Here is a 56456-nt window from a genome sequence, read left to right on the forward strand (position 1 = left end):
ACTGGGTGTCCGATGAACGCTGAAGGCCTGACCAAGAGCGCGCTGCTGCTGATGTCGATCGGCGAGGAAGAGGCCGCTGAAGTATTCAAGTTCCTCGCGCCGCGCGAGGTGCAGAAGATCGGCGCCGCGATGGCCGCGCTGAAGAACGTCACGCGCGAGCAGGTCGAGGGCGTGCTGCAGGAATTCGCGAAGGAAGCCGAGCAGCACACCGCGCTGTCGCTCGATTCCAGCGAGTACATCCGCTCGGTGCTGACCAAGGCGCTCGGCGAGGACAAGGCCGGCGTGCTGATCGACCGGATCCTGCAGGGCAGCGACACGAGCGGCATCGAGGGCCTGAAGTGGATGGACTCGGGCGCGGTGGCCGAACTGATCAAGAACGAGCATCCGCAGATCATCGCGACGATCCTCGTGCATCTTGACCGCGACCAGGCGTCCGAGATCGCGTCGTGCTTCACCGAACGGCTGCGCAACGACGTGCTGCTGCGGATCGCGACGCTCGACGGCATCCAGCCGGCCGCGCTGCGCGAGCTCGACGACGTGCTCACCGGCCTGCTGTCCGGCAGCGACAACCTGAAGCGCAGCCCGATGGGCGGCATCCGCACCGCGGCCGAGATCCTCAACTTCATGACGAGCAATCATGAAGAAGGCGTGCTCGAAAGCGTGCGCCAGTACGACGCCGACCTCGCGCAGAAGATCGTCGACCAGATGTTCGTGTTCGAGAACCTGCTCGACCTCGAGGATCGCGCGATCCAGATGGTGCTCAAGGAAGTCGAGTCGGAAACGCTGATCATCGCGCTGAAGGGCGCGCCGCCCGCGCTGCGCCAGAAGTTCCTCGCGAACATGTCGCAACGCGCGGCCGAACTGCTCGCGGAGGATCTCGACGCACGCGGCCCGGTGCGCGTGTCCGAGGTCGAGACGCAGCAGCGCCGCATCCTGCAGATCGTGCGCAACCTCGCCGAGAGCGGCCAGATCGTGATCGGCGGCAAGGCGGAAGACGCATATGTCTGATCCCGTGCGCGAGCGCGCCGCCACCCTCACCGCGTACCAGCGGTGGGAGATGGCGTCGTTCGATCCGCCGCCGCCCCCGCCGCCGCCCGACGACGCGGCCGCGGCCGCCGCCGCGCTCGCCGAGGAACTGCAGCGCGTGCGCGACGCCGCGCATGCCGAAGGCCATGCAGCCGGTCACGTCGAAGGCCAGGCGCTGGGTTACCAGGCCGGTTTCGACCAGGGCCGCGAGCAGGGTTTCGAGGCCGGCCAGGCCGAAGCCCGCGAACAGGCCGCACAGCTCGCGGCGCTCGCCGCCTCGTTCCGCGAAGCCGTGTCGAGCGTCGAGCACGATCTCGCGTCCGATCTCGCGCAGCTCGCGCTCGACATCGCGCAGCAGGTCGTGCGCCAGCACGTGAAGCACGATCCCGCGGCGCTCGTCGCGGCCGTGCGCGACGTGCTCGCCGCCGAACCGGCGTTGTCCGGCGCGCCGCATCTCGCGGTGAATCCGGCCGACCTGCCCGTCGTCGAAGCCTATCTGCAGGACGATCTCGATACGCTCGGCTGGACCGTGCGCACCGACACGTCGATCGAGCGCGGCGGCTGCCGCGCGCACGCCGCGACGGGCGAGGTCGACGCGACGCTGCCCACCCGCTGGCAGCGCGTCGCCGCCGCGATCGGCAAGGTGAGCGCATGGTGACGCCCACGCCCGAATCGATCCTGTACGACGGGATGACGCCGCTCGAGCGCGAACTCGCGCTCGCGTCGTTCGGCCCCGACGGCGTACACGACACCGCACACGGCGCCGATCCGCACGCGGCACCCGCTGCGGACGATGCGCCGCGCGCACCGCACAATCCGCATCTCGCGCACTGGCGCACGCATCTGAACGGGCTCGCGACGCGCAGCCACCGCGCGCTGCCGCTGCGGCCGTGCGGGCGCCTCACGCGCGCCGCGGGCCTCGTACTCGAGGCGATCGGGCTGCGCCTGTCGGTCGGCGCCGAATGCACGATCGAACTGCCGCCCGGCAGCACGCTGCCGCACGCGGAAGCGGAAGTCGTCGGGTTCTCCGGCGATCGCCTGTTCCTGATGCCGACCACCGACGTCGCAGGCGTGCTGCCCGGCGCGCGCGTGTGGCCGCGCGAAAGCGCGCCCGTCGCCGATCCGCTCGCGGGCGCCAAACGGCTGCCGGTCGGCTGGGAAATGCTCGGGCGTGTGGTCGACGCGTCGGGCCGCCCGCTCGACGGCCTCGGCCCGCTCGCATCGAAGGTGGACGCCGCGCTGTCGGCGCCGTCGATCAACCCGCTCGATCGCGAGCCGATCCACAGCGTGCTCGACGTCGGCGTGCGCGCAATCAACGCGCTGCTCACCGTCGGCCGCGGGCAGCGGATGGGCCTGTTCGCGGGGTCCGGCGTCGGCAAGTCGGTGCTGCTCGGTACGATGGCGCGCTACACCAGCGCGGAAGTGATCGTGATCGGGCTGATCGGCGAACGCGGCCGCGAAGTGAAGGAATTCATCGAACAGATCCTCGGCGAGGACGGGCTCGCGCGCTCGGTCGTCGTCGCGGCGCCGGCCGACGTGTCGCCGCTGCTGCGCATGCAGGGCGCCGCCTACGCGACGTCCCTCGCCGAGTATTTCCGCGACCAGGGCAAGCACGTGCTGCTGCTGATGGATTCGCTGACGCGCTACGCGATGGCGCAGCGCGAGATCGCGCTCGCGATCGGCGAGCCGCCCGCGACCAAGGGTTATCCGCCGTCGGTGTTCGCAAAGCTGCCCGCGCTCGTCGAGCGCACCGGCAACGGGCCCGAAGGCGGCGGCTCGATCACCGCGTTCTACACGGTACTGACCGAAGGCGACGACCAGCAGGACCCGATCGCCGACTCGGCGCGCGCGATCCTCGACGGCCACATCGTGCTGTCGCGCGCGCTCGCCGAGGCCGGCCACTATCCGGCGATCGACATCGAGGCGTCGATCAGCCGCGCGATGACCGCGCTGATCGACGAAACGCATCTCGACCGCGTGCGGCAGTTCAAGCAGATGCTGTCGCGCTACCAGCGCAATCGCGACCTGATCGCGGTCGGCGCGTATGCACCGGGCCGCGACGCGCAGCTCGACCGCGCGATCGCGCTCTATCCGCGCATCGAATCGTTCCTGCAGCAGGGCTTTCGCGAATGCGCGCCATTCGCGTCGAGCCTCGCCGGGCTCGATGCGCTGTTCGACGTACACGGAGGCTGATCCCGATGGCACACGGCTTTCCCCTTCAACTGCTGCTCGACCGCGCGCAGGAAGATCTCGACACGGCCACGAAGCAGCTCGGCACCGCGCAGCGCGACCGCACCGCGGCCGCCGAACAGCTCGATGCGCTGCTGCGCTATCGCGACGAATACCACGCGCGCTTTTCGCAGTCCGCGCAGCACGGGATGCCGGCCGGCAACTGGCGCAATTTCCAGGCGTTCATCGATACGCTCGACGCGGCGATCGCGCAGCAGCGCAACGTGCTGGCCGCGGCCGAGCTCCGCATCGACGAGGCGCGCCCGAACTGGCAACAGAAGAAACGCACCGTCGGTTCATACGAAACCCTGCAGGCGCGCGGCGTCGCGCAGGAAACGCAGCGTGCCGCGAAGCGCGAACAGCGCGACGCCGACGAACACGCCGCGAAGATTCTGCGCATGCGGGCCGATGCGGCCCGCTCGGCGTAACCGCTCAACGCTTTCGAACGAGAGAATCGCCATGCCTCCCCTGCCCCTGCTCGGCGCGCTGCTCGACACCGCCGGCACCGCCATCAAGGCCGTCCGCGGCGCGGGTTCGTCCGCCTCCGCGACGTCCGCCGGCAACGATGCCGCAACCAGCCAGGCCGCCGTGCCGTTCGCGCAGACGCTGAAGCGAAGCGTCGTCACACGGCACGACACGGCGAACGCCGGCAAGCCGGATGCCGCGACGCAACAGGCATCGTCGACGCCAGCCGCCGGCGCGAAGCCCGCCGACCGCGTCGACGACAAGTCGACCGACGACGCGAATGCGACGCCCAACGCCGACGCCGCCGCGCTCGCCGCGGCCGCCGCCGTTCAGGCGCAACTGCAGGCGCGCGTGAACGACGCGGCGCCGGCCGGTGCCAATGCCGATACCGCCGCCACGGCCGCGCAAACGACGGCCGTGTCCGGGCAGCCCGACGCCACGGCCGCGCTGACGAATCATGCCGGCAAGGATGCGGCCGCCGAGCCGGCGTTGCCGGCGTCGGGTCGCGACGCGCTGCAGGCCGCGCTGGCGAAGCTGACCGGCGGCGCGGGTGCGATCGCGATGCCCGCGACGGGCACGGCCGCGGCAACGACAGCGCCGGCATCGACGACGTCCGCATCGGCCGCCGCCGCACCGCTGACGCCGAAAGTCCCGACCTTCGACCGCACGCTCGCCGACGCGAAAGGCGCGCTCGCGACGCAGCCGACGCCCACGCAAGCCACCGCCCAGGCGCTGCAGGCCGGCGCCACCGGCCAGCCGGCCGCGCATGCGCTCGCAGCCACCGAGGAAGCCGCCAGCCCGGCCGCCGACGCATCGGTCGCTGCCGCCGCAACGGCTGCGGCAGCCGCCCAGGCGAACCTCCAGGCATCGCCCGCCGCCAGCTCGGTCGCCGCGGCCAATGCCCATGTGCTGGCCCCGCATGTCGGCACCGCCGACTGGACCGACGCGCTGAGCCAGAAGGTCGTGTTCCTGTCGAATGCGCACCAGCAGAGCGCCGAGCTGACGCTGAACCCGCCGGACCTCGGCCCGCTGCAGGTCGTGCTGCGTGTCGCGGACAATCACGCGCATGCGCTGTTCGTCTCGCAGCACGCGCAGGTGCGCGACGCGGTGGAAGCCGCGCTGCCGAAGCTGCGCGAAGCGATGGAAGCGGGCGGCCTCGGCCTGGGCAGCGCGACCGTCAGCGACGGCGGCTTCGCGTCGCAGCAGCAGAACCTGCAACAGAGCTTCGCCGGCGGCCGGCCGTCGCTGCGCGCACGCGCCGGATCGTCAGCCGGCGACGCACCGGTCGACGCTGCGCAATCCGCAGCGGCCGGCGCGACCGTGAGCCGCGCGGGCCTCGTCGATACGTTCGCCTGAGCATCGCGCCGCTCGCGTGACGGTGCATGGCCGCTCAGCGGCCGTGCACCGCCGCGGTCGCCTCGCCGCGCGGCACCCCGCCCTTGCGCGTCGCGACGATGAAGTCCGCCGCGCGTTCGCCGATCATCACCGACGGCGCATTCGTGTTCCCGCCGATCAGCGTCGGCATCACCGACGCGTCCACCACCCGCAGCCCGTCGACACCGCGCACGCGCAGTTGCGGATCCACGACCGCGCGCGCATCCGAACCCATCCGGCAGGTGCCGACCGGGTGATAGATCGTGTCGGCGTGCGCGACGATCGTCGCGCGCAGCTCGGCTTCGCTCTGGTCCGCCCGCGTGTACAGCTCGCGCCCGCCCTGCGACGCGAGCGGCGTTTGCGACAGGATCCGGCGCATCGCCTGCGCACCGCGCACGAGCAGGTCGAGATCGCGCGTATCGCTGAAGAAGCGCGGATCGATCAGCGGCGCGTCGCGCGCATCGCCGCTCGCGAGAGCGACCGTGCCACGGCTGAACGGGCGCAGCGCGCATACGTGCAGCGAATAGCCGAAACCCCAGTGCATCTTGCGGTTGTGGTCGTCGACCAGCGCCGTGCAGAAATGCAGCTGCAGGTCCGGTCGGTCGAGCGACGGATCGCTCTTGATGAAGCCGCCGGCCTCCGCGACGTTGCTCGTCATCATCCCCGTGCGGCTCGAGAAATAGCGCGCGAGCGCCGGCGTCATCTTCGCGATGCCGCGCAGGCAGATGCCGACCAGCTCCGACGAATTCACGCGCGTGTTGATGATGAAGTCGATATGGTCGATCAGGTTGGCGCCGACGTCCGGCGCGTCCTGCACGATCGCGATCCCGTGCCGACGGAGCTGCTCCGCCGGACCGATTCCCGAGCACATCAGCAGCTGCGGCGAATTGAACGCGCCGGCCGACAGAATTACCTCCGCCCGCGCGCCAAGCGTCTCGACGCGTCCGTCGCGCGACACCACGACGCCGACCGCACGCTTGCCGTCGAAGCCCACGCGCAGCACCGTCGCATCGGTGATCACATGCAGGTTCGGCCGGTTGCGGCCATAGATATACGCACGCGCGACGCTGCAGCGCGAGCCGTCGCGATGCGTGACCTGATAGAAGCCGACGCCTTCCTGCGTCGCGCCGTTGAAATCGTTGTTCAGCGGATAGCCGGCCGCGTGCGCGGCCTGGATGAATCGTTCGGAGAACGGATTGCGAAAGCGCAGATCTGAAACCGTCAACGGGCCGTCCGCGCCGTGCCACGCATCGGCGCCGCGCTCGTTGCCTTCCGCGCGGCGGAAATACGGCAGCACGTCCTGCCAGCCCCAGCCCGTTGCGCCGAGCTGGGCCCACTCGTCGTAGTCGCCCGGGTGGCCGCGCGTGTAGATCATCGCGTTGATCGCGCTCGAGCCGCCCATCCCGCGCCCGCGCGGCTGATAGCCGCGACGGCCGCCGAGGCCCGGCTGTGGCACCGTCTCGTAACCGTAGTTCGTGCCGAGCTTGAACGGCACGAGCGCCGCGATCCCCACCGGCATGTTGACGAGCAGGTTGCGCTCGGTGTGCGAGCCGGCCTCGATCAGCGCGATCGTCGCGTCGGGGCATGCATCGGCGAGGCGGCTGGCGAGGCTCGAGCCGCCCGACCCGCCGCCAACGATAATGTAGTCGTATTGCATGTCACGTCTCCTTCGTGTCATGAACGGCGCGCGGCGCGGCCGGCTCCCGCTTGTAATGTTCGGGCATTGTAGGAATGGCCGTCGCGCACGCGGCACGCCGATTCAAGAGCGATTCCTCTAAACGCCCGCGTGAACTAAATTTAAGATGTATCGATGGATGCGACGCGATGCACCGGCCGCCAGAAGCCGCGCTGTCGCGAAACTGGGGAGACGACGATGCAGCGCGACGTTCTGCAGGCCGCGTGCCGACCGGGGGATCCGGACGCACCGCGCGCGGCCCGCATTTCATTTCAAACGGACGCCCGGACGGTGGTGACCGGCACCGTGCGCGCGGCCGGTCGAAATCGAACGACGCCACGTGTCGCCGACCGTTTGGACGGCTCGTCGAATCAGCGGCATGACCTGTCGGTGCGACGGTCGTCGCGCGCATCGCGCAGCCGCGCTTCGGTGCGCGCGCAAGCGCCCGCCGCGCGCCATCGCGCAGCAGCCGGAAATCGCATCCGGCCGCACGCGCGCACCGTACACCCCCGTTTTCGGACGCGAACACCGTCGCGCGGATGCGACGCTTGCCGCACGCCGCACCCTGTTTTCACCCGCGCATCGCATCCGGCCCCGCGCCGCGCGACGCGCGCCACCCTGATCCGCCCCGCCACGCTCGCCGAGCGCTCACGTGCGGCCTGACTGCTGGCCGACGTGCCACGCCCAACTGGAGGAGACGACATGAAGAACGACCTACCCGAACTGGCCCCGCAAGCGCTGCCATCGGTCGATGCGCTGACGGCGCTGCTGCGCGACCAGCGCGCGGCCTACCTGCGCGCGCCCTATCCGGAGTGGGACACCCGCGCGCAGCACCTGCGCGCGCTGCGCACCATGCTGCTCGATCACGCGGATGCACTCGCCGACGCGATCAGCGCCGACTTCGGCCACCGCGCGAAGCAGGAAGTGCTGCTGTCGGAAATCTGGATGGCGAAGGAAGAGATCGACGACGCGCTCAAGCACGGCAAGCGCTGGATGAGGCCGATCAGCAAGCCGATGAACAAGTGGCTGCGGCCGGCGCGCGCGAAGGTGCTGCCGCAACCGCTCGGCGTGGTCGGCATCGTCGTGCCGTGGAACTATCCGATCCTGCTCGCGGCCGGGCCGCTGATCTGCGCGCTCGCGGCCGGCAACCGCGCGATCATCAAGATGTCCGAACTGACACCGCGCACGTCGGCGTTGTTCGAGCAACTGATCGCGAAGACCTTCTCGCGCGACCACGTCGCGGTCGTGAACGGCGATGCCGAGATCGGCGCCGCGTTCAGCGCGCTGCCGTTCGATCACCTGCTATTCACCGGCTCGACGCATGTCGGCCGCCACGTGATGCGCGCCGCGGCCGACAATCTCACGCCCGTCACGCTCGAACTCGGCGGCAAGTCGCCCGCGATCATCGGCCCGAATGCGCGCTTCGATGCCGCGGTCGACGCGATCATCGGCGGCAAGACGCTGAACGCGGGCCAGACCTGCATCGCGCCCGACTACGTGCTGCTGCCGCGCGGGATGGAAGCCGCGTTCATCGAGCGCGCGCGGGCGCGCTTCGCCAAGCTGTATCCGGACCTGTCGACCAACGGCGACTACACGACGATCGTGTCGCCGCGCCACTACGCCCGGCTGCAGCAGCTTGCGACCGACGCGCAGGCGGCCGGCGCGCAACTGCATCCGCTGTCGGACGCGCAGTCCGATCCCGCATCGCGCCGCTTCGTGCCGTGCGCGGTCACGCACGTGCCGGCCGCGTCGCAGCTGATGCAGGAGGAAATCTTCGGGCCATTGCTGCCGCTCGTGCCGTACGAGCGGCTCGACGAGGCGATCGCGTACGTGAATGCGCGCCCCCGCCCGCTCGCGCTGTACCTGTTCGACGAGGATGGCGGCACGGTCGACCGCGTGATGCGCGAAACGATCTCGGGCGGCGTGACGGTCAATGACGCGCTGATGCACATCGCGTGCGGCAGCTTGCCGTTCGGCGGCGTCGGCGCGAGCGGGATGGGTGCGTATCACGGCTACGACGGCTTCGTGACGTTCTCGAAGATGAAGCCCGTGCTCACGCAGGCGCGCCTGAATACCCGCGGGCTGATCGCGCCGCCTTACGGCAGGCGCTTCGCCGCGGTGATCAGGATGATGCTGAAGTTCTGAGCGATGCGGGCCGCGCGCAATGGTGGCGGCCCGCTTTGAACATGCCGCGCGGCGACGCTGCCGCGCGTGCCGTCACACGGGCCAGAGCGGCCCTTCCTGCATCGCGCCGATCTGCTCGCGCAGCTCGAGTACGCGTGCCTCCCAGTAGCGATGCGTGTTGAACCACGGGAACGCGGCCGGAAACGCCGGATCGTCCCAGCGGCGCGCAAGCCAGGCTGCGTAGTGGATCAGCCGCAGCGTGCGCAGCGCTTCGACCAGATGCAGCTCGCGCGGCTCGAATTCGCAGAAGTCCTCATAACCGGCGAGCAGGTCCGCGAGCGCGCGCGACGCGCCTTCGCGATCGCCCGGCAGCAGCAGCCACAGGTCCTGGACCGCCGGTGCCATCCGGCTGTCGTCGAAGTCGACGAAATGCGGCCCCGCGTCGGTCCACAGCACGTTGCTCGGATGGCAATCGCCGTGCGTGCGCAGCAGGCGGATCTCGCCCGCACGCTCGAACGCGGCCTCGACGCCTTCCAACGCGAGCGTGACCGCCGTCTCGTAGGCGGGTCGTACATCGTCGGGAATGAAATCGTGCGCGAGCAGGTAGTCGCGCGGCTCGTAGCCGAAGGTGCGAATGTCGAGCACCGGACGCGCGACGTAAGGCTGCGTCGCGCCGACCGCGTGAATGCGGCCGATGAAGCGGCCGAGCCATTCGAGCGTGTCGCTGCGGTCGAGATCGGGCGCGCGTCCGCCGCGCCGCTCGAAGATCGAGAAGCGGAAGCCGTCGAACGCGTGCAGCGTGCGGCCGTCGAAGCCGCTCGCGGGCACCACCGGAATCTCGCGCGCGGCAAGTTCGGCGACGAACGCGTGTTCTTCCAGGATCGCGTCGTCCGACCATCGCTCGGGCCGGTAGAACTTCGCGACGACGGGCGGGCCGTCTTCGATGCCGACCTGGTAGACGCGGTTCTCGTAGCTGTTGAGGGCGAGCAGGCGCCCGTCGGTGCGCAGCCCGGCCGGCATCAGCACGCTGTCGAGCGCGTCGAGCACGCACTCGGGCGTGAGGCCGGCGAACGGCGGGCCGGCGGGAGCAGCGGGGGCGGAAGTGGCGTCTTTCATGCCCCGCATTGTGCCGTCAGCCGCGCCGAAACACGAGCGTCCGATGCGACGCGCGTGCTCAGTGAACCGCGGCGCCGGCCGGCAGCACGGATTCGCCGGTGTCGATCAGGTCCTCGAGAAAGAACGGCTCGGTGTTGAGTTCTTTCGACTCGCCCGGCACGCCCGCGTACCAGGTCACCATGGCCATGTCGCCCAGAACGCGCTGAACGATGCCGCGCGCGCCCTTCGGCACAGCGATATGGGTAGTGCAGACAATCGACCCGACATGCATGATGGTTCCCCACTCTTGAATCTTGAAACCCGGCCCGCTGGCGAGCCGGCAAACGCACGATCCGCGCCGCCCTCGGCGGGGTGTTGCGCGTGATCCCATTGTTCACGGTTTATCGAAGCGCGAAAAGAAGAAGAAGCGGGTGAAGTGCCGCGAATTCGTCGAATGTCTCCAATCAACCACTGCGTCGCGCGTGCGCTTGCACGGGCGGATACCCCCATCATACCCTGTCGAATGTGACTGTCCGCCGAATCCCGCCGGGCATGCGATACGCACGCGAATTGCGCGACGCGCGTATCGTCTGGCCTTTGCCACGGCCGTCGGGATATCTCGCGTGACCGCACCCACGGAACCACGCCCGCGGCCATGCACCGCGACGCCTACCTGCCCTATCTCGAACGCGGCTCGCGCAACGACTCGCGCGCGAGCGTCGCGGTACTGTTCGCAGGCTTCGTGTCGAAAGGTGCGAGCCGCCACCGGTTGATGACGATGTCGCTGCTGCTGTCGTCACTGCTCACGCTCGTCGCCGCCTTCACGCCGCACTGACGTCAGATGCTCGTGCTGCGTGCGCTCGCCGGCGTGCTCGCGGTCGGCATGGCCGCGCCTGCGCGAACGCGGCGGCATCACATGACGTTCCCGCACGCAACCGAGTCTTTGCGCAGACAGTTGCGCCGGATGGCCGCCTTGCGGTACCGTTGAAGCTCATTCGCGTTCAAGCGCATTTCGACACGATGCATCCGTTCACGTCCGCTCTCGCAAAATCCCGGCCGCAGTTCGACTCGCGGCCGCAGGCGTGCGCGCATCCGTCGGTCCTTCCTCCTCCTGTCGCACCGCCGCTCGTCGGCGCCGCGCCGCCCCCGCCGGCGGCACGCGTCGGCTGACCAGCCGGCTTTCGCTTTTTCGTTTTCCATTCGCCCGTTTGCGGCCGTTCGTGCGTCGTCACGCACGGCGCGTTGCCGCGCGCGCGACATGGAACGTATCGATCCGTTCGACAGGTGGATTCACATGGTTTCGTTCAAACGCGCGCTCGCCGCGCATGGCGTGACGTCGCTCTTCGTGCTGCTGTGGAGCAGCGGCGCGATCTTCGCTGAACTCGGTCTGCGTCACGCATCCGCGTTCGTCTTTCTCACCGCACGTTTCGCGCTCGCGTCACTCGTGCTGCTCGTCCTGGCCGTCATGCGCGGCCGCTGGCTGCCGCCGCGCGGCGAGCGGCGCATGGCTGCGCTGACCGGCCTGCTGATGATGGGTGGCTATTCGATCTTCTACCTGCTCGCGCTCGATCAGGGGATCGCACCGGGCGTGCTCGCGACGATCCTCGGCGTGCAGCCGATCGTCACGCTCGCGATGGTCGAGCGGCGCTGGCAACCGATGCGCGTCGCGGGGCTCGCGCTGTCGCTGGCCGGCCTCGCGCTCGTCGTGGGCCGCGGCGTGGGCGGCGCCGGCCTGCCGATCATGGGCATCGCATGCGCGCTCACGGCGCTCGCCGCGCTGACCATCGGCTCGCTGCTGCAAAAGCGCGTGCGCGCGGCGCCTGGCGACGTACTGCCGCTGCAGAACGCAATCGGCCTCGCGCTGTGCGTGGCGATCCTGCCGTTCCGCCCCGTCTCGCTCGATGCGAGCTGGGCGTTCGTCGTGCCGCTGCTGTGGCTCGGCATCGTGATCTCGGTGATCGCGCAGTTGCTGTTCTACCGGTTGATGCAGCGCGGCGATCTCGTCAACGTGACGAGCCTGTTCTATCTCGTGCCCGTCGTCACCACGCTGATGGACGCGGTCTGGCTCGGCAACCGGCCGGCGCCGCTCGCGCTCGCCGGCATGGGGGCGATCGTCGCGGGGCTCGTGCTCGTGTTCCGCACACCAGCCGCTTGCGCGCAACCCGATCGCGCGTAAGCGGACAGCCGCCGTACCCGCGGGTGCGGCGGCTCGTATCGAACCCGTACGACGTTTGTGTGCAAACGGAAAGGAGCCGGAAAGACTGGCGCAAGGCATTCGTCTGATTCCCGGGGAAAATACAGAATTCCCGGGGTTTTCCGCATACTTTTAATGGTTCGGATAGCGAAAAACGCCGCGAGGTTGCCTATACTCGAACTGCCGGCCCCACTCGCAATCGGGTCGGCACACTAGAAAATGCCCGGCATGGGCGGGTACAGGCGTGTGCGCCTGCGCCGGCCGACTATGGAGACACGCATGACGACCTATTTCACGATCGGCGACTTCATCCTGTTGATTCCGATGGCGCTGGCCGGCGCGCTATTTCTCGGCGCGGTGCCATGCGCGACCGAATTCCGCCACAACCTGCTGCGCGTGCTCGGCGTCATGCTTGGCGTCGGCGTTGCGGTATTGCTCGTCGAAGGCCTCCCCGCGCTGCTCTAGCGACCCGTTCGCGCACCGGTCACATCGCTGCACCGCAGCGACGTGACGGCTTGCTTGCGTGCGCCGCGATACGGCATGCGATCATTCGCATCCCGTATCGACTGTCCTTGCTACCTATCAGATCGCCTGATCGGTTGACGGCTTTTCCCACAGATTGATGCCGCCTTCGGTCGCATGGCGATCGATCTCCGCGAGTTCGTCGGCCGAGAACTCGAGGTTCTTCAGCGCGCCCACGTTTTCACGCACCTGCTCCGCGCGGCTCGCGCCGATCAGCGCCGACGTCACGCGGCCATTGCGCAACACCCACGCGAGCGCCATTTGCGCGAGGCTTTGGCCGCGCCGCTCCGCGATGCCGTTGAGCTTGCGCACGTGCTCGAGGTTGTCCGCGCTCAGGTGATCCTGTTTCAGCGAACCGCCACCCGGCTTGTTCACCCGCGCATCGGCCGGCACGCCGTTCAGGTATTTCGACGTCAGCAGCCCCTGCGCGAGCGGCGTGAACGCGATGCTGCCCGTGCCGATCTCGTCGAGCGTACCGAGCAGATCCTGCTCGATCCAGCGGTTCAGCATGTTGTACGAAGGCTGGTGGATCAGCAGCGGCACCTGGTATTGCGCGAGCAGTTCGGCCATCTCGCGCGTCTTCGCGGCCGAGTACGACGAGATGCCGATGTACAGCGCCTTGCCCTGCCGCACGGCCGACGCGAGCGCGCCCGCCGTTTCCTCGAGCGGCGTGTGCGCGTCGAAGCGATGCGAATAGAAGATGTCGACGTAGTCGAGGCCCATCCGCTGCAGGCTCTGGTCGAGGCTCGCGAGCACGTACTTGCGCGACCCGCCGCCGCTGCCGTACGGCCCCGGCCACATGTCCCAGCCGGCCTTCGTCGAGATCAGCAGCTCGTCGCGGTACGGCCGGAAATCTTCCTTCAGCAGCCGGCCGAAATTGGTTTCGGCGCTGCCGTACGGCGGCCCGTAGTTGTTCGCCAGGTCGAAGTGAGTGATGCCGAGGTCGAACGCGGTGCGCAGGATGTCGCGCTGCGTGTCGATCGGCGTCGAGTCGCCGAAGTTGTGCCACAGGCCGAGCGACAGGGCGGGCAGTTTGAGCCCGGATTTGCCGCAGGTGCGGTATTGCATGTCGGCATAACGTTCGGAAGCTGCTTCGTAGGCCATGGGTCGGTTCCGTCAGGACGTCGAGGAAGGGACGCGCGCCGCACGCGAGCATCGCGCGCCGGCGGCGAAGGAAACACACGACGGCTATGGTAGCGAACGCGGCGCGAGCATGCACGGCAATGGACGCGACCGCGCACGTCGCCTACACTGCGGCGTCTCGAATCACCGTTACAGCGAGGTTGGTATGTCCCGGGTCATCTCGGTTGCACTGCTCGTCGGCGGCGTCGTGCTGCTGTATTTCGGCGGCCAGTCGTTCCATTCGATCAACGACAACATGTCGCGCTTCTTCACCGGCTCGCCCGCCACGAAGACGATCCTGCTGATCGCAGGCGGCGCCGTCGCCTCGCTGATCGGCCTGATCGGCCTCGCGATGCCGGGCAACAAGCGCTGATCGCGCAGCCGCGCGGCTCGCGACGACTCGCGGCGCGCGGCGGGCTGCTCAAAACGCAACGGGCGGCCCAGGCCGCCCGTTCTTCATCCGCCCGCGCGGCAGCAGCGCCGCAGCGGGCGACCGGCAGCGGGCGACCGGCGTCGGGCAACCGGCACGGCGGCATCGCCGTCCGGACCGCTGCTAGAACTGCACTTCCGGCTTCGTCGCCGAACGCGTGCCCGGCACCGGCCGGTTGCTCACCCCGTGATACGTGTAGACCAGCGAGAACTTCACCTGGTCGGAGCGGTTCTGCCCCGCGGAATGCAGCGTGTTGCAGTGGAAGAACACGACGTCGCCCGTCTGGAGCGGCGGGCAGGTTGCCGCATCGATCATCTTGCGGTTCTCCGGCAGGTCGCCGCGGAAGAACTTCGCATCGTCGAACGCTTCCGGCCCGAATTCGGCCGTGTGCGACCCCGGCACCAGCCAGAGCGCGCCGTTTTCATTCGTTTCCGGCCCGAGCGCGAGCCACACCGACACCATGTCCGCGCGTTCGAACGACCAGTAGCGGAAGTCGCGATGCCAGCCCGTCAGGCTCCCGTACGCGGGGTGCTTCGTCATCATGCAGTTGTGATGCGTGCGCGACAGCACCGGCTGCTCGCCGAAGTACTCGCGCATCCACGCGCCGATTTCGGGCGCGATCGCGCGCTCGGCGAACGCCGGATCGCGCCCATAGGCGTCCAGCAGCCGCCGCACCGTATGCCCGCCCGGCGCATGCTTCGAGTCCGGCGCGCCCGGGTAGCGCAAATCCGCCTCGAACTCGATCGGCTCCGCCGCTTCCTGCAACTGGCGCTCCGCGATGCGCTTGAGCGCCGCGCACTGCGCTTCGCTGACGAGGCCGCGCGCGACGACGAAACCACGTTCGCGCAATTCCGCGACTTGCGCGCGGATCGATTCCGACTGCAATGAAGACGACATGGGATGCCAGACGTTTATTGTGTGAATGTAACGATTGTAAATCGGCACCGGATACCGCGAACAGCACCATTGTCGTGCGCAGGGGCATGCCAATCGCCGATTTGATCGGGATCAAGGGAACTGTACGGCGCGGCGCGAGCCTCAGCGACAGGCGGTATGCGGCGACTCGCTTGCGGCACAAGGGTTTATCGCGACTTTTGCGCGTCATGAAACCCTTGTAGCCTGTCGCGGCCTGTCAATTCTGGCGGGCGCGGCGCGCAACGACTTTCGGTAAGATCCGTTGCGTCATCCGAGGCCGTTCATACCAGTGCGCTCTTCAAGGGCGCCATCCATACAAGCGAAGCATCGTTCACATGCCATTCCGTCTGACTTCCCGTCTCAACCGCGTTGCGAAGCGCGTCGTGCCGTCCGCTCCCGCCCGCTCGCTGCGCCATCACCGCGCCCGCACGCAGGCGCTCGCCGAGCACACGCACGCGCACAGCCGGCTGGACGGCATCCGTGCGTGGTTCCACGCATTCTTCTCGATGATGAGCGCGCAGGCGTTCGCACGCCGCGCCGGCCTGCGTTCGCTGCTGCAGAAGCCGTCGTCGCTGCGCGCGCTCGCGCTGCGTCGCACGCTCGGCCCGCAGCGCCGCATCAACCGCCCGCGCCGCCTCGCGGCCAGCAACGGGTGGTTTGGGTTCAGCGCACGCTGAAACCGCGCCGGCGGGCCGTGCCCGCCACGCTTGCCGTCATTTCGCCGGCGCTCGACACGCATAAAAAAACCCCGGCATGCCGGGGTTTTTTGTTTCAGGCGGGACGACGCTTACGCGACGCGTGCCGTCGGCTCCACGCCGGCCGCTTCGGCCAGCACGAGTGCCTTGTCGGTTGCTTCCCACGAGAATTCCGGTTCTTCGCGACCGAAGTGGCCGTAAGCTGCCGTCTTCTCGTAGATCGGGCGCAGCAGGTCGAGCATCTTGATGATGCCCTTCGGACGCAGGTCGAAATGCTCGCGCACGAGCTTCGTGATCACGGCATCCGACACGCGGCCCGTGCCGAACGTGTTGACCATCACCGAGGTCGGCTCGGCGACGCCGATCGCGTACGACACCTGGATCAGCGCGCGCGATGCGAGGCCTGCCGCGACGATGTTCTTCGCGACGTAGCGGCCGGCATACGCTGCCGAACGGTCGACCTTAGACGGATCCTTGCCCGAGAACGCGCCGCCGCCGTGCGGTGCGGCACCGCCGTACGTGTCGACGATGATCTTGCGGCCCGTCAGGCCGCAGTCGCCCTGCGGGCCGCCGATCACGAACCGGCCGGTCGGGTTCACCAGGAACTTGATGTCGCCCTTGATCAGGTCGGCCGGCAGCGTCGGCTTGATGATTTCCTCGATCACGGCTTCGCGCAGCGCCGGCAGTTCGATGTCCGGTGCGTGCTGCGTCGACAGCACGACGGTGTCGATCGAATCCGGGCGGCCGTCGACGTAGCGAACCGTCACCTGCGACTTCGCGTCCGGACGCAGCCACGGCAGGCGGCCGTCACGGCGCAGGCTGGCCTGGCGCTCGACGAGGCGGTGCGACAGGTAGATCGGCAGCGGCATCAGTTCCGGCGTTTCGTCGCATGCGTAACCGAACATCAGGCCCTGGTCGCCCGCGCCTTGATCGAGGTTGTCGTCATGTGCGCGATCGACGCCTTGCGCGATGTCGGGCGACTGCTTGTCGTACGCGACGAGCACCGCGCAACCCTTGTAGTCGATGCCGTAGTCGGTGTTGTCGTAGCCGATGCGCTTGATCGTGTCGCGCGCGATCTGGATGTAATCGATGTTCGCCGTCGTGGTGATTTCACCAGCCAGGACGACGAGACCCGTGTTGCACAGCGTTTCGGCCGCAACGCGGGAATATTTGTCCTGCTCGAGGATGGCGTCGAGAATCGCGTCCGAGATTTGGTCCGCGACCTTGTCCGGATGGCCTTCAGAGACGGATTCGGACGTGAAGAGATAATCGTTTGCCACTTTTTCAGGCTCCTGTGTGGTTACGGTTGGTTTCACGTAGCCAGCTTCGTTGGGCCTGAAGCGGCGACGCTTTAGCGGATTACCAGGACCGGGCAGCGCGCTTCGCGCCAGCCGGCTTCGCCCCGCAAGTTGTCAGTTAACTCGGCGAAGCCCGTATTATAGCGACTTTCGTGAATTGTCACAGAGCGTCGCCCGTGCTGCATCGCCCGCTGTCCATCCCCCCTGTTCGCAACGTGCCGGCCAGCCGGCCCCACGGAGATTCCGCATGCTAGGCCGCCTCGGCACGCATCTCGCCATCGGCTTTCTGAAGCTGCTCGCCCTGCTGCCGTACGGTTTGACCGCACGGTTCGGCGATGGCCTCGGCTGGCTGCTGTACCAGATTCCCAGCCGGCGAAAGCGCATCGTACATACCAATCTGAAACTCTGCTTCCCCGACTGGAGCGACGAACGACGCGAGGAAGTGGCCGGCCAGCATTTCCGCCATGCGATCCGCAGCTACGTCGAGCGCAGCTATCAGTGGTTCGCGTCGGAACAGGCCTACCGCAAGCTGTTCACGGTCGAGAGCGAGGTCGACCTCAGCGATCCGGACATGCCGCCGACCCTCCTGCTCGGCTTCCATTTCGTCGGCATCGAGGCCGGCTCGATGGCGATCAATCTCGCACTCGGCCGCACGTGCGGCTCGCTCTACACGCCGATGAAGAACCCGGAAATCGAAGCCGCGGCCAAAGCCGGCCGCAGCCGCTTCGGCGCGGAACTGGCGAGCCGGGCCGACAGCGCGCGTACCGTGCTGCGCTGGCTGCGCGACCGCAAGCCGGTGATGCTGGGCGCCGACATGGACTACGGGCTGCGCAACTCGACGTTCGTGCCCTTCTTCGGCGTACCCGCCTGCACGCTGACGGCCGTCGGCCGGTTCGCGAAGACCGGCCACGCGCAGGTTCTGCCCTTTATCGGCGAGGTGCTGCCGAACTACAAGGGCTACCGGCTGAAGGTCTTCAAGCCGTGGGCCGACTACCCGACCGGCGACGACGATCTCGACGCGCGGCGGATGAACGAATTCCTCGAGGAACAGATCCCGCTGATGCCCGAGCAGTACTACTGGGTTCACAAGCGCTTCAAGACGCGCCCGCCCGGCGAGCCGAGCCTGTACTGACCCTGCCGGGCGACACCCGCGGGCGCGCCGTCATGCGCGCGCCTGCGCCAAGCCCCGCTTCGAGACGCAGCGCCATTTCCGGCGCGATGCCGGCATGGCCGTGCAGGACGCCCCTGTCCGCTGCATGTATCATTTGCGGCTGAGATCAGCACGACGAACGACGCCGCCCGGCACGGCCGCCGGCCGTTCGCGTCGTGCTGGCCGCCTTGTTCGTCATGGAATTCCGGACCCAGTGAAACTCTCGTTCACCAAGATGCACGGCGCGGGCAACGACTTCGTCGTGCTCGACGGCTATTCGCGTGCGTTGCCGCCGCTCACCGAAGCGCAAGTGCGTGCGCTCGCCAACCGGCACTTCGGCATCGGCGCCGACCAGTTGCTGCTCGTCGAAAAGCCGACCGTCGACGGCGCGGATTTCAAGTACCGGATCTTCAATTGCGACGGCGGCGAGGTCGAACACTGCGGCAACGGCGCACGCTGCTTCGTGAAGTTCGTCAGCGACCGCGGCCTGACCGACAAGCGCAGCGTGCGCGTGCAGGTCATGAAGGGCCTGATCACGCTGACGCTGCAGGACAACGGCGAAGTCGTCGTCGACATGGGGGCGCCCGTGTTCGCGCCGGCGCAGGTGCCGTTTGATACGTCGGGCCTCGACGGCCGCGCCGAAGGCCCCGACACACTGTGGCCGCTGGACGTCGGCGGCGCGACGCGCTGGATTTCGGCGGTGTCGATGGGCAATCCGCATGCGGTGCAGGTCGTCGACGACGTCGAAGCGTATCCCGTGCTGGAAGAAGGCCCGCTGATCGAACGCCATGCGCGCTTCCCGCAGCGCGTGAACGCCGGCTTCATGCAGATCGTGTCGCGCCACGAAGTGAAGCTGCGCGTGTACGAACGCGGCGCGGGCGAGACGCTCGCGTGCGGCACCGGTGCGTGCGCGGCGGTCGCGGCCGGCATCCGGCGCGGCCTGCTCGATTCGCCCGTGACCGTCCATACGCACGGCGGCACGCTGACGATCGGCTGGGACGGCGCGCGCGACGAAGCCGCCGCGCTGATGATGGCCGGGCCCGCCGCGACCGTGTTCGAAGGCGAGATCGACCTGAACGCCTGACCCTGCAACGTCCTTGATAACTGAACGCTCCAGCCACATGAACGATCGCGAAGTCGCCGACTACCTGCTCGCCAATCCCGAATTCTTCGCGCAGCACGCCGAACTGCTCGCGACGATCCGCCTCGCGAACCCGCACGGCAAGGCCGCGATCTCGCTGCAGGAGCGGCAGATGGAGATGCTGCGCGACAAGAACAAGCATCTCGAGCGCCGGCTCGCCGAGCTCGTGCGCTACGGCCACGAGAACGACAGCCTGTCCGCGAAGTTCAGCCGCTGGACCGCGCGCGTGATCGCGGAACGCGACCCGTACGCGCTGCCGCGCACGATCGCCGAAGGCCTCGCCGACGTGTTCGACGTGCCGCAAACCGCGCTGCGCGTGTGGGACGTCGCCGACACCTACGCGCAGGCCGATTTCGCGCGCCAGGTCGGCGAGGAAGTGCGCCTGTTCACGAACGGGCTGTCGACGCCGTACTGCGGCGCGAACACCGGTTTCGAGGCCGCCCAGTGGCTCGCGCCCGCGCTCGCGGCACCGGCCGTGAATGCGGCGGAAGGCGCCGAAGCCGCGCCGGCCGGCGACGGCACGGCCGCGTCGGTCGCGCTGCTCGCGCTGCGCGCGCCGCTCGCCGGCACCGATGCGCCCGCGTTCGGCCTGCTCGTGCTCGGCTCGCCCGATCCGCGCCGCTTCCACGACGGAATGGCGACCGACTTCCTCGCGCAGATCGCGACGCTTGCAAGCGCCGCGCTCACGCGCCTGCTGCCGCACTGATGTCGCGCCCGCGATGACCGACGATCCGATCGCCGCCTACCTGTCGAACCTGAAGCACGTCAGGCAGCTGTCGGAACACACGCTGCGTGCGTACACGCACGAACTCGACGAACTGAAGAAGCTCGCCGCCGGCCGCCCGCTCCACGCGCTGACGGCCGCCGACATGCGTGGCGCGGTCGCGCGCGCGCATGCGGGCGGACTGTCCGCGCGCTCGATCTCGCACCGGCTGTCCGCCTGGCGCGCGTTCTACCGCTGGCTCGCGCAGCGCATCGAGATGCCCGCGAACCCGGTCGCCGCGGTGCGCGCGCCGAAGCGCCCGAAAACCCTGCCGAAAGCGCTGTCGGTCGACGACGCCTCGGCGCTGATGGACGCGCCGCTCGCCGGCACGACCGAAGGCATCCGCGATCACGCGATCCTCGAGCTGTTCTATTCATCGGGGCTGCGCCTTGCCGAACTGGTCGGGCTCGACGTCATGTACACGCAGGCCGACGGCTACCGCTCGGCCGGCTGGCTCGATCTCGCCGAAGCCGAAGTCACCGTGCGCGGCAAGGGCAACAAGGAACGCAAGGTGCCGGTCGGCCGCAAGGCGATCGATGCGCTGAACGCGTGGCTCGCGGTGCGCGGCGAATTCGTGAAGCACGACCCGCATCCGCTGTTCGTGTCCGTGCGCGGCAACCGGATGGCGCCGGGCGTCGTGCGCGACCGCGTGAAGCGCGCGGCGCTCGCCGCGGGCATCCCCGCCAACGTCCACCCGCACGTACTGCGCCATTCGTTCGCGACGCACGTGCTGCAGTCGAGCGGCGACCTGCGCGCGGTGCAGGAACTGCTCGGCCACGCGAGCGTCTCCGCGACGCAGGTCTACACGTCGCTCGACTTCCAGCACCTCGCGAAGATTTACGACAGCGCGCATCCGCGCGCGAAGAAGCGCGACTGACGCGCGTCCCGTATTACCCGCCGCGCGCGGCGGCCGGCCACGGCCGGCTTCGCGCACGGCCCATTTCGATCTCATCATGCAAACCGTCACCCTCAAGCCGTCCAAGGAAAAATCGCTGCTGCGCCGCCATCCGTGGATCTACGCCAATGCGATCGACCGCGTCGACGGCAAGCCTGCGCCCGGCGCGACCGTCATCGTGCGTGCGCACGACGGCCGCTTCCTCGCGCGCGGCGCGTACAGCCCGCAGTCGCAGATCCGCGTGCGCGTGTGGAGCTTCGACGAGAACGAGCCGATCGATCACGCCTTCTTCAAGCGCCGCGTGCAGCGCGCGGTCGCGCACCGTACGACGATGGTGTCGGGCACGGGCGCGGTGCGGCTCGTGTTCGGCGAGGCCGACGGGCTGCCGGGGCTGATCGTCGACTACTACGTCGCGGACACGGCCGAAGCCGGCGCCGCGCCGCGCGGCCAGCTCGTCTGCCAGTTCATGGCCGCGGGCGTCGAAGCATGGAAGGAGGCGATCGTCGCGGCACTCACCGGCGCGACCGGCTGCCCGAACGTGTACGAGCGCTCGGACGTGTCGATCCGCGACAAGGAAGGGCTCGAACAGACGACCGGCGTGCTGGCCGGCGATGCGCCGCCCGCGACGCTGATCTCGAACGAAAACGGCGTGCGCTATCACGTCGACGTGCCGAACGGGCACAAGACGGGCTTCTACGTCGATCAGCGCGACAACCGTGCGCTGGTCGCGCAGTACGCGGCCGACCGCGACGTGCTGAACTGCTTCTGCTACACGGGCGGCTTCTCGCTCGCGGCGCTCAAGGGCGGCGCGAAACGCGTCGTGTCGATCGACTCGTCGGGCGATGCGCTCGCGCTCGCGCAGCAGAACGTCGTGGCCAACGGCTTCGACGCCGAACGCGCGACCTGGCTCGACGCCGATGCATTCAAGACGCTGCGCCGCCTCGTCGACGAAGGCGAGCGTTTCGACCTGATCGTGCTCGATCCGCCGAAGTTCGCGCCGACCCGCGACAGCGTCGATCGCGCGGCGCGCGCCTACAAGGACATCAACCTGAGCGGCTTCAAGCTGCTGCGCCCGGGCGGCCTGCTGTTCACGTACTCGTGCTCGGGCGCGATCGACATGGACCTGTTCCAGAAGATCGTCGCGGGCGCGGCGGCCGACGCGAAAGTCGACGCGCGCATCCTGAAGCGGCTCGGCGCGGGCGTCGACCACCCGCTGCTCGCCGCGTTCCCGGAAGGCGAATATCTGAAGGGCCTGCTGTTGCAAATCGTCTGATCGCCCCGATCTTGGCGGACATCCCGGCGCGCCAGCCCGATCTGGCGGGCCAGCGCTTTCGCCTGTCGTCCGGACGACGGGCGGGGGCTTGACAGGTATGTTTCAATGGATGGTTGTGCGCCCCCGTTCGCAGCGGGAGGCGCGACGCACATCCTGGTTTTGACCCCGATTCACGAACCACAGGCGACCGACATGGCCACTCCCGTCACCATCCTCACCGGCTTCCTCGGCAGCGGCAAGACGACGCTGCTCAAGCGCATCCTGAACGAACAGCACGGCATGAAGATCGCCGTGATCGAGAACGAGTTCGGCGAAGAGAACATCGACAACGAGATCCTCGTGCAGGATTCGAACGAGCAGATCATCCAGATGAGCAACGGCTGCATCTGCTGCACGATCCGCGGCGACCTCGCCCGCGCGCTCGGCGATCTGGCCGCGAAGAAGCGCGAAGGCAAGCTCGACTTCGACCGCATCGTGATCGAAACCACCGGCCTCGCGAACCCGGGCCCCGTCGCGCAGACGTTCTTCATCGACAGCGAAATCGCCGACGACTTCCTGCTCGACGCAGTCATCACGCTCGTCGACGCGAAGCACGCGAACGCGCAGCTCGACGAACACGAAGTCGTGCAGCGCCAGGTCGGCTTCGCCGACCGCCTGTTCATCACGAAGTCGGACCTCGTCGACGACCAGACCGTCGCCGGCCTCAAGCACCGCCTGATGCACATGAACCCGAAGGCGACGATCAAGATCGTCAACTTCGGCGAAGCCGACATCAAGGAAATCTTCGATCTGCGCGGCTTCAACCTGAATGCGAAGCTCGAGATCGACCCGGATTTCCTCGCCGAGGACGATCACGCGCACGATCACCACGATCACCACGATCACGGCCATGATCACGATCACGCGAATTGCGACCACGATCACGGTCAATGCGCGCACGATCACGACCACGGCCATCACCACCACCACGCGCACCACGACGACAAGATCAAGTCGTTCGTGTATCGCAACGACCGCCCGTTCGACCCGAACAAGCTGGAAGACTTCCTCGGCGGCATCCTGCAGATCTACGGCGAACGGATGCTGCGCTACAAGGGCGTGCTGTACATGAAGGGCGTCGATCGCAAGGTCGTGTTCCAGGGCGTGCACCAGATGATGGGCAGCGACCTCGCCGCGAAGTGGCTGCCGGTCGAGAAGAAGACCAACAAGATGGTGTTCATCGGCGTCGATCTGCCGCAGGACCTGATCACCGACGGCCTCGACGCCTGCCTCGCCTGAGCGTTCAGGCCCCGGCATCGGACGCCTTCCACGCGGCCGCCTTCGCGGGCGGCCGCGGTGCTTGTGTGGCGCCCTTGCGCGGCAAGGGTTTCACCGTCATCGCTTTTTCGCGATTTGCGCGTTATATTTTCTAGATATTGGCGCAGCCGACGGGGATCGACCCGATACGGCGCCCGCTTGCGATTCAGTTACAATACGTGCCCGCTGGAGTACGGCAATAACAGGCCCGGTTCTTGCTGAACCAATACCGGGCGTCGCAACCGCGCCGGATCGCCCATCCGCCACCCGGCCGCGGCCGATGCGATTTGCCGCGCAGCACCGGTTCGCCGCGCGCAAATCAGCGCCAGGCCTGTCCTGGTATTTGAGAACCGGTTTTCCAGAGGCTTTCGGCCCCGCGGCGGCAGATCGCAAATGATTGCAAGCGCGGTTGCGGGTAATCCCAAAGTGCAGGCAATATCTCCTGATTTGCCGCACATTGAAGAAGCAAGCAGATGACGAAGAAACTCTTGACCGAAGCCGAAATCCTGAAGATGAGCGACAAGGATTACATGAATGAGGATCAGCTCGCCTTCTTCAAAAATCGGCTCGAACAGTTGCAGGCGGACATCCTCAAGAATGCCGGCCAGACGACCGAGAATCTGCGCGAGACGGTGATCGTGCCCGACCCCGCCGATCGTGCGACGATCGAGGAAGAGCACGCGCTCGAGCTGCGTACGCGCGATCGCGAACGCAAACTCCTCAAGAAGGTTCAGCAGTCGCTCGCCCGCATCGATTCCGGCGATTACGGCTGGTGCGAGGAAACCGGCGAACCGATCGGCATTCCGCGCCTGCTCGCGCGCCCGACGGCCACGCTGTCGCTCGAGGCGCAAGAGCGCCGCGAGCTGCGCCAGAAGCTGTTCGGCGACTGATCGAGCGGCGTTCCGCTCTGACACGCTGCTTCCCGGAAGCGCGCGGCCTGCCGCGCGCTTTTTGTTTTTCCGGCGCCGGTTCCCGGCCGGCCGATTTGCCCCTCCTCCTCTTGATATCCCGGCGCCCGCCCTAAAATGAATCGGACGCGCGCCGGGCCGCTCCCCGGCGCACTGCGATTCACGCGGCGGCGCCTCGCGCCGCCCGACTCTTCCCCGTTTTTCTCAAGGAACGCAGATGGAGCAATTTCACGGCACGACCATCGTTTCGGTCCGGCGCGGCGACAAGGTCGCGCTCGGCGGCGACGGCCAGGTAACCCTCGGCAACATCGTCATGAAGGGTGGCGCGCGGAAAGTGCGGCGGATCTACAACAACCAGGTTCTGGTCGGATTCGCGGGCGGCACCGCCGATGCGTTCTCGCTGCTCGATCGCTTCGAGGCGAAGCTCGAGAAGCACCAGGGCAACCTGACCCGCGCGGCCGTCGAGCTCGCGAAGGACTGGCGCACCGACCGGATGCTGCGCCGCCTCGAGGCGATGCTGATCACGGCCGATGCAACCACCACGCTCGTGATCACCGGCAACGGCGACGTGCTCGACCCGGAAGGCGGCATCTGCGCGATCGGTTCGGGCGGCGCGTACGCGCAGGCCGCGGCCCGCGCGCTCGCGGAGAACACCGAGCTGTCCCCGCGCGAAATCGTCGAGAAGTCGCTCGAGATCGCCGGCGACATGTGCATCTACACGAACCACAACCGCATCATCGAAACGATCGAGTAAGGACCGCACCATGAGCACCATGACCCCTGCCGAGATCGTCTCGGAACTCGACAAGCACATCATCGGTCAGGCCAAGGCGAAGAAGGCCGTCGCGGTCGCACTGCGCAACCGCTGGCGCCGCCAGCAGGTCGGCGAGCCGCTGCGCCAGGAAATCACGCCGAAGAACATCCTGATGATCGGGCCGACGGGCGTCGGCAAGACCGAAATCGCGCGCCGCCTCGCGAAGCTCGCCGATGCGCCGTTCGTCAAGATCGAAGCAACCAAGTTCACCGAAGTCGGCTACGTCGGCCGTGACGTCGACAGCATCGTGCGCGACCTGATCGAGATCTCGATCAAGCAGACGCGTGAATCCGAGATGCGCAAGGTGCGCAGCAAGGCGACCGACCAGGCGGAAGACCGCATCCTCGACGTCCTGCTGCCGCAACCGCGCGCGGTCGGCTTCGGCGGCAACGCCGATCACGCTAACGACGACAACAACGCGACGCGCCAGACCTTCCGCAAGCGCCTGCGCGAAGGCCAGCTCGACGACAAGGAAGTCGAGCTCGACCTCGAGCAGCCGTCGGCCGGCATGGACATCATGGCGCCGCCGGGGATGGAAGAGATGACCGAGCAGATCCGCTCGATGTTCTCGAACCTCGGCAGCGGCAAGAAGCAGCGTCGCAAGGTAAAGATCAAGGAAGCGCTGAAGCTGCTGACCGACGAGGAAGCGGCGAAGATGCTCAACGACGAGGAAGTGAAGACGAAGGCCGTGCAGAACGTCGAGCAGAACGGCATCGTGTTCCTCGACGAGATCGACAAGATCACGTCGCGCAACAACGAAGGCAGCGGCGGCGAAGTGTCGCGCCAGGGCGTGCAGCGCGACCTGCTGCCGCTCGTCGAGGGCACGACCGTCAACACGAAGTACGGGATGGTGAAGACCGATCACATCCTGTTCATCGCGAGCGGCGCGTTCCACCTCGCGAAGCCGAGCGACCTGATTCCCGAACTGCAGGGGCGCTTTCCGATCCGCGTCGAGCTCGACTCGCTGTCGGTGGAGGATTTCGAGGCAATCCTCGACGCGACCGACGCGAGCCTCGTCAAGCAGTACCAGGCGCTGCTCGCCACGGAAGACGTGCACCTCGAGTTCGCCGCGGACGGCATCCGCCGCCTCGCCGAGATCGCATATGCGGTCAACGAGAAGACCGAGAACATCGGTGCGCGCCGGCTGTACACGGTGATCGAGAAGCTGCTCGAGGAAGTGTCGTTCTCGGCCGGCAACCACGCCGGCGAGCGCGTGACGATCGACGCGAAATATGTCGAGCGTGCGCTCGGCGAAGTGTCGCAGGACGAAGACCTGTCGCGCTACGTGCTGTAACGCGCGCGGCGTCGAATGCGAAACGGGCGGCCCGGCGGGCCGCCCGTTTTCGTTGGTGCCGTTGGTGCCGTTGGTGCCGTGTTGCGACAGGCCGACGGCGCGGCGCCGCTTACTGGCGCACCGGCTTCTTCGCGAGCTTGCGCTGCAGCGTGCGGCGGTGCATGTTCAGCGCGCGCGCGGTGGCCGAGATGTTGTTGTTGTTCTCCGCGAGCACGCGCTGGATGTGCTCCCATTCGAGCCGGTCGACCGACAGCACGACCGGATTCTCGAGCGCCTCGTCGGCCTGCACTTCGCTGGCGTTGGTCTGCAGCGCGGCCAGGATCGACTCGATGTTCGCCGGCTTCGCGAGATAGTTGTCGGCGCCTTCCTTCACGGCCTGCACGGCGGTCGCGATGCTCGCATAGCCGGTCAGCACGAGGATCCGCGCGTCGGGCTGCAGGTCGCACAGCGGCGCGATCAGGCTCAGGCCCGAATCCTCGCCGAGATGCAGGTCGACGGTGATGAACTGGAACTTGCCGCCGGCCGCGAGCCGCAGCGCCGCCTCCTTGTCGTGCGCCTGCTGGACCGCATAGCCGCGGCGCTCGAGGCCGCGCGCGAGCGTGCCCGCGAACACCTCGTTGTCGTCGATCACCAGGAAATTGTTCTCGCTCATGTGGTTTCTCCGTCTACGTGTTGGTTGAGGCGGCCGGCGCCGCGATGCGCGCCACCGGCAGGCGCAGCACCGCGCGCGTGCCGCGGCCCGGCGAGCCGGCCGGGCGGCTGTCCGGCGTGGCTGCCGCTCGTTCGGTCGTGCGCTGGCCCGACGCAGCAGCGGCGTGACCATTCGCGCCCCCAGCGGCGCGCCCGTTACCGCCCGCCGCGCGCGGCATGACATCGGACAGCTCGATCTCGCCGCCCAGGCGCACGGCTGCGCTGAACGCGAGGTACAGGCCGACTCCGTGTCCGCCCTGCGTGCTGTCGACCGGCATCGCGCCGAGCGATTCGCGCAACGCGGCCGGAATGCCCGGGCCGTCGTCGCATACTTCGAATTCGATCTGGTCGGCCGCCCGCTCGTTGTGCGAGAGCTTCGCGGCCAGCGTCACGCGATGCAGACTCGCCCGCGCGGCATTGTCGAGCAGGATCGTCAGGATCTGGCCGGCCGCGACCGTGTCGTCGAGCGCGACGCCCGACGGGCGCGCGCCCAGCAGTTCGAACTGCACGTGCGGATGCCGCAGGCGCCAGTGCTCGACGAAGGTATCGAGCCAGTCGTCCACCGGCTGGCGGCTCGCCGGCGCGCTCGCGCGGCTGCGCAGGCGCGCGAGCGCCGACGTGCAGAGCGTCATCTGCTCTTCCAGCACCTTCAGGTCGGCCTCGTAGCGCGCCAGCCCCGGATCGGCGCGTGCCGCGTCGCGCAGCTCCTCCGCGAGCATCGCGATCGTCGACAGCGGCGTGCCCATCTCGTGTGCGACGGTGGCGGCCTGCACGCCGAGCGCGACCGCCCGCTCGTCGCGCAGCAGGTGCGCCTGCGCTTCGCCGAGCGCCGAATCGCGCTGGCGCAGCGCGTTCGACATGCGCGCGACGAACCACGCGATCAGCCCGACGCTGACCATGAAGTTCACCCACATCCCGGTGCGGTAGTAGTCGAACAGGTTCGCCGGGTTATCCATGTTGAGGGGCACCGAATCGAAGCCGAGCGCCGCGTAGCACGCGACCGCGAACGCCGCGAGCCAGATCATCAGGTGCCACGGCAGCACGGCCGCCGCGATCGCGAGCGACGGCAGGTACAGCGACACGAACGGGTTAGTCGTGCCGCCCGACAGGAACAGCAGCGCCGACAGCGCACCGAGGTCGACCCACAGCTGGCCGAGCAGCTCGAAATCGGTCTCGGGCCGCGCGCGCAGCACGCGCACCCAGGTCAGCGCGTTGAAAACGATTTCGAGCGCGATGACCATCAGCATCGCCGGCAACGGCAGGTGCACGCCGAAATAGGTCTGCACGACGCCGATCGTCACGAGCTGGCCGATGATCGCGAGATTGCGCAGCCAGAACAGGTGACTGAGGTTGACGCGCCCGGTGGTGGTGATTCGTTGCATCCGAGCAGTTTACCCGTTTAGCGCACGGCGCCTCTACCGGGGGCCGGATCGTGGCGGACGAACGCACGCACGAATGCACGACTGGACGGCCGGACAAGCCGGCGTCCCGGCCGGTTGCACGAGCCTGCGCCGTCAGCCGGCCGCACCGGCCATGCGCTGGGCGATCTCGTCGGCGAGGCACTCGGGGCACCGGCAGCGCGTGCCGGCCGCCGGCGGCGCGCCGCCGGGCACGACCGGCATCGACGCGCACCAGCAGTCGAACGGCTGGGTACGGGCGCCGCAATCGAAGCCGCGCCCGCAGTGCGGGCAGCGGGCGCGGCGCGGGGTCGAGCGGGCGTCGACGGCGGAATCGGTCATGGCGAAGGCGCGGTAACGGGCATGAACGTCACCCTACGCGACAAGCATAGCGCGGCGGACGGATTTTGCACGTCGGCCGGTCGGCCGATGCGTCCCGCAAACACGTCCGGGCACATGCGCCGCCCGCCCGAGCCGCGTCGCCGTCGCGTGGCCCCGCGCCATGGCCGGCGGGCCGCCGCGTATGGCCCACGGCCCGCACCACCCACCGTCCGGCCAGCCCAAAAACCCGATGCTGCGCTGCGCCACTCCTGTACAATTCGCCCTGTTTCAACGTTCCCAGCCAGAGCTGCCGCCATGTCCGAGCCCATCGACCTCTCGCAGATCGCCCCCACGCTGAAAGCAGGAATCCTCGCGGAAGCGCTGCCGTACATCCGCCGCTACCACGGCAAGACCGTGGTCATCAAATACGGCGGCAATGCGATGACGGAAGAGCGGCTCAAGCAAGGCTTCGCGCGCGACGTGATCCTGCTGAAACTGGTCGGCATCAATCCGGTGATCGTCCACGGCGGCGGTCCGCAGATCGATCAGGCACTGAAGAAGATCGGCAAGGCCGGCACCTTCATCCAGGGCATGCGCGTCACCGACGAAGAGACGATGGAAGTCGTCGAATGGGTGCTGGGCGGCGAAGTGCAGCAGGACATCGTGACGCTGATCAACCACTTCGGCGGCCATGCGGTGGGCCTGACGGGCAAGGACGGCGGCCTGATCCACGCGCGCAAGCTGCTGATGCCGGACCGCGACAACCCGGGCCAGTACATCGACATCGGCCAGGTCGGCGAAGTCGAGGCGATCAATCCGGCCGTCGTGAAGGCGCTGCAGGACGACGCGTTCATCCCGGTGATCTCGCCGATCGGCTTCGGTGAGGACGGTCTCTCGTACAACATCAATGCCGACCTCGTCGCCGGCAAGCTCGCGACCGTGCTGAACGCCGAGAAGCTGCTGATGATGACCAACATCCCCGGCGTGATGGACAAGGACGGCAACCTGCTGACCGACCTGTCGGCACGCGAGATCGACGCGCTGTTCGAGGACGGCACGATCTCGGGCGGCATGCTGCCGAAGATCTCGTCGGCGCTCGACGCCGCGAAGAGCGGCGTGAAGTCGGTGCACATCGTCGACGGCCGGATCGAGCACTCGGTCCTGCTGGAAATCCTGACCGAGCAGCCGTTCGGCACGATGATCCGCTCGCATTGAGCACACGCCGCCTGCCCAAGCGTCCCGACCTGCCGGCGTCGCTGCGACGCCGGCGCATCTCCCGCAGCCGGCCGCGGGCCGGCGCGCCCGTCTGGCTGTTCGATCTCGACAACACGCTGCACCACGCATCGCACGCGATCTTTCCGGAGATCAACCGCGCGATGACGCAGTACATCATCGACACGCTCCACGTCGGGCGTGCCGAGGCCGACCGGCTGCGCACCGGCTACACGCAGCGCTACGGCGCCGCGCTCCTCGGCCTCACGCGCCATCATCCGATCGATCCGAACGACTTCCTGCGGGTCGTCCACACGTTTGCCGACCTGCCCGCGATGCTGCGCGCCGAGCGCGGCCTCGCGCGCATCATCGCCGCGCTGCCGGGCCGCAAGTTCGTGCTGACCAACGCGCCGGAGAACTACGCGCGTGCGGTACTGCGCGAACTGCGCATCGAGCGGCTGTTCGAGCGCGTGATCGCGATCGAGCACATGCGCGACCGGCGCACCTGGCGCGCGAAGCCCGACCACACGATGCTGCGCCGGACCTTGCGTGCCGCGCATGCGCGGCTGGCCGACGCGATCCTCGTCGAAGATACCCGCAGCCACCTGAAACGCTACAAGCGGCTCGGCATCGGTACCGTATGGATCACCGGCCACCTGCCGGGCCATCTGCCGAGCATCGGCCGTCCACATTATGTCGACCAGCGCATTCGTTCGTTAAAATCGCTCCGACTGGGCACACGATCGGGGCGACAGAAATGCAGCCGACTTACCCGCAGGACCAAGCCGTAAAGGAAGACCAGGCCACGCCGTCCCGCCCGCGCCCGAAGCCGGGCGAGCGGCGCGTGATGATTCTGCAGACGCTCGCCGCGATGCTCGAGGCACCCAAGGCCGAAAAAATCACGACCGCCGCGCTCGCGGCCCGGCTCGACGTGTCGGAAGCGGCGCTCTACCGGCATTTCGCCAGCAAGGCGAAGATGTACGAAGGGCTGATCGAATTCATCGAGCAGACGCTGTTCGGCCTCGTCAACCAGATCGTCGCGAAGGAGCCGAACGGCGTGCTGCAAGCACGCACGATCGCGCTGACGATGCTCAATTTCGCCGCGAAGAATCCGGGCATGACGCGCGTGCTGACCGGTGAGGCACTCGTCGGAGAGGACGAGCGCCTCACCGAACGCGTGAACCAGCTGCTCGACCGGATCGAGGCGACCGTCAAGCAATGCCTGCGCGTTGCGCGCACGGAGGCGGATGCGCCCGACGGTGCGACGCCGTTCGAACTGCCGGCCGACTACGATCCCGCCGCGCGCGCGAGCCTGCTCGTCAGCTACGTGATCGGCCGGTGGCACCGCTTCGCGAAGGGCGGGTTCCAGAAGCCGCCCGCCGAGCAGGCCGATGCGCATTTGCGACTAATTCTGCGATAAAGCGCGAGGCGACGACGGAAGCGCCGCGGGGCGCTTTCATCCAGCGGAATCGCGTGATGACATCACCGACGTGCTAGCGCCCATTCCATGGTCATCGGGACGCCCGGTGCAACCTTGCCTGCCCCGCAGCCAGCTATATTGACAGCCTGACTCGGGACCCGGTGTCGTATCCGACGCGCGGCCCATATTAATTCGACATCCTGAATATACCGTCGCCTGAATGCAATCGCGATGGTCGAGTCGACTCGGGAAATTGGCGATGCGGTTGCCACCGAGCGACGCTATTACGTCTCCAGCTTGCCGCCAGACGCTGCACGTATCGCACATGCCGTGCGTTCGCACTGGGCCATGACAATTCTTAAAAGAAATTTAGTACCTGACGCCGCTTATAAGTTATCGACTTAGAACTCGTCCCATTCTTTCAATCGCCTTACTTTGGAAAAATAGCGCCTGTTTCCTGCCACTGCTGCCGCCCCGTGGCAGCGACGCGCGACAGCGCGATGGAAACGTCCGTGCGTCGTCTTTCGACGCGAGGCCCTTACTAACAGGTACTTAAATGTCTAAAAAAGCACTTCCCATTCTGATGGCGACGGCAGGTCTCCTCGCCGCGGCCTCGTCGGCTCAGGCAGCCGACGGCACGATCACGATCACCGGCGAAATCACCGCCCAGACCTGCAACATCTCGGGTGACGGCGGCGGCAAGGATTTCACCGTCACGCTGCCCAATGTGTCGACGTCGGCACTCTCCGTGGCGGGTTCGACCGCCGGCCGCAAGCCGTTCCGCATCAACCTGTCGAACTGCTCGCCGAATTCCGGCAACGCATCGGTGTACTTCGAGCCGGGCACGACGGTCAACGCGCAGACGGGCCAGTTGTTCAACGCGACGGGTGACGCGAAGAACGTCGAGGTCGGCCTGCTGAACAAGGACGGCTCGAACATCAAGCTCGGCGCGGCGCAAGCGCAGCAGAACTCGCAGACCGTGCCGATCGCGGGCGGCTCGGCGGAGCTCAACTATTTCGCGCAATACGTCGCGACCGGCGGCGCCGCAACGGCCGGCAAGGTCGGCACGTCGGTCATGTACTCGGTCTCGTACCAGTAATCCGGCTTCGCGACCGGCGGCCCGCGCCCGCGCTTCAGCGGCGGCGCGCGGGTCGCCCTCCCAATCACCAGCGAGTCTGTTTATCTACAAGGAGAAATCGGCGATGAGAATGCCAACGAACTTGAGTCTGAGCGTGGGCACCGCGGCGCTGGCCGTGTCGCTGTTCGGCGCGGCAACGGCAGACGCCAGCGTCGTGATCGGTGGAACGCGCGTGGTGTATCCGGAGAAGGAGCGTGAGGTCACGGTCAAGCTGACCAACGAAGGCGATCGTCCGTCGCTCGTGCAGGCCTGGATCGACGACGGCAACGCGAACGCGCTGCCCGACGAATCGAAAGTGCCGTTCATGCTGACACCGCCGTTGTTCCGTCTGGATCCGAAGAAAGGCCAGAGCCTGCGGCTGATCTACACGCAGGAACCGCTCGCACAGGACAAGGAAACGCTGTACTGGCTCAACGTGCTCGACGTCCCGCCGCAAGCCGCGGACGACGCCAATACGCCGAACCTGCTGCAACTCGCGTTCCGCTCGCGCATCAAGCTGTTCTTCCGCCCGGCCGCGCTGCAAGGCGTCGCCGACGAGTCCGCGGAAAAGGTGACCTGGAATTTCGCACCGAAAGCCGGTGGCGGCTATGCGCTGCAGGCGAAGAACCCCACGCCTTACCACGTGACGTTCACCAAGCTCACCGTCAAGTCCGGCGGCACGACCTGGACCAACGACAAGGGCGGCATGGTCAAGCCTGGCGCGACCGAGCAGTTCGACGTCGGCAACGTGCAATCGATGCCGGGCGCACCGATCGAGGTCGATTACACGTTCCTCAACGACTACGGCGCGGGCATCGAAGGCAGCTACGCGCCGAAGAAAGCGCACTGACGCCACCCGGGCATTCCTGACTCAATCCGTCGCTGATCGACGGCGCTCAATCGCGCCGGCGTCGGCAGACCGTCGCTCGCAATATGACGATGCGGCATTAATTTATCGAATTCATGCCAGCGAATCATCAAAATCAACCGTTGGAAGCTACCGCACGCTTTGCGCTGAAGCCGAGCTATCTGCTCGTCATGGCGACGCTCGGCGGCTGGACGGCCGGTGTGCAGGCTGCCGACACGACGGCCGCCCCGGCGGAGCGCTTCGACGTCGCGCAGGTTCAGTTCAACGATACGTTGATGATGAAACCACGCGGCCATCGGCTCGACCTCGATCGCTTCGCGAAAGGCAATCCTGTGCCTGCCGGCGACTACCTGGTCGACCTTTACGTCAACGAAACGTGGACCGGCCGCTCGACGGTGCGCTTCGATGCAGCGGCAGGCGCGACCGACGCGACGCCGTGCTTCGATCGCACGCTCGTGAGCCGCCTCAACCTCGACGATCAGGCGCTGACCGACGCCGCGCGTGCCGAGCTGGTGCGCGTGCAGGCCGGCGAATGCACGAGCGTCGACAAACTGGTGGCCGGCGCGACGGTCGAATTCGACATGTCGGAGCTGCGGCTGAACGTGAGCATTCCGCAGGCGTCGCTGCTGCGCAATCCGCGCGGCTACGTGAGTCCGGAACTGTGGGACAGCGGCGTGACGAGCGCGACGCTCAAGTACAACGCCAACGTGTTCCGCAACACGTCGTCGGGATACGAAAGCACGCAGGGGTACGTCGGGCTGAACGCCGGCGTCAACGTCGCGAACTGGCATTTCCGGCACAACGGCACCTACACCGCGCAAACGCAGGGCGACAGCCGATACCAAAGCCTCAACACGTACGTTCAACGCGACCTGCCGGCATGGCGCAGCCAGTTGAAGATCGGCGAGACCTACACCGACGGCACGCTGTTCGACAGCGTGGGCATGCGCGGCGTCACGCTCGAGACGGACGACCGGATGCTGCCCGATTCGATGCGCGGTTACGCACCCGTGGTGCGCGGCGTCGCAACGAGCAACGCGCACGTCTCGGTTTCGCAGAACGGTGCGGTGCTGTACGAAACCAACGTCGCGCCTGGGCCGTTCGAGATCAACGACCTGTACGCAACCGGCTACGGCGGCAACCTGCTCGTCACGGTCACCGAAGCAGACGGCAAGACTCACAGCTTCACGGTGCCGTATGCGGCCGTCGTGCAATCACTGCGTCCGGGCATCTCGCGGTTCGGCGTCGCGCTCGGGCAGTTGCGCGAGCCGCAGCTCGAACGCCATCCGAATTTCGCGCAGGCCACTTATCAGCGCGGCATCAGCAACCTGATAACAGGCTACGTCGGCGCGATCGTCGCGGAGAACTACCTGGCCGGGCTGGTCGGTGCGGCACTCAATACGTCGTTCGGCGCGTTCGCCGCCGACGTCACGCATGCGAGCGCGCGTATTCCGGGCGCCTCCGCAACGACCGGGCAAAGCGTTCGCGTCAGCTACAGCAAGTCCGTCGAGGCGACCGGCACGAACGTCGCGGTCGCCGCGTATCGCTACTCGTCGCGCGGCTACTGGACCATGCGCGACGCGATGTATGCCCGCGAGCTCGCGGCCGCGGGCAACGATACAAACAGCGTCTACCGGCAACGCAACCAGGTCCAGCTGACGCTCAATCAGACGCTCGGCGAAAAGCGCGGCAGCCTGTTCGCGGTGGGCTCGACGGTCAACTACTGGAATCAGCCGGGTACGACGACGCAGTTCCAGCTCGGCTACAACAACAGCCTGCGCGTCGCCGGCCTCAACCTGAGCTACAACCTGTCGGTCTCGCGGCAGCGCGACGGCTCCACAGGCCAACTGAGCAACCAGGTATACGCGAACATAACGGTTCCGCTCGGCCGACGCTCGTACGCACCGACGCTGAGCGCGAGCGTCGCACGCAACAGCCAGGGCGGTACGACCGGGCAGACGTCGCTGACCGGCACCGTCGGAAAGTCCAATGCGTTCTCGTATGGCGTCAACGTCAATTCCGGTGGCGGCGCGACGTCCGGAGGCGGCAATGCGCAGTATCGCAGCCCGTTCGCGACGTTCTCCGGCAGCGCGACCGGCGGCAGCGGCTACTCGAGCGTGTCCGGCGGCGTATCGGGCGCACTCGTCGGTCACGCGGGCGGCATCACGCTCACCAACGATCTCGGCGACACCGCCGCGATCGTCGAGGCGAAAGACGCTGTCGGCGCGCAAGTCACGAACGGCACCGACGTGCGGATCGACGGGCGCGGCTACGCGGTGCTCCCGTATCTGACGCCGTACAAGATGAACACCGTCGAACTGGACCCGAAGGGCATCCCGATCGACGTCGAAATGCTGACGACCAGCCAGCAGATCGCGCCGCGTGCGAATTCGGTGGTGAAGCTCAAGTTCGGGACGGTCAGCGGTCGCGCGGTTCTGCTGACGATGCGTCAGCCTGATGGCTCGCCTGTGCCGTTCGGCAGCGCCGTCATCGACGCGGACGGCAAGACCATCGGCCTGGCAGGACAAGGCGGCAAGTTGTTCGCCCGCGGCCTGGGCGACACCGGCACCCTGACGGCGAAATGGGGCAATCGCAAGACCGAAGTCTGCTCTTTCAGTTACCAACTGCCTGTCAAGCACAACAAGAGCGACGTGTACACGCGTGTCGAATCGACATGCGACAGCGCTGCACCGTCGCATAACGCCGCCGCAACCGACGCACAGGAAGGGACCGATGATTCGATCGACACCATTGACGCGAAGCTTCCTTCCAGCAACGGTTCGCACTAGAACACCCGGAATTCCAAAGTGCTTACCCAAGCGGAATATCACCCAATGCAAAACGGAAGGACCATGCTCAAATACCTGATGCTTACGGCATTCTGCATCGCCGGCTCGGTCTACTCGGTCGCCAGCCACGCACAGATTCCAAAATGCTACAACGACGAAACAGGCAACGATTATCAGCGCAGCTTTGCATTCGGCACGGTCCTGGTTCCACAGAATGCACCTGACGGCGCGGTCCTGGCGACAACGATTCTGACGATGCCATATCGATGCGACGCCAACACCTACCCACCCGGCGGATATTCGTTCTATTTCAGGAACTTGCAGAGGCCATCCGGCATCCCCGGGGTGACGTGGGTTTCGACCAACTATCCCGCAGCGGACTCGTATGGAATTCGCGTCACCAACCTCGAGACCGGAGAGATGATGATGGTCAGCGGCGGCTCAACGCAGGATTGGGCGCCCCCTAATTCGACGACAAAGCCGATTGAAGGTCGATATCGCCTCAAGATCGAACTCGTCAAGATTAACGACCGCATCTATAACGCGGGCATGCCGCAGGTTGCTGTCGGCGTATGGCAGATCGGTGCGAAAAACAGAGCTTATCCAACATACGGATACATGTATCAGTTTTACTGGAACGAAGCCGGAAAAGGAAAATTTGTAACCATGCCGAACACCTGCACCGTCACCACGCCGGATATCAGGTTCCCATTGCCGCCGGTGGCCGCGAGCAAGCTCGGTGCAGTGGGCATGACCGCGGGCGATACCGGATTCAACATCGGATTGAATTGCAAGTCCGGATCGAACGTCCACGTGACGCTGACGGATTTGACGAATCAGGGCAATACGGGAAATCAATTGACGCTCACACCGGATTCATCGGCGCAAGGCGTGAAGCTGCGCATTTTGAGAAATGGACAGCCCGTCGGCTACGGTCCGGATTCGGCCGCCATCGGCAACACGAATCAATGGTATGTCGGCCCGTCCGCAACGGTTAGCAACATTCCACTGACCGCGCAATATATCGCGACCGGTCAGGTGTCCAGCGGAACGGTGAAGGGGGTCGCTACGTTCACGATGAGTTACCAGTAGTCGCAGCACGCCGAACGGCACAGTAATTCGGTAGTGCCGGTCGCCGGGTAGCGCGGAGCGGCCGGTACTCACTGACGGCCATCGCCCGATCGATGGTCGAACGACCTTCCATTTTGCAGTCCTGACAGATTGCATCGGAAGGTTGGCTTTCGGACCAAGTCGGATGTCGTTCGTACGACCTGTCACGGCAGGCGGGCGACCTGATGACGAAGTCCATTTTTTTCTCAACCAGCACCAGAGGATTTGATATGAAGCTCGCACTCTCCAGCATCGCAGCACTCGCCGTTGTTGCCGCAGCAACCCTGCCGGCCGTGTCGCACGCCGCCGACGGCACGATCACCATCAACGGCCAGATCGGTACGCAGACCTGCACGATCGACGGCAACGGCACGGGCAGCAAGGACTTCACGGTCGCACTGCCGAAGGTGTCGACGTCGGCGCTCGCCAGCGGCGGCGCGACGGCCGGCCGCACGCCGTTCAAGATCGGCCTGAAGAACTGCTCGCCGGCCACCGGCAACGTCTACACGCACTTCGAGCCGGGCACCACGGTCAACTCGACCACCGGCCAGTTGCTCAACGCATCGGGCACCGCGAAGAACGTCGAAGTCGGCCTGCTCAACGGCGACACGAGCAACATCGGCGTCGGCAAGGCCGATGAAAATTCGAAGGCGGTCGCGCTGTCGAACGGTGCTGCCGACCTGCCGTATTACGCTCAGTATGTCGCGACGGGCGGCGCAGCAGGTCAAGGCACGGTGAACACCTCGGTGATGTACTCGATCATGTATCAGTAAAGTCCGAGCGCCGGTGCGCGTCCTGCGCGCCGGCTCGTTACCGGGGCGCGGGGGCGCGCGCCCCTTCTCCGACATCCTCGGCGGACCAATGCGCCATCGATCCGCGTGCCGACGGAATTGTCGTGCGAGCAGTCGCCACTGCATCTCGCCTCTTTCAGGATTCCCTCACCAACCCGGCCGGAAACGCTTACGCCAAGTGACACGCAATTGGCCAGCGCAGCTCCAGGCCCGATAGACGCGTCCCCAACGCCCACAGTCATTCAGACGGTCGGCGCCGAAGCACCTTCGCGCCTCACGTTTCCTCCGTGTCGTTCGTCGGTCTCTTCCGAAAATTCGAACTCGTCCAATATCCAAATTCGCTCAACGAAACTACTTTTCATCTGTTCAAGACAAGAATGGTGATCTAGTGAACCGCAGTTATTTCCTCTCGGCTCGAGCGCGCGTCCGACTGTATGTCGCACATTCGGCCCTGCTCGCCGGCGCGGCGATGTCGTCGCCGTCAACCGCACAAGTCACGGGCGGCGGCCCGCAGCGAGCCGACGGCATCGAACTCGAAGTCGCTCCGGGTGAATATTCGACGCACGAGTCCGGCCAAGACGTGCTTTCCGCGATCAACGGCGGCACGCTGACGACCCGCAGCAGGACCCGCATCTTTTCGACCGGCAACAGTTCGGCGGGTGCCGCCGCGTGGGGCAGCAAGTCGCGTGTTGTCCTTCGCGATACCGAAATCCGGACCCGCGGCAGTTCCAGCATCGGCATCGACCTTCGTAACGGCGGCAGCGCATCCGCGGAGCGCGTGTCCATCGATACCGACGGCGACTATTCGCATGGTGCGTCCATCGACGGCAACAATGCGCACCTCACGCTGTCCGACAGCGTGATCGTGACGCGCGGCAAGGAAGCAAGCGGCATCACGGCGATCCTCGCGCCGGGCGGCACCATCGACGTGTCCGACACGCTGATCCGTACCAGCGGCCTGTTCGGCACCGGCCTGTCCATCAGTTACGGCGGCGTCCGGGCGACACTGACCCGCACCGATATCCGTACGGACGGCGACTATGCGTCGGTGCTGTATCTGCCGAGCTCGTCCACCGTTGCATTCAACGACTCGTACCTGGAAACCGCCGGCGACTACGCGCTCGGCGTGGACACGCGCGAGGGCAGCGTCAAGCTCGCGCGCACGCGCGTCATCACGCACGGCAAAAGCGCGCACGGACTTTATGCATCGAAGGAATACACCGATACGCCGGTCGTCGATGCAACCGATACGTTCGTGACCACCACCGGCGCGCGCGCGATCGGCGCGATCGCCCGCCTCGGCGGCAAGTTCTCGATGACGCGCGGCGGCATCACGACGAGCGGCGAGCGCGCGCGCGGCGTGATGTCGGCCGGTACGGGCTCCGTCGCGTCGCTCGTCGATACGAGCGTCGAAACCCACGGCAAGGAAGCCGTCGCGCTTTATTCGAGCGCCGGCGGCACGATCGACCTGCTGCGGACCAGCGCGCTCGCGACTGGCGATGGCGCCCCTGCAGCGGCCGTCTACGGCGGCACGCTGACGATCGACGACGGTTCGCTGGTCAGCGAACGCCACGGCGCGATCGACGCGTCCGACGCGAACATCGCGCTGAAGAACGGCGCACGCGCCATCGGCGGCAACGGCAAGCTGCTGTCCGTCCATGCCGAGTCCGGCGCACCCGTGAGTCTGACGCTCGATTCCCGCTCCTATGCCCAGGGCGACATCGTCAACCACCCCACCGACGACGGCAGTCCGACCGATGCCATGACGGACGTCAAGCTCGCGAACGGGTCCGCGTGGACCGGCGCGACCGACGCGGTCCGCGCGCTGTCGCTGGACACGAACAGCCGCTGGACCGTCACCGCCGATTCGACGGTCGGCTCCGTCGCGCTGAACGATTCGACGATCGCATTCGACGCGCCCGCAGCCGGCGTGCCGCCGACGCCGCGCACGCTCGTCGTGACCGGCGACTATGCGGCGCGCCACGGCAAGCTCATCCTCCATACGACGCTGCAGGACGACGCATCGCCCACCGATCGCCTCGTGATCGACGGCGGCCACGCGTCGGGCGACACCGGCATCGTCATCAAGCGTTCGGGCGGCGACGGCGCACCAACGACCATCGGCATCCCGATCGTCGAAACCCGCAATGGCGGCACGACCGACGCGTCGGCCTTCACGCTCGATGTGGCATCGGACGGCTACCGGCAAGGCTTCGGCACGTTGTCTGCCGGCGGCTACGACTACATGCTCAAGCGCAGCGGCCAGGGCGGCCGGGAGGACGACTGGTATCTCGTCTCCGCGGCAAAACCCGTACCGCCGCAGCCGCCGCAGCCCCCCGGCCCCGTCGATCCCGATCCGTCGATCCGCCCGGAAATCGATCCGCCCCCCCGCACTGCCGCCCCGGAGCCGGATGCGTATCTGGCGAACGCCGATGCAGCGGCGACGATGGCAATCCACACGCTTCATCAGCGCGACGATCGCTCGCTGCGCACCGAAGCAGCTGGCGCGCTCGACGGTGCGGTCTGGCTGCGTGCCGAAGGCCAGATGACGTCGATGTCGGGCGGCCGCAGCGTGTCGGGCAACGGCCGCCTGATCCACGCGGGCGCCGACCTGCTCCGCTTCGACGACGGTCACGGCGGCAGCTTGCGGGTCGGCGCGATGGGCATGTACGGCAGCCAGACAAACTGGTCGACGCGCCCCCTGTGGAACGCGATCGAGCACCGCGTGATGAACGCCACCGCGCGCGGCAGCGTCTCCGGCTACAACGTCGGGCTGTATGGCACGTGGTACGGCAACCGCGACATCCTGACCGGCCCCTATGTCGACGCATGGTTCATGTACGGTGCGTATGCGAACAGCGTCGGCTGCAGCCTCGCGGCCGATTCGTACCGGTCACGCACCGTCACGGGCTCGCTCGAAACCGGCTATTCGTTCGGCTTCTATGAACGCGGCGACACACGATTCTTCGTCGAGCCCGAAGCGCAGCTCGTCGTATCCGACTATCGCGCGGATGCACACGGCACGGCCGGCGGCCGCATCGACGGCCAGGGCTCCACCGACGTGCTCACCCGCCTGGGTGTGCGCGTGCATGGCATAACCGCAATGCCACATGGACGCGAACTTCGGCCGTTCATCGAGGCAAACTGGTGGCACGGCCCCGGCTCGCGCTCGCTGACGCTCGATCGCAATGCGTTCTCGTTCAGCGTGCCGCGCGACCGCGCTGCCGTCCGGATCGGCGCGACCGGGCAGTTGAGCCGGCAATTCTCGATTTCGGCCAGCGTCGGCGTGGAAGGCAATCTGTCCGACTACTCGGTCGTCCGGGGGCAACTCTCGGCAAAATATCGCTGGTAAGCCGCGCAGACCGCCGGCGGGGCGTGAAATCCGCGCCCCACGGAATTCCGCTATACTCCTTCGACTGCCGCCTCCTTGGCGGCAGGTCGGAAGCGCGCCGATTTGCTGACTCGATTGCGGGCGCGCGAACCGGCTGGGGCCTTGATGCGTCTTTGTCCCCGGCAGGTTCACTACAAATGCGGCTAAAGAGGTCGTCAGCCGCGCATCTCCGACTCCGCGCATCGCCGACACCATTTAGCTGCCCAGTCATAAGGCGGAACGAATGGAATCGATCGGCATCGTCGCTCCACAGACCATGCACTTCGCCGAACCACTGCGCTTGCAAAGCGGCAGCGTGATCGGCAACTATCAGCTCGTCGTCGAGACGTACGGCGAGCTCAACGCCGCGCGTTCGAACGCGGTGCTCGTCTGCCACGCGCTCAACGCGTCGCATCACGTCGCCGGCGTCTACGCGGACGATCCGCGCAGCACCGGCTGGTGGGACAACATGGTCGGCCCGGGCAAGCCGCTCGACACCAACCGCTTCTTTGTGATCGGCGTGAACAATCTCGGCTCGTGCTTCGGCTCGACCGGCCCGATGAGCATCGACCCGTCGAGCGGCAAGCCGTATGGCGCGCGCTTTCCGGTCGTCACCGTCGAGGACTGGGTGCACGCGCAGGCGCGTGTCGCCGACGCATTCGGCATCGAGCGCTTCGCCGCGGTAATGGGCGGCAGCCTCGGCGGGATGCAGGCGCTCGCGTGGAGCCTGATGTATCCGGAGCGCGTCGCACACTGCATCGACATCGCGTCGACGCCGAAGCTGTCCGCGCAGAACATCGCGTTCAACGAGGTCGCGCGCTCGGCGATCCTGTCCGATCCCGACTTCCACGGCGGCGACTACTACGCGCACGGCGTGAAGCCCAAGCGCGGCCTGCGCGTCGCGCGGATGATCGGCCACATCACGTACCTGTCCGACGACGACATGGCCGAGAAATTCGGCCGCGCGCTGCGCCGCGCCGACGGCGCGCTCGACGCGTACAACTTCAGCTTCGACGTCGAATTCGAGGTCGAGTCGTACCTGCGCTACCAGGGCGACAAGTTCGCCGACTACTTCGACGCGAACACCTACCTGCTGATCACGCGCGCGCTCGACTACTTCGACCCGGCGAAGGCGTTCGATGGCAACCTGACGGCCGCACTCGCGCATACGCAGGCGAAATACCTGATCGCGAGCTTCTCGACCGACTGGCGTTTCGCGCCGGCCCGCTCGCGCGAGATCGTGAAGGCGCTGCTCGACAACAAACGCACGGTCAGCTACGCGGAAATCGATGCGCCGCACGGCCACGACGCGTTCCTGCTCGACGACGCGCGCTATCACAACCTGATCCGCGCGTATTACGAACGAATCGCCAACGAGGTGGGCGCATGAACCAGCAAGCGCTGAATTCCCTGTCCGCGCGCGCGGACTTCCGCACGATCGCGCGCTGGGTCGAACCGCGCTCGACGGTGCTCGACCTCGGCTGCGGCGACGGCTCGCTGCTCGCGCTGCTGATGGAAGAACTGGACGTGACCGGCTACGGGATCGAGCTCAACGACGCGGGCGTGCTCGCGAGCGCGAAGAACCGCATCAACGTGATCCAGCAGAACCTCGAGGACGGCCTGCGCCTGTTCGAGGATCACAGCTTCGACATCGCGATCCTGTCGCAGACGCTGCAGACGATTCACCAGACGGCCGCGATCCTGCGCGAAACCGCGCGAGTCGGACGCGAATGCATCGTGTCGTTCCCGAACTTCGGCTACTGGGCGCACCGGCTGTCGGTGCTGAACGGCCGGATGCCGGTGTCGAAGTCACTGCCTTACCAGTGGCACAACACACCGAACGTCCGGGTGCTGACGATCGAGGATTTCGAGGCGCTCGCGCCGGAAGTCGGCGTCACGATCCTCGACCGCGTCGTGCTGCACGAAGGCCAGCCGATTCGATGGGGAGCGAACTGGCGTGGTAGTCTTGCTGTCTATCGCGTCAAGCGCAGCTGAGCCGGGGAGCCGTTGACGGACGCCGACGGCCCGCACGCACGTGCGGCCGCGCCGCTGCGCTACCCGCGCCGCCGCCTGCGCTGCCGCCGCAATCAGTCAACGCTACCCAGTTCCATTCCATGTCCAAAACGCCACACGAGGCGCCCGCGCTCACCGCTCACGAGGATCACCCCGGCTGGCGAGCCTATCTGAACACGCACATGCTGATCTGCGTGTTCCTCGGGTTCACGTCCGGTCTGCCCCTGTTCACGCTCGTCTACCTCGTGCAGGCATGGCTGCGCTCCGAAGGCGTGAACCTGAAGGAAATCGGCCTGTTCGCGCTGATCCAGTTCCCGTATACGTGGAAGTTCCTGTGGGCGCCGCTGATGGACCGCTACATCCCGCGCCTGCCCGGCTGGCGGCCGGGCCGCCGGCGCGGCTGGCTGCTCCTCACGCAGCTGCTGGTCGCGGGCGCGATCGCCACGCTCGGCTTCGTGTCGCCGCGCGACTCGATCTGGACGGTCGCCGCGCTCACCACGCTCGTCGCGTTCTTCGGGGCGAGCGCCGACATCGTGATCGACGCGTACCGCCGCGAACTGCTGCGCGACACCGAGCAGGGCCTCGGCAACGCGGTGCACGTGAACGCCTACAAGCTCGCCGCGCTGATTCCCGGCTCGCTGGCGCTGATCCTGTCCGACCACATGCCGTGGGACGCCGTGTTCGCAATCACCGGCGCATTCATGCTGCCGGGCATCCTGATGACGCTCGTCGTGCGCGAGCCCGAAGTGGTCGGCACGCCGCCGCGCAACCTGCGCGACGCGATCGTGCTGCCGTTCCGCGAATTCATCCAGCGCGACGGCTGGACCGGCGCGCTGCTGGTCATCGCGTTCATCTTCCTGTTCAAGATCGGCGACACGATGGCGACCACGCTGTCGACGTCGTTCTTCCTCGACATCGGCTTCACGCGCACCGAGATCGGCATCGTCGCCAAAACCACCGCGCTCGTCGCGAGCGTCGCCGGCGGCATCATCGGCGGCGTGTGGCTCGTGAAGATCGGGATCGGCCGCGGGCTGTGGATCTTCGGCGCGCTGCAGATGGTGTCGACCCTCGGCTTCGCGTGGCTCGCGCAGCTCGGCCCCGGCTCGCCCGTGCTGGCCATGCTGTACGACTTCACGGTATCGACGAGCCATGCGATCGCGTCGGCGCTGTCGGTGTTCGGCATCGTCGTCACGCCGCAGTTCAGCCCGATGACGGTCGCGCTCGCGATCGTCTACGGCGTCGAAACTTTCACCACCGGCCTGACGATGGCCGCGTTCGTCGCGTACATCGCGAGCACGACCGACCCGCGCTACACGGCCACGCAGTTCGCGCTGTTCACGAGCCTCGCGTCCGTGCCGCGCACGCTCGCCTCGGCCGCGAGCGGCTTCATCGTCGCGAAGATCGGCTGGTTCGACTACTTCATCGTGTGCACCGCGCTCGCGATCCCCGGCATGCTGCTGCTGTTCAAGATCGCGCCGTGGAACGGTGTCGCGCGCAACGGCGAGGCGAGCCGTGCGCAATGATCGCCTGCTTCGCGCCGCACGCGTCGCCGCCGCACTGAGCGCCGGCGTCGCGGCGCTCGGTGCGGCGGCAAGCGTGCATGCGACCGACGCCGGTGCAGCCGCGGCCGGCTCCGCGCCCGCCACCGCGGCGGCTGCGCCGTCCACGCCGGCGGCCATCGGTGCGCCGTCTGCCGCCGAAGCCGCGCAGCCGAGCGGCGCGGCCGTGCCGACGAAAGCCTATACGCCGACGTCGCAGCAGGTCCGCTACGGCAATGCGATCGCGTTCCGCACGCTGATCCCGTCGCCGCTGCTCGAACAGGTGACCGCGAGCGAATACGCGCAGATCGTGCAAGCGGCCGCCGACAGCGACCGCCTGCTGCCCGCGAACCAGCCGCGCGTGAAACGCCTGCGCGCGATCGTACTGAAGCTGGCGCCGTATTCGGTGAAGTGGAACGATCGCGTGAAGAACTGGGCGTGGGACGTCAACGTGATCCGCTCGCGTGACATCCGCATCGCGTGCCTGCCGGGCGGCAAGGTGCTCGTGTACGGCGGGATGCTCGATCGCGTCCGCCTGAACGACGACGAACTCGGCGTGCTGATCGCGCACGGCATCGCCCATGCGCTGCGCGAACACGCGCGCAGCAATCTCAGCACGGCGTCGCAAACGTCGCTGCGCGCGGCCTCGCTGCCGCCACTGTTCGGCGTCGGCGATCCACTGCCGCAGGCGCTGAACCTCGGCGCACGTCTGCAGACGCTGCGCTACGACCCGACCGACGAGACCGAAGCCGACGTGATCGGCGGCGACATCGCCGCCCGCGCGGGCTTCGATCCGCGCGCGGCGATCACGCTGTGGGACAAGCTCGCGGCGGCGACGCGCGCGAACAAGACGTCGGGTTTCATCTACATGCACCCGTACGGCGCGACGCGGCGGCAGGATCTGCTGAACCGCCTGCAGGACCTGATGCCGCTGTATGCGAAGGCGACGGGCAAGCGCGTCGACACGCTGCCCGACTATGCGGGCATCAGCGCGCAGCGGCGCAAGATCGTGCGGCGCTGAGCGTCGCAGGCCGCGGCTTTCCCTCGGGCATTGCCGGCGCGTGACGCGGCGCTACGCGCCGACGTCCGATTCGACCGGCCGGCTGCCGCTCTCGCGCATCCAGCGCACTTCGTCACAGGGGCTGCGGCCGAACAGCCGCTTGAACTCGCGGCTGAACTGCGACGCGCTCGCATAGCCGACCCGCGCGGCGGCGGCACCCGCGCCGACGCCGTCCTGCACCATCATCAAGCGCGCCTGGTGCAGGCGCGCGGCCTTCACATACTGCATCGGCGACGTCGCCGTCACGTGCTTGAACTGCGCGTGGAACACCGCGAGGCTCATCCCGGCCTCGCGCGCGAGCGTCTCGACATCGAGATCGGCCTTCAGGTCCGCATGGATGCGCCGCAGCGCCTTCGCGACGCGGCCGAAATGATGCTGCTGGGCGAGCGCCGCGCGAATCGCGTCGCCCTGTGCACCGGTCAGCACGCGGTACGCGATCTCGCGCATGATCGCCGGCCCGAGCACGCACGTGTCGTGCGGCGACGCGAGCGCTTCGAGGAGCCGCACCACCGCGTCGGCGAGCGGCGCATCGAGCGGCGTCGAATAGACGCCGTGCGGCTCGCTGACCGCCGCACCGAGCGTCTCGTCGAGCAGGATCGCGAGTTCGGCGATCACCGCGAGATCGACGCGGATCGAGATCGCGAGAAACGGCTCGTCCATGCTCGCGAAGGTTTCGCATTCGAACGGCAGCGGCACCGACAGCACGAGATACTGCTGCGCGTCGTAGACGAACGAGCGGTCGCCGAGATAGCCGAGCTTGCGGCCCTGGCACACGACGATGATGCTCGGCTCGTACAGCACCGGCATGCGCGGCACGGGACGGCTCACGCGGATGAAGCGCACGCCGTCGAGCGCCGCCAGCGTATCGCCCTCGTTCGGCGCCAGGCTCGAATGCAGCTCGATCATGCGGCGCCGCACACGGTCGCCCATATCGTCGAAAAGGGGCTGGAAGCTCATCGGCGTCGTCCTGTCCGGCAAGAGAATCTGGCTTGCAATGTAGCACTTTGAAAGCATTTTGACGGCCGTTCGCGCGAAATTCGAGAGGAATGGGCAAATCTTCGAGACCTTCGTGTATTTCGCCGCGGCGGCTCGCTCCGTACGATGGGCACCTGTCTCGCCGCGTCGCCACATGGTGCGGCGGCAGTCTGTTTCGCCGGATGTTTTCCCGGACAAGGAGCCCCCTGCATGAGCACAACCTACGCTTACGCGGCGACCGATGCGCAATCGCCGCTCGCCCCGTTCGAATTCCAGCGCCGCGCGCTGCGCGACCTCGACGTCCAGATCGAGGTGCTGTACTGCGGCGTCTGCCACTCGGACCTGCACCAGGCCCGCAACGAATGGCGCAACACGATCTACCCGGTCGTGCCGGGCCATGAAATCGTCGGCCGCGTGACCGCGACCGGCCCGCAGGTGTCGCGCTTCAAGGTCGGCGAGCTGGTCGGCGTCGGCTGTCTCGTCGATTCGTGCCGCACCTGCCCGAGCTGCGCGGAAGGCCTCGAACAGTATTGCGAGAACGGCTTCGTCGGCACCTACAACGGCCAGGACCGCGTGACGGGCGACATCACGTACGGCGGCTATTCGACCCAGCTCGTCGTCGACGAGGCGTTCGTGCTGCGCGTGCCCGAGACGCTGGACCCGGCCGGCGCCGCGCCGCTGCTGTGCGCGGGGATCACGACCTACTCGCCGCTGCGCCAGTGGAATGTCGGGCCCGGCAAGAAAGTCGGGATCGTCGGCCTCGGCGGGCTCGGCCACATGGGCGTGAAGCTCGCGCGCGCGATGGGTGCGCACGTCGTGCTGTTCACGACCTCGCCGTCGAAGATCGAGGACGGCAAGCGGCTCGGCGCGCACGAAGTGGTGATCTCGAAGGACGAAGCGCAGATGAACGCGCACCTGAACAGCTTCGACTTCATCCTGAACACGGTGGCCGCGCAGCACGACCTGAACCCGTTCCTGCACCTGCTGAAGCGCGACGGCACGATGACGCTCGTCGGCGCGCCGGAGCACGACCACCCGTCGCCGCAGGTGTTCAACCTGATCTTCAAGCGCCGCCGCCTCGCGGGCTCGCTGATCGGCGGGATCGCGGAAACGCAGGAAATGCTCGACTTCTGCGCGGAGCACGGCATCACGTCGGACATCGAAACGATTCCGATGCAGCAGATCAATGCCGCTTACGAGCGGATGCTCAAGAGCGACGTGAAGTATCGGTTCGTGGTGGACATGGCGTCGCTCAAGCAGTAAGGCAGTAAGCGACGCCCCCAAGCGAAACGGGCCGCATGTTCGACATGCGGCCCGTTTTGCATCCGGCAACCGATTGGCTCGGCTGCTACGCGCATCGCGTAGCGCCGACGATCACTTCTTGTAGTCGTAATCGACCGTCAGCGGCGCGTGATCGCTGAACTTGATGTCCTTGAAGATCGACGTGCGCTTCGCGGTGCCGGCCACGCCCGGCGTCGCGATCTGGTAATCGATCCGCCACCCGACGTTCTTCGCGTACGCCTGGCCGCGGTTGCTCCACCACGTGTACTGCTCGGGGCGCGGGTCGAGCGTGCGGAATACGTCGACATAGCCGACATCGTCGAACAGCTGCGTGAGCCACGCGCGCTCTTCCGGCAGGCAGCCCGAGTTCTTCTGGTTGCTCTTCCAGTTCTTGATGTCGATTTCCTTGTGGACGATGTTCACGTCACCGCACAGGATCACCTCGCGCTTGCTCTTCAGCTCGGCGAGATGCGGCATGAACTCGTCCATGAAGCGGTACTTCGCCTGCTGACGCTCTTCGCCGCTCGAGCCGGACGGCACGTACACCGACACGACCGACAGCTTGCCGTAGCGCGCCTCGACATAGCGCCCCTCGGCATCGAATTCGCTGCTGCCGAAGCCGATGATCACGTCATCGGGCTCGTGGCGGCTGTACACGCCCGCGCCGCTGTAGCCCTTCTTCTCGGCGTGGTGGAAATAGCTCCTGAAGCCATGCGGCTCGACGAAGTCGGCCGGCAGGTCGTCGGCCGATACCTTGATTTCCTGCACGCACACGCAGTCGGCGTTCTGTTCGCCGAGCCATTCGAAAAAGCCCTTCTTCGCGGCGGAGCGGATGCCGTTCAGGTTGGCGGTAATCACTCGCATCATGTCGGGTTCCGTTGTTCAGTTCAGTTCGATGTGTTTGACAGGATCGCAGCCTAGCGGATCTTCACGCCTTCGAGCTCCGGCTTCGGCGGCGGGAATTCGAGCTTCATGTCGGTCATCGCGCGCAGCAGCAGCTCGGCGATCATCACGTTGCGATGGGTTTTCGAGTTCGCCGGGATCACGTACCACGGCGCATGCTCGGCCGACGTCGCGGCGAGCGCGTCGCGGTACGCCGACTGGTATGCATCCCAGTGCTTGCGCGCGTCGAGATCGGAGATGTCGAATTTCCAGTGCTTGGTCGGATCGTCGATGCGTGCCTGCAGCCGCTCGCGCTGCTCGTCCTTCGAGATGTGCAGGAAGCACTTGACGATCGTCGTGCCGTTCTCCGCGAGCATCGTCTCGAAATCGCGGATCTGCCGGTAGCGGCGCTCGCATTCCTTGTCGCTGATGAGCTCGAGCACGCGCGGCACGAGTACGTCCTCGTAGTGGCTACGGTTGAAGATCGCGAGTTCGCCCGCGGCCGGCACCTGCGCGTGCACGCGCCACAGGAAATCGTGCGCGGCCTCGATCGGCGTCGGCGCCTTGAACGGCACGATGCGCAGGCCGAGCGGATCGACGTCGCGAAACACCGCGCGCACGGTACCGTCCTTGCCGCTGGTGTCCATCCCCTGCAGCACGAGCAGCACGCGCTTCTTCTGCTGCGTGTGCAGGCGCTCCTGCTGCACGTCGAGCTCCGTCGACACGGCGGTGAGCCGTTCGCGGTCGGCATCCTTCGACCCCGCCGAGAACGGCTTCGCAGCCGGATCGAACGCATCGAGCTTGAATGCGGCAGCTTCCTTGTCACGCGTGCTGTACGGCACGCGGAAATCGTCGAGCGACGGTTGTTTCGCCATTCGTTCCTCCGTTGGACGGTGCGATGCACACGCGCACACGATAACGCATGCACCAAAGCGACGGGCCGCCCCGAACAGGTTCGGCGGCGGCCCGTCGTCAGGCGCGGTTCAGACGCGCGGCCATGTTCAGCCGAGCTTCTTCTTCAGCAGTTCGTTGACCTGCTGCGGATTGGCCTTGCCCTTGGTCGCCTTCATCGCCTGGCCGATCAGCGCGTTGAACGCCTTTTCCTTGCCCGCGCGGAATTCCTCGACCGACTTCGCGTTCGCCGCGAGCACCTCGTCGATGATCGCTTCCAGCGCGCCGGTGTCGGAGATCTGCTTCAGGCCCTTCGCGTCGATGATGCGGTCGGCCGCGGCGTCGTCGGTCGCCTTCTCGTCCCAGATCGCCGAGAAGATTTCCTTCGCGATCTTGTTCGAGATCGTGCCGTCGGCGATGCGTTGCAGCACCAGCGCGAGCTGTGCTGCCGAGACCGGAATCGCGTCGATCTCGATGCCGTCGCGGTTCAACTGCGACGACACGTCGCCCATCAGCCAGTTCGCGGCGATCTTCGCGTTCGCCGCGCCGGCCTTCGCGACCACGGCCTCGAAGTACGCGGCCATCGCCTTGCTCGACGTCAGCACGCCGGCGTCGTACGCGGACACGCCATATTGCTCGACGAAGCGCTGCTGCATCGCGGCCGGCAGTTCGGGCATCCCGGCCTGCACGCGCTCGATCCAGTCCTGGCCGATCACGAGCGGCATCAGGTCGGGGTCGGGGAAGTAGCGGTAGTCGTGCGCGTCTTCCTTGCTGCGCATCGAACGCGTCTCGCGCTTGTCCGGATCGTAGAGGCGCGTTTCCTGCACGACTTCGCCGCCGTCCTCGATCAGCTCGATCTGGCGACGCACTTCGTAGTTGATCGCTTCTTCAAGGAACCGGAACGAGTTCAGGTTCTTGATTTCCGCGCGCGTGCCGAACTTTTCCTGGCCGACCGGTCGCACCGACACGTTCGCGTCGCAGCGGAACGAGCCTTCCTGCATGTTGCCGTCGCAGATGCCGAGCCACACGACGAGCGCGTGCAGCGACTTCGCATACGCGACCGCCTCGGCCGCGCTGCGCATTTCCGGCTCGGTGACGATCTCGAGCAGCGGCGTGCCCGCGCGGTTCAGGTCGATCCCGGTCATGCCGGCGAAGTCTTCATGCAGCGACTTGCCCGCATCTTCCTCGAGGTGCGCGCGGGTCAGGTTGACCGTCTTCTCGTACGCTTGCTTGCCGGCCTTTTCGTTGGCCGGCACCTGGATCGTGATCTGGCCGCCCTGCACGACCGGAATCTCGTACTGGCTGATCTGATAGCCCTTCGGCAGATCGGGGTAGAAATAATTCTTGCGCGCGAAGATGCTGCGCGGCGCGATGGTCGAGCCGATCGCGAGGCCGAAGCGGATCGCGCGCTCGACCGCGCCGCGGTTCAGCACCGGCAGCACGCCCGGCAGCGCCAGATCGACCGGGCACGCCTGCGTGTTCGGCTCAGCGCCGAATTGCGTCGGCGCGCCGGAGAAAATCTTCGAGACGGTCGACAGTTGCGCGTGCGTCTCGAGACCGATGACGACTTCCCATTGAGTCATATGCTTACACCCCCGCCGGAACTTGCTTGTGCCAGTCGGTCGCGCGCTGGAACGCGTCGGCGACCTGCAGCATCCGGGCTTCGTTGAAATAGTTGCCGATGATCTGCAGACCGACCGGGCGCTTCGCGTTCGCGCCCGCGCCGAAGCCGCACGGCACGCTCATGCCGGGCAGGCCGGCGAGGCTCACCGACAGCGTGTAGATATCCGCGAGATACATCTGCACCGGATCGTCGCCCTTCGAGCCGAGATCCCATGCGACCGTCGGCGAGGCCGGGCCCATGATCACGTCACAGGACTTGAACGCTTCCTGGAAATCCTGCGCGATGATGCGGCGGATCTTCTGCGCCTGCAGGTAGTACGCGTCGTAGTAGCCGTGCGACAGCACGTAAGCGCCGACGAGAATCCGGCGCTTCACCTCGGGGCCGAAGCCTTCGGCGCGCGACTTCTTGTACATGTCGAGCAGGTCGCCATACTGCGCGGCGCGGTGGCCGAAGCGCACGCCGTCGAAACGCGACAGGTTCGACGACGCCTCGGCCGGCGCGATCACGTAGTACACGGGGATCGACAATTCGGTTTTCGGCAGCGACACGGGCACGAGCGTCGCGCCGAGTGCCTCGTACTGCTTGAGCGCCGCGTCGATCGACGCACGCACGTCGTCGGCGAGGCCGTCGCCGAAATACTCGTTCGGCAGACCGATGCGCAGCCCCGCGAGCGGCTTGCCCGCATCGTTGCCGGCCGCCCACGGCTGGCCGAGGTGGCGCGTGAAATCCTCGTCTTCACGCTCGAGGCTCGTCGAGTCGCGCTCGTCGAAGCCGGACATCGCGTTCAGCAGCAGCGCGCAGTCGGACGCGCTCTGCGCCATCGGGCCGCCCTGGTCGAGCGACGACGCGAATGCGATCATCCCGTAGCGCGACACGCGGCCGTAGGTCGGCTTGATGCCCGTCACGCCCGCGAACGACGCGGGCTGGCGGATCGAGCCGCCGGTGTCGGTGCCGGTCGCGGCCGGGGCGAGGCGCGCGGCGACGGCGGCCGAGCTGCCGCCCGAGCTGCCGCCCGGCACCGCGTTGGTATCCCACGGGTTCTTCACCGCGCCGAACGCGGAGTTCTCGTTCGACGAGCCCATCGCGAACTCGTCCATGTTGGTCTTGCCGAGCGTGACCATGCCGGCCGCCTGCAGGCGGGCGACGACGGTCGCGTCGAACGGGCTCTCGTAGTTCGCGAGCATCTTCGAGCCGGCGGTCGAGCGCCAGCCGCGCGTGACGAACACGTCCTTGTGCGCGATCGGCAGGCCGGTCAGCGCGCCGCCCGCGCCGCGCGCGAGTTCGGCGTCGGCGGCCTTCGCCTGCGCAAGGGTGAGGTCGGCGTCGACGTGGACAAACGCGTTCAGGTCGCGTGCCGCGTCGATCCGTTTCAGGTAGAGCTGCGCGAGCTCGACGGCCGAGCATTCCTTGGCGGCGAGCGCGGCGCGCAGTTCGGTCAGGCTTTTTGCGTGCATTGAGTGGTTTTCCTGGGAATTCTGGGTGGCGCGCGGCGCGGCGCCGGCGCGCTTGTCATCGAATGCTTACTCGATCACCTTCGGCACCAGATAGAGGCCGTCCTGGACGGCCGGCGCCGGACGCTGGTTGTCGTCGCGATTGACGACTTCCGTCACGGCGTCGTCGCGCAGGCGCTGCGCGACTTCCTGGATCTGTTCGATCGGGTGGGCGAGCGGCGCGATGCCGGCGGTGTCGACCGCCTGCATCTGTTCGACGAGGCCGAAGAATTCATTGAGCTGGCCGAGCATGTGCTCGGCGTCGGCGTCGGCCATTTCGAGTCGCGCCAGGTGCGCGATGCGTTTCACATCGGTCAGGGTCAGGGCCATGCGATCACCGGAAAAACAAGGCTGCGCGGCGCATCAAAAGCAGCGCCGCGGCGGGGGGTTGGAGGGTGCGATCCCACCCTCAAAAATCGGGGCCGAAGCGGCAAAAATACCGCCCGTTTCGATTCAAATACCGTGAAATTATAAGGTATCATTACGCGTTCGACCCAAACCCGGCAGCCTTTTCCCGCACCGTTTCGCCTCGTTTCGGCAAGCCGTGCGTGCTTCGTGCGATCCCCGGTAGACATCACTCGCAGCTTCGTGCGCCGCGGCGGCCGCTTCCGCCACGCTTCCCGAGGCTGTTATTTTTTCCGCTGCCGCCCTCAGCGCTCGCTATGCAGGGCCGGCCCAGAGCGAAACAGGATTCTGAATGTTCGGTTTTTTGCGCAGCTACTTCTCCAACGATCTCGCGATCGACCTCGGCACCGCAAACACCCTGATCTACATGCGCGGCAAGGGCATCGTGCTCGATGAGCCCTCCGTCGTGTCGATTCGCCAGGAAGGCGGCCCCAACGGCAAGAAAACGATCCAGGCGGTCGGCAAGGAAGCCAAGCAGATGCTCGGCAAGGTGCCGGGCAACATCGAGGCAATCCGCCCGATGAAGGACGGCGTGATCGCCGACTTCACCGTCACCGAGCAGATGATCAAGCAGTTCATCAAGACGGCGCACGAGTCGCGCATGTTCTCGCCTTCGCCGCGCATCATCATCTGCGTGCCGTGCGGCTCGACCCAGGTCGAGCGCCGCGCGATCAAGGAAGCGGCGCACGGCGCCGGCGCATCGCAGGTCTACCTGATCGAGGAGCCGATGGCGGCCGCGATCGGCGCGGGCCTGCCGGTGTCGGAAGCCACCGGCTCGATGGTCGTCGACATCGGCGGCGGCACGACCGAAGTCGGCGTGATCTCGCTCGGCGGCATCGTGTACAAGGGCTCGGTGCGCGTCGGCGGCGACAAGTTCGACGAAGCGATCGTCAACTACATCCGCCGCAATTACGGGATGCTGATCGGCGAGCAAACCGCCGAGGCGATCAAGAAGGAAATCGGCTCCGCGTTCCCGGGCTCCGAAGTCAAGGAAATGGAAGTGAAGGGCCGCAACCTGTCGGAAGGCATTCCGCGCAGCTTCACGATCTCGAGCAACGAAATCCTCGAAGCACTGACCGATCCGCTGAACCAGATCGTGTCGTCGGTGAAGATCGCCCTCGAGCAGACGCCGCCGGAACTCGGCGCCGACATCGCCGAGCGCGGGATGATGCTGACGGGCGGCGGCGCGCTGCTGCGCGACCTCGATCGCCTGCTGGCGGAAGAAACCGGCCTGCCGGTGCTCGTCGCCGAAGACCCGCTCACCTGCGTCGTGCGCGGCTCGGGCATGGCGCTCGAGCGCATGGACAAGCTGGGCAGCATCTTCTCGTACGAGTGATCGCCGAGTGATCGCCTAAGCAGTCCCGTTTGATATGACGCACTCGCGGCGTGGCCGGATCGCTCGTTCAGAACGAACCGCCACGCCGTTTGCGCGTCTGAGCATTATTTAACCGATCACCACGCGCCCGGCGCCGACCATGGAATACAGTCCGCCGCCCCTCTTCAAGCAAGGTCCGCCCGCGCTCGCGCGGCTCATCTTCTTCGTCGCCCTCGCCATCGCGCTCCTCGTGTCGGACGCGCGCTTCAGCACGCTCGAAATCGTCCGCGGCGTGCTCGGCACCGTGCTGTACCCGCTGCAGCGCGCGGCGCTCGTGCCGCGCGACCTCTTCATGGGCGCGGCCGACATCGCCGTCACGGGCGCGTCGCTGCGCCACGACAACGACGCGCTGCGCAAGCGCAACCTGCAACTGTCCACGCAAGCCAATCAGGCCGCCGTGCTCGCGCAGGAAAACATGCATCTGCGCGCGGTGCTCGAGCTGCGCCAGCACATCGCGACGCAGTCGACCCCGGTCGAGATCCAGTACGACACGAGCGACCCGTTCACGCAGAAGATCGTGATCGGCCAGGGTTCGCAGCAAGGCATCCAGAACGGCTCGCCGGTCGTCAGCGAGGACGGCGTGGTCGGCCAGGTCACGCGCGTGTTCCCGCTGCAGGCCGAAGTCACGCTGATCACCGACCGCGATCTCGCGATTCCCGTGCAGGTGCTGCGCACCGGCCTGCGCAGCGTGATCTATGGCACGCCGAAGGGCGATTCGCTCGATCTGCGCTTCGTGCCGACGAGTTCGGACCTCGTCGCGGGCGACGAGCTCGTCACGAGCGGCCTCGACGGCGTCTATCCGCCGGGCCTGCCGGTCGCGAAGGTCGTGCGCGTCGACAAGCTCGCCGATACCGCGTTCGCCCGCGTGACCTGCGCACCGGTCGCTGCCGTGCGCGGCGCGCGCCAGATGCTCGTGCTGCATTACCAGAACGACGTCCCGCCGCGTCCGGCCGAGCTCGAGCCGGCCGCCGACAAGAACGCGAAGGGCAAGAAGGGCGCGAAGGCCGCCGCGAAGGGCGAGAAAGCCGAGAAGGCCGACGCGAACGCGAAGCCGGCCGCCGCGGCCGCACCCGGTGCGAAACCCGCGCCGGCGGCCCCCGCCGCTCCAGCCCAGCCCGCTGCCGCGCCCGCGAAGCCCG

53 protein-coding genes and 1 pseudogene (2 of these 54 only partly in view) are annotated in these 56456 nt (G+C 67.0%); 39 read left to right on the forward strand and 15 right to left on the reverse strand.

Features of this window, described 5'->3' with window-relative positions; genetic code table 11:
* The 6 genes in view from fliF to LMA02_RS15880 are tightly spaced (at most 31 nt apart) and all read left to right on the forward strand, a layout consistent with a single transcriptional unit that may run on beyond the window.
* Positions 1-23 carry the final stretch of a flagellar basal-body MS-ring/collar protein FliF gene (gene fliF, locus LMA02_RS15855; RefSeq protein WP_228906159.1) on the forward strand. Its footprint begins 1741 nt before the window's first position, so only the last 23 of its 1764 coding nucleotides appear in the window; its start codon lies off the left edge, out of view; its stop codon occupies positions 21-23.
* Positions 13-1008 (forward strand): flagellar motor switch protein FliG, encoded by a 996-nt coding sequence (fliG, locus tag LMA02_RS15860; RefSeq protein ID WP_006753019.1) that lies wholly within the window; start codon positions 13-15, stop codon positions 1006-1008. The genes fliF and fliG overlap by 11 nt, the downstream gene beginning before the upstream one ends.
* Entirely contained in the window at positions 1001-1684 is a 684-nt protein-coding gene (fliH, locus tag LMA02_RS15865) for a flagellar assembly protein FliH (RefSeq protein WP_228906161.1), read from the forward strand. The genes fliG and fliH overlap by 8 nt, the downstream gene beginning before the upstream one ends.
* Positions 1678-3219, forward strand: a complete 1542-nt coding sequence (gene fliI / locus LMA02_RS15870) for a flagellar protein export ATPase FliI (RefSeq protein ID WP_228906164.1) — start codon at positions 1678-1680, stop codon at positions 3217-3219. The genes fliH and fliI overlap by 7 nt, the downstream gene beginning before the upstream one ends.
* Before the next feature lie 5 nt (positions 3220-3224).
* Positions 3225-3683 (forward strand): flagellar export protein FliJ, encoded by a 459-nt coding sequence (gene fliJ / locus LMA02_RS15875; protein WP_006753016.1) that lies wholly within the window; start codon positions 3225-3227, stop codon positions 3681-3683.
* Between the two features lie 31 nt (positions 3684-3714).
* Positions 3715-5076 carry a flagellar hook-length control protein FliK gene (locus tag LMA02_RS15880; protein WP_228906166.1) on the forward strand — a complete coding sequence of 454 codons (1362 nt, stop codon included), beginning with the start codon at positions 3715-3717 and terminating at the stop codon, positions 5074-5076.
* Between the two features lie 34 nt (positions 5077-5110).
* Here LMA02_RS15880 and LMA02_RS15885 read toward each other — a convergent pair whose 3' ends face one another.
* Positions 5111-6751 carry a GMC family oxidoreductase gene (locus LMA02_RS15885; protein ID WP_228906168.1) on the reverse strand — a complete coding sequence of 547 codons (1641 nt, stop codon included), beginning with the start codon at positions 6749-6751 and terminating at the stop codon, positions 5111-5113.
* A 216-nt stretch (positions 6752-6967) separates the two neighbouring features.
* On the opposite strand from LMA02_RS15885, the gene LMA02_RS15890 reads away from it, so the two are divergent.
* Both LMA02_RS15890 and LMA02_RS15895 read left to right on the forward strand, forming a co-directional pair.
* The gene (locus LMA02_RS15890) at positions 6968-7432 is read left to right on the forward strand and encodes a hypothetical protein (RefSeq protein ID WP_228906171.1); all 465 of its coding nucleotides are present in this window, start codon (positions 6968-6970) and stop codon (positions 7430-7432) included.
* Between the two features lie 39 nt (positions 7433-7471).
* Positions 7472-8914: a coniferyl aldehyde dehydrogenase gene (locus LMA02_RS15895; RefSeq protein ID WP_228906174.1), complete on the forward strand. Its 1443-nt coding sequence runs from the start codon at positions 7472-7474 to the stop codon at positions 8912-8914.
* A 72-nt stretch (positions 8915-8986) separates the two neighbouring features.
* Here LMA02_RS15895 and LMA02_RS15900 read toward each other — a convergent pair whose 3' ends face one another.
* The gene (locus LMA02_RS15900; protein WP_212055127.1) at positions 8987-10009 is read right to left on the reverse strand and encodes a serine/threonine protein kinase; all 1023 of its coding nucleotides are present in this window, start codon (positions 10007-10009) and stop codon (positions 8987-8989) included.
* Positions 10010-10067: 58 nt separating this feature from the next.
* Positions 10068-10280 carry a hypothetical protein gene (locus LMA02_RS15905; protein WP_014895745.1) on the reverse strand — a complete coding sequence of 71 codons (213 nt, stop codon included), beginning with the start codon at positions 10278-10280 and terminating at the stop codon, positions 10068-10070.
* A gap of 363 nt (positions 10281-10643) precedes the next feature.
* Here LMA02_RS15905 and LMA02_RS15910 point away from each other — a divergent pair, with 363 nt between their 5' ends.
* The 3 genes from LMA02_RS15910 (at position 10644) to LMA02_RS15920 (ending at position 12647) form a co-directional block, all read left to right on the forward strand.
* A complete protein-coding gene (locus LMA02_RS15910; RefSeq protein ID WP_228906176.1) occupies positions 10644-10823 on the forward strand; it encodes a hypothetical protein in 180 nt (59 codons plus the stop codon).
* Positions 10824-11282: 459 nt separating this feature from the next.
* Complete coding sequence (locus LMA02_RS15915) at positions 11283-12164, forward strand: DMT family transporter (protein WP_228906177.1); 882 nt, start codon at positions 11283-11285, stop codon at positions 12162-12164.
* Positions 12165-12461: 297 nt separating this feature from the next.
* Complete coding sequence (locus tag LMA02_RS15920) at positions 12462-12647, forward strand: hypothetical protein (RefSeq protein ID WP_006753009.1); 186 nt, start codon at positions 12462-12464, stop codon at positions 12645-12647.
* Positions 12648-12764: 117 nt separating this feature from the next.
* On the opposite strand, the gene mgrA is transcribed toward LMA02_RS15920, so the two are convergent.
* The gene (gene mgrA / locus LMA02_RS15925; RefSeq protein WP_228906178.1) at positions 12765-13808 is read right to left on the reverse strand and encodes an L-glyceraldehyde 3-phosphate reductase; all 1044 of its coding nucleotides are present in this window, start codon (positions 13806-13808) and stop codon (positions 12765-12767) included.
* A 184-nt stretch (positions 13809-13992) separates the two neighbouring features.
* On the opposite strand from mgrA, the gene LMA02_RS15930 reads away from it, so the two are divergent.
* Positions 13993-14199, forward strand: a complete 207-nt coding sequence (locus LMA02_RS15930) for a DUF3185 family protein (protein ID WP_006753007.1) — start codon at positions 13993-13995, stop codon at positions 14197-14199.
* A 180-nt stretch (positions 14200-14379) separates the two neighbouring features.
* Here the strand turns inward: LMA02_RS15930 and LMA02_RS15935 are convergent, their stop codons facing one another.
* Positions 14380-15153: a phytanoyl-CoA dioxygenase family protein gene (locus tag LMA02_RS15935; protein WP_166725644.1), complete on the reverse strand. Its 774-nt coding sequence runs from the start codon at positions 15151-15153 to the stop codon at positions 14380-14382.
* A gap of 353 nt (positions 15154-15506) precedes the next feature.
* Between LMA02_RS15935 and LMA02_RS15940 the strand changes: the two genes are divergently transcribed.
* Entirely contained in the window at positions 15507-15848 is a 342-nt protein-coding gene (locus LMA02_RS15940) for a hypothetical protein (protein WP_166725643.1), read from the forward strand.
* 110 nt (positions 15849-15958) lie between these two features.
* On the opposite strand, the gene metK is transcribed toward LMA02_RS15940, so the two are convergent.
* Positions 15959-17146 carry a methionine adenosyltransferase gene (gene metK, locus LMA02_RS15945; RefSeq protein ID WP_006753004.1) on the reverse strand — a complete coding sequence of 396 codons (1188 nt, stop codon included), beginning with the start codon at positions 17144-17146 and terminating at the stop codon, positions 15959-15961.
* Positions 17147-17411: 265 nt separating this feature from the next.
* On the opposite strand from metK, the gene LMA02_RS15950 reads away from it, so the two are divergent.
* The 9 genes from LMA02_RS15950 (at position 17412) to hslU (ending at position 26698) form a co-directional block, all read left to right on the forward strand.
* On the forward strand, positions 17412-18296 hold the full coding sequence (locus LMA02_RS15950; protein ID WP_228906179.1) for a lipid A biosynthesis lauroyl acyltransferase: 885 nt from the start codon (positions 17412-17414) through the stop codon (positions 18294-18296).
* Positions 18297-18528: 232 nt separating this feature from the next.
* Complete coding sequence (gene dapF / locus LMA02_RS15955; RefSeq protein WP_228906180.1) at positions 18529-19398, forward strand: diaminopimelate epimerase; 870 nt, start codon at positions 18529-18531, stop codon at positions 19396-19398.
* Between the two features lie 37 nt (positions 19399-19435).
* Complete coding sequence (locus LMA02_RS15960) at positions 19436-20161, forward strand: DUF484 family protein (protein ID WP_228906181.1); 726 nt, start codon at positions 19436-19438, stop codon at positions 20159-20161.
* A gap of 13 nt (positions 20162-20174) precedes the next feature.
* The gene (xerC, locus tag LMA02_RS15965; RefSeq protein ID WP_228906182.1) at positions 20175-21095 is read left to right on the forward strand and encodes a tyrosine recombinase XerC; all 921 of its coding nucleotides are present in this window, start codon (positions 20175-20177) and stop codon (positions 21093-21095) included.
* A 76-nt stretch (positions 21096-21171) separates the two neighbouring features.
* Entirely contained in the window at positions 21172-22386 is a 1215-nt protein-coding gene (locus LMA02_RS15970) for a class I SAM-dependent rRNA methyltransferase (protein ID WP_228906183.1), read from the forward strand.
* A gap of 192 nt (positions 22387-22578) precedes the next feature.
* Positions 22579-23664: a CobW family GTP-binding protein gene (locus LMA02_RS15975; protein ID WP_228906186.1), complete on the forward strand. Its 1086-nt coding sequence runs from the start codon at positions 22579-22581 to the stop codon at positions 23662-23664.
* Positions 23665-24155: 491 nt separating this feature from the next.
* The gene (gene dksA, locus LMA02_RS15980; protein WP_006477498.1) at positions 24156-24572 is read left to right on the forward strand and encodes an RNA polymerase-binding protein DksA; all 417 of its coding nucleotides are present in this window, start codon (positions 24156-24158) and stop codon (positions 24570-24572) included.
* A 235-nt stretch (positions 24573-24807) separates the two neighbouring features.
* A complete protein-coding gene (hslV, locus tag LMA02_RS15985; protein ID WP_006760749.1) occupies positions 24808-25344 on the forward strand; it encodes an ATP-dependent protease subunit HslV in 537 nt (178 codons plus the stop codon).
* 10 nt (positions 25345-25354) lie between these two features.
* Positions 25355-26698 (forward strand): ATP-dependent protease ATPase subunit HslU, encoded by a 1344-nt coding sequence (hslU, locus tag LMA02_RS15990; protein ID WP_175699635.1) that lies wholly within the window; start codon positions 25355-25357, stop codon positions 26696-26698.
* Between the two features lie 109 nt (positions 26699-26807).
* On the opposite strand, the gene LMA02_RS15995 is transcribed toward hslU, so the two are convergent.
* From LMA02_RS15995 to LMA02_RS16005, 3 genes are all read right to left on the reverse strand, one after another.
* Complete coding sequence (locus LMA02_RS15995; RefSeq protein WP_011658200.1) at positions 26808-27350, reverse strand: response regulator transcription factor; 543 nt, start codon at positions 27348-27350, stop codon at positions 26808-26810.
* Positions 27351-27363: 13 nt separating this feature from the next.
* Positions 27364-28770 carry an ATP-binding protein gene (locus LMA02_RS16000; RefSeq protein WP_228906187.1) on the reverse strand — a complete coding sequence of 469 codons (1407 nt, stop codon included), beginning with the start codon at positions 28768-28770 and terminating at the stop codon, positions 27364-27366.
* Between the two features lie 132 nt (positions 28771-28902).
* Positions 28903-29127, reverse strand: a complete 225-nt coding sequence (locus tag LMA02_RS16005) for a cysteine-rich CWC family protein (RefSeq protein ID WP_043176536.1) — start codon at positions 29125-29127, stop codon at positions 28903-28905.
* Between the two features lie 294 nt (positions 29128-29421).
* Here LMA02_RS16005 and argB point away from each other — a divergent pair, with 294 nt between their 5' ends.
* The 14 genes and pseudogenes from argB to LMA02_RS16070 all read left to right on the forward strand — a co-directional run bounded on the left by argB (position 29422) and on the right by LMA02_RS16070 (position 46355).
* Positions 29422-30321 (forward strand): acetylglutamate kinase, encoded by a 900-nt coding sequence (gene argB, locus LMA02_RS16010; RefSeq protein ID WP_228906190.1) that lies wholly within the window; start codon positions 29422-29424, stop codon positions 30319-30321.
* Complete coding sequence (locus LMA02_RS16015; RefSeq protein ID WP_166724785.1) at positions 30318-31109, forward strand: pyrimidine 5'-nucleotidase; 792 nt, start codon at positions 30318-30320, stop codon at positions 31107-31109. The genes argB and LMA02_RS16015 overlap by 4 nt, the downstream gene beginning before the upstream one ends.
* The gene (gene slmA / locus LMA02_RS16020; RefSeq protein ID WP_228906192.1) at positions 31076-31738 is read left to right on the forward strand and encodes a nucleoid occlusion factor SlmA; all 663 of its coding nucleotides are present in this window, start codon (positions 31076-31078) and stop codon (positions 31736-31738) included. Before LMA02_RS16015 ends, slmA begins: the two co-directional genes overlap by 34 nt.
* 216 nt (positions 31739-31954) lie before the next feature.
* Positions 31955-32083 (forward strand): annotated as a pseudogene (locus LMA02_RS35575) (ISAs1 family transposase); the annotation flags it as partial.
* 211 nt (positions 32084-32294) lie between these two features.
* The gene (locus LMA02_RS16025; protein ID WP_228906193.1) at positions 32295-32837 is read left to right on the forward strand and encodes a fimbrial protein; all 543 of its coding nucleotides are present in this window, start codon (positions 32295-32297) and stop codon (positions 32835-32837) included.
* Between the two features lie 103 nt (positions 32838-32940).
* Positions 32941-33705, forward strand: a complete 765-nt coding sequence (locus tag LMA02_RS16030) for a molecular chaperone (RefSeq protein ID WP_228906194.1) — start codon at positions 32941-32943, stop codon at positions 33703-33705.
* Positions 33706-33818: 113 nt separating this feature from the next.
* Entirely contained in the window at positions 33819-36512 is a 2694-nt protein-coding gene (locus tag LMA02_RS16035) for a fimbria/pilus outer membrane usher protein (RefSeq protein ID WP_416378653.1), read from the forward strand.
* A 63-nt stretch (positions 36513-36575) separates the two neighbouring features.
* A complete protein-coding gene (locus LMA02_RS16040; RefSeq protein ID WP_228906202.1) occupies positions 36576-37604 on the forward strand; it encodes a fimbrial protein in 1029 nt (342 codons plus the stop codon).
* A gap of 248 nt (positions 37605-37852) precedes the next feature.
* Positions 37853-38395, forward strand: coding sequence for a fimbrial protein (locus tag LMA02_RS16045; RefSeq protein WP_228906203.1), 543 nt, complete (start codon positions 37853-37855; stop codon positions 38393-38395).
* Between the two features lie 487 nt (positions 38396-38882).
* The gene (locus LMA02_RS16050; RefSeq protein ID WP_228906204.1) at positions 38883-41765 is read left to right on the forward strand and encodes an autotransporter outer membrane beta-barrel domain-containing protein; all 2883 of its coding nucleotides are present in this window, start codon (positions 38883-38885) and stop codon (positions 41763-41765) included.
* Positions 41766-42027: 262 nt separating this feature from the next.
* On the forward strand, positions 42028-43173 hold the full coding sequence (gene metX, locus LMA02_RS16055; protein ID WP_228906205.1) for a homoserine O-succinyltransferase MetX: 1146 nt from the start codon (positions 42028-42030) through the stop codon (positions 43171-43173).
* On the forward strand, positions 43170-43778 hold the full coding sequence (metW, locus tag LMA02_RS16060) for a methionine biosynthesis protein MetW (RefSeq protein WP_166724776.1): 609 nt from the start codon (positions 43170-43172) through the stop codon (positions 43776-43778). Before metX ends, metW begins: the two co-directional genes overlap by 4 nt.
* A 119-nt stretch (positions 43779-43897) precedes the next feature.
* A complete protein-coding gene (locus tag LMA02_RS16065) occupies positions 43898-45319 on the forward strand; it encodes an AmpG family muropeptide MFS transporter (RefSeq protein WP_228906206.1) in 1422 nt (473 codons plus the stop codon).
* On the forward strand, positions 45309-46355 hold the full coding sequence (locus LMA02_RS16070; RefSeq protein ID WP_228906208.1) for a M48 family metallopeptidase: 1047 nt from the start codon (positions 45309-45311) through the stop codon (positions 46353-46355). Before LMA02_RS16065 ends, LMA02_RS16070 begins: the two co-directional genes overlap by 11 nt.
* Positions 46356-46406: 51 nt before the next feature.
* Here LMA02_RS16070 and LMA02_RS16075 read toward each other — a convergent pair whose 3' ends face one another.
* A complete protein-coding gene (locus LMA02_RS16075; protein WP_228906211.1) occupies positions 46407-47351 on the reverse strand; it encodes an AraC family transcriptional regulator in 945 nt (314 codons plus the stop codon).
* 228 nt (positions 47352-47579) lie between these two features.
* Between LMA02_RS16075 and LMA02_RS16080 the strand changes: the two genes are divergently transcribed.
* Positions 47580-48632 (forward strand): NAD(P)-dependent alcohol dehydrogenase, encoded by a 1053-nt coding sequence (locus tag LMA02_RS16080; RefSeq protein ID WP_006755229.1) that lies wholly within the window; start codon positions 47580-47582, stop codon positions 48630-48632.
* A gap of 111 nt (positions 48633-48743) precedes the next feature.
* Here LMA02_RS16080 and LMA02_RS16085 read toward each other — a convergent pair whose 3' ends face one another.
* The 5 genes from LMA02_RS16085 to gatC all read right to left on the reverse strand — a co-directional run bounded on the left by LMA02_RS16085 (position 48744) and on the right by gatC (position 53867).
* The gene (locus LMA02_RS16085; RefSeq protein WP_228906213.1) at positions 48744-49517 is read right to left on the reverse strand and encodes an exodeoxyribonuclease III; all 774 of its coding nucleotides are present in this window, start codon (positions 49515-49517) and stop codon (positions 48744-48746) included.
* A 50-nt stretch (positions 49518-49567) separates the two neighbouring features.
* The gene (locus tag LMA02_RS16090) at positions 49568-50407 is read right to left on the reverse strand and encodes a polyphosphate kinase 2 family protein (RefSeq protein ID WP_228906216.1); all 840 of its coding nucleotides are present in this window, start codon (positions 50405-50407) and stop codon (positions 49568-49570) included.
* A 126-nt stretch (positions 50408-50533) separates the two neighbouring features.
* Entirely contained in the window at positions 50534-52006 is a 1473-nt protein-coding gene (gene gatB, locus LMA02_RS16095) for an Asp-tRNA(Asn)/Glu-tRNA(Gln) amidotransferase subunit GatB (RefSeq protein ID WP_228906217.1), read from the reverse strand.
* A 4-nt stretch (positions 52007-52010) separates the two neighbouring features.
* Complete coding sequence (gatA, locus tag LMA02_RS16100) at positions 52011-53501, reverse strand: Asp-tRNA(Asn)/Glu-tRNA(Gln) amidotransferase subunit GatA (protein WP_175665899.1); 1491 nt, start codon at positions 53499-53501, stop codon at positions 52011-52013.
* A 66-nt stretch (positions 53502-53567) separates the two neighbouring features.
* Positions 53568-53867: an Asp-tRNA(Asn)/Glu-tRNA(Gln) amidotransferase subunit GatC gene (gatC, locus tag LMA02_RS16105; protein ID WP_006477478.1), complete on the reverse strand. Its 300-nt coding sequence runs from the start codon at positions 53865-53867 to the stop codon at positions 53568-53570.
* Between the two features lie 367 nt (positions 53868-54234).
* On the opposite strand from gatC, the gene LMA02_RS16110 reads away from it, so the two are divergent.
* Positions 54235-55278 (forward strand): rod shape-determining protein, encoded by a 1044-nt coding sequence (locus tag LMA02_RS16110; RefSeq protein WP_004189550.1) that lies wholly within the window; start codon positions 54235-54237, stop codon positions 55276-55278.
* A gap of 139 nt (positions 55279-55417) precedes the next feature.
* Positions 55418-56456, forward strand: the 5' portion of a protein-coding gene (mreC, locus tag LMA02_RS16115) for a rod shape-determining protein MreC (protein WP_228906218.1). The gene runs 29 nt beyond the window's last position; the window shows 1039 of its 1068 coding nt (coding positions 1-1039); the start codon lies at positions 55418-55420; the stop codon falls past the right edge of the window.

It is taken from the genome of Burkholderia sp. B21-005, from assembly GCF_020843965.1.
In the GTDB taxonomy this organism is placed as follows: Bacteria; Pseudomonadota; Gammaproteobacteria; order Burkholderiales; family Burkholderiaceae; genus Burkholderia; species Burkholderia ambifaria.

What these genes read in the sequence shown, in the direction of transcription:
- fliG (WP_006753019.1), top strand. Translation starts at nt 13, where the DNA reads ATGAACGCTGAAGGCCTGACCAAGAGCGCGCTGCTGCTGATGTCGATC.
- fliH (WP_228906161.1), top strand. Translation starts at nt 1,001, where the DNA reads ATGTCTGATCCCGTGCGCGAGCGCGCCGCCACCCTCACCGCGTACCAG.
- fliI (WP_228906164.1), top strand. Translation starts at nt 1,678, where the DNA reads ATGGTGACGCCCACGCCCGAATCGATCCTGTACGACGGGATGACGCCG.
- fliJ (WP_006753016.1), top strand. Translation starts at nt 3,225, where the DNA reads ATGGCACACGGCTTTCCCCTTCAACTGCTGCTCGACCGCGCGCAGGAA.
- LMA02_RS15880 (WP_228906166.1), top strand. Translation starts at nt 3,715, where the DNA reads ATGCCTCCCCTGCCCCTGCTCGGCGCGCTGCTCGACACCGCCGGCACC.
- LMA02_RS15885 (WP_228906168.1), bottom strand. Translation starts at nt 6,751, where the DNA reads ATGCAATACGACTACATTATCGTTGGCGGCGGGTCGGGCGGCTCGAGC.
- LMA02_RS15890 (WP_228906171.1), top strand. Translation starts at nt 6,968, where the DNA reads ATGCAGCGCGACGTTCTGCAGGCCGCGTGCCGACCGGGGGATCCGGAC.
- LMA02_RS15895 (WP_228906174.1), top strand. Translation starts at nt 7,472, where the DNA reads ATGAAGAACGACCTACCCGAACTGGCCCCGCAAGCGCTGCCATCGGTC.
- LMA02_RS15900 (WP_212055127.1), bottom strand. Translation starts at nt 10,009, where the DNA reads ATGAAAGACGCCACTTCCGCCCCCGCTGCTCCCGCCGGCCCGCCGTTC.
- LMA02_RS15905 (WP_014895745.1), bottom strand. Translation starts at nt 10,280, where the DNA reads ATGCATGTCGGGTCGATTGTCTGCACTACCCATATCGCTGTGCCGAAG.
- LMA02_RS15910 (WP_228906176.1), top strand. Translation starts at nt 10,644, where the DNA reads ATGCACCGCGACGCCTACCTGCCCTATCTCGAACGCGGCTCGCGCAAC.
- LMA02_RS15915 (WP_228906177.1), top strand. Translation starts at nt 11,283, where the DNA reads ATGGTTTCGTTCAAACGCGCGCTCGCCGCGCATGGCGTGACGTCGCTC.
- LMA02_RS15920 (WP_006753009.1), top strand. Translation starts at nt 12,462, where the DNA reads ATGACGACCTATTTCACGATCGGCGACTTCATCCTGTTGATTCCGATG.
- mgrA (WP_228906178.1), bottom strand. Translation starts at nt 13,808, where the DNA reads ATGGCCTACGAAGCAGCTTCCGAACGTTATGCCGACATGCAATACCGC.
- LMA02_RS15930 (WP_006753007.1), top strand. Translation starts at nt 13,993, where the DNA reads ATGTCCCGGGTCATCTCGGTTGCACTGCTCGTCGGCGGCGTCGTGCTG.
- LMA02_RS15935 (WP_166725644.1), bottom strand. Translation starts at nt 15,153, where the DNA reads ATGTCGTCTTCATTGCAGTCGGAATCGATCCGCGCGCAAGTCGCGGAA.
- LMA02_RS15940 (WP_166725643.1), top strand. Translation starts at nt 15,507, where the DNA reads ATGCCATTCCGTCTGACTTCCCGTCTCAACCGCGTTGCGAAGCGCGTC.
- LMA02_RS15950 (WP_228906179.1), top strand. Translation starts at nt 17,412, where the DNA reads ATGCTAGGCCGCCTCGGCACGCATCTCGCCATCGGCTTTCTGAAGCTG.
- LMA02_RS15960 (WP_228906181.1), top strand. Translation starts at nt 19,436, where the DNA reads ATGAACGATCGCGAAGTCGCCGACTACCTGCTCGCCAATCCCGAATTC.
- xerC (WP_228906182.1), top strand. Translation starts at nt 20,175, where the DNA reads ATGACCGACGATCCGATCGCCGCCTACCTGTCGAACCTGAAGCACGTC.
- LMA02_RS15970 (WP_228906183.1), top strand. Translation starts at nt 21,172, where the DNA reads ATGCAAACCGTCACCCTCAAGCCGTCCAAGGAAAAATCGCTGCTGCGC.
- LMA02_RS15975 (WP_228906186.1), top strand. Translation starts at nt 22,579, where the DNA reads ATGGCCACTCCCGTCACCATCCTCACCGGCTTCCTCGGCAGCGGCAAG.
- dksA (WP_006477498.1), top strand. Translation starts at nt 24,156, where the DNA reads ATGACGAAGAAACTCTTGACCGAAGCCGAAATCCTGAAGATGAGCGAC.
- hslV (WP_006760749.1), top strand. Translation starts at nt 24,808, where the DNA reads ATGGAGCAATTTCACGGCACGACCATCGTTTCGGTCCGGCGCGGCGAC.
- hslU (WP_175699635.1), top strand. Translation starts at nt 25,355, where the DNA reads ATGAGCACCATGACCCCTGCCGAGATCGTCTCGGAACTCGACAAGCAC.
- LMA02_RS15995 (WP_011658200.1), bottom strand. Translation starts at nt 27,350, where the DNA reads ATGAGCGAGAACAATTTCCTGGTGATCGACGACAACGAGGTGTTCGCG.
- LMA02_RS16000 (WP_228906187.1), bottom strand. Translation starts at nt 28,770, where the DNA reads ATGCAACGAATCACCACCACCGGGCGCGTCAACCTCAGTCACCTGTTC.
- LMA02_RS16005 (WP_043176536.1), bottom strand. Translation starts at nt 29,127, where the DNA reads ATGACCGATTCCGCCGTCGACGCCCGCTCGACCCCGCGCCGCGCCCGC.
- argB (WP_228906190.1), top strand. Translation starts at nt 29,422, where the DNA reads ATGTCCGAGCCCATCGACCTCTCGCAGATCGCCCCCACGCTGAAAGCA.
- slmA (WP_228906192.1), top strand. Translation starts at nt 31,076, where the DNA reads ATGCAGCCGACTTACCCGCAGGACCAAGCCGTAAAGGAAGACCAGGCC.
- LMA02_RS16025 (WP_228906193.1), top strand. Translation starts at nt 32,295, where the DNA reads ATGTCTAAAAAAGCACTTCCCATTCTGATGGCGACGGCAGGTCTCCTC.
- LMA02_RS16030 (WP_228906194.1), top strand. Translation starts at nt 32,941, where the DNA reads ATGAGAATGCCAACGAACTTGAGTCTGAGCGTGGGCACCGCGGCGCTG.
- LMA02_RS16035 (WP_416378653.1), top strand. Translation starts at nt 33,819, where the DNA reads ATGCCAGCGAATCATCAAAATCAACCGTTGGAAGCTACCGCACGCTTT.
- LMA02_RS16040 (WP_228906202.1), top strand. Translation starts at nt 36,576, where the DNA reads ATGCTCAAATACCTGATGCTTACGGCATTCTGCATCGCCGGCTCGGTC.
- LMA02_RS16045 (WP_228906203.1), top strand. Translation starts at nt 37,853, where the DNA reads ATGAAGCTCGCACTCTCCAGCATCGCAGCACTCGCCGTTGTTGCCGCA.
- LMA02_RS16050 (WP_228906204.1), top strand. Translation starts at nt 38,883, where the DNA reads ATGTCGTCGCCGTCAACCGCACAAGTCACGGGCGGCGGCCCGCAGCGA.
- metX (WP_228906205.1), top strand. Translation starts at nt 42,028, where the DNA reads ATGGAATCGATCGGCATCGTCGCTCCACAGACCATGCACTTCGCCGAA.
- metW (WP_166724776.1), top strand. Translation starts at nt 43,170, where the DNA reads ATGAACCAGCAAGCGCTGAATTCCCTGTCCGCGCGCGCGGACTTCCGC.
- LMA02_RS16065 (WP_228906206.1), top strand. Translation starts at nt 43,898, where the DNA reads ATGTCCAAAACGCCACACGAGGCGCCCGCGCTCACCGCTCACGAGGAT.
- LMA02_RS16075 (WP_228906211.1), bottom strand. Translation starts at nt 47,351, where the DNA reads ATGAGCTTCCAGCCCCTTTTCGACGATATGGGCGACCGTGTGCGGCGC.
- LMA02_RS16080 (WP_006755229.1), top strand. Translation starts at nt 47,580, where the DNA reads ATGAGCACAACCTACGCTTACGCGGCGACCGATGCGCAATCGCCGCTC.
- LMA02_RS16085 (WP_228906213.1), bottom strand. Translation starts at nt 49,517, where the DNA reads ATGATGCGAGTGATTACCGCCAACCTGAACGGCATCCGCTCCGCCGCG.
- LMA02_RS16090 (WP_228906216.1), bottom strand. Translation starts at nt 50,407, where the DNA reads ATGGCGAAACAACCGTCGCTCGACGATTTCCGCGTGCCGTACAGCACG.
- gatB (WP_228906217.1), bottom strand. Translation starts at nt 52,006, where the DNA reads ATGACTCAATGGGAAGTCGTCATCGGTCTCGAGACGCACGCGCAACTG.
- gatA (WP_175665899.1), bottom strand. Translation starts at nt 53,501, where the DNA reads ATGCACGCAAAAAGCCTGACCGAACTGCGCGCCGCGCTCGCCGCCAAG.
- gatC (WP_006477478.1), bottom strand. Translation starts at nt 53,867, where the DNA reads ATGGCCCTGACCCTGACCGATGTGAAACGCATCGCGCACCTGGCGCGA.
- LMA02_RS16110 (WP_004189550.1), top strand. Translation starts at nt 54,235, where the DNA reads ATGTTCGGTTTTTTGCGCAGCTACTTCTCCAACGATCTCGCGATCGAC.